56 protein-coding genes and 1 tRNA gene (2 of these 57 cut by a window edge) are annotated in these 56,895 nt (G+C 57.8%); 18 read left to right on the plus strand and 39 right to left on the minus strand.

All coding sequences use genetic code 11. From position 1 onward, the window contains the following. On the plus strand, positions 1-255 hold the end of the coding sequence (locus ETAA8_RS03020) for a serine/threonine-protein kinase (protein ID WP_145084687.1). It extends 1,455 nt beyond the left edge of the window; 255 of the gene's 1,710 nt are visible here — the last part of the coding sequence; the start codon falls outside the window, past its left edge; it ends in the stop codon at positions 253-255. Between the two features lie 139 nt (positions 256-394). After that, positions 395-1,396, plus strand: a complete 1,002-nt coding sequence (locus tag ETAA8_RS03025) for an NHL repeat-containing protein (RefSeq protein ID WP_145084690.1) — start codon at positions 395-397, stop codon at positions 1,394-1,396. Positions 1,397-1,403: 7 nt separating this feature from the next. On the opposite strand, the gene ETAA8_RS03030 is transcribed toward ETAA8_RS03025, so the two are convergent. The 11 genes from ETAA8_RS03030 to ETAA8_RS03080 form a co-directional block, all read right to left on the minus strand. After that, positions 1,404-2,186 carry an SDR family NAD(P)-dependent oxidoreductase gene (locus ETAA8_RS03030; RefSeq protein ID WP_145084693.1) on the minus strand — a complete coding sequence of 261 codons (783 nt, stop codon included), beginning with the start codon at positions 2,184-2,186 and terminating at the stop codon, positions 1,404-1,406. Positions 2,187-2,258: 72 nt separating this feature from the next. Next, positions 2,259-3,791 (minus strand): ABC transporter permease/substrate-binding protein, encoded by a 1,533-nt coding sequence (locus tag ETAA8_RS03035; protein ID WP_238397665.1) that lies wholly within the window; start codon positions 3,789-3,791, stop codon positions 2,259-2,261. A gap of 8 nt (positions 3,792-3,799) precedes the next feature. After that, a complete protein-coding gene (locus tag ETAA8_RS03040) occupies positions 3,800-4,540 on the minus strand; it encodes an ATP-binding cassette domain-containing protein (RefSeq protein ID WP_145084698.1) in 741 nt (246 codons plus the stop codon). A gap of 125 nt (positions 4,541-4,665) precedes the next feature. Beyond that, complete coding sequence (locus tag ETAA8_RS03045) at positions 4,666-5,874, minus strand: 1-acyl-sn-glycerol-3-phosphate acyltransferase (RefSeq protein WP_238397666.1); 1,209 nt, start codon at positions 5,872-5,874, stop codon at positions 4,666-4,668. Between the two features lie 94 nt (positions 5,875-5,968). Continuing rightward, positions 5,969-7,027 carry a Gfo/Idh/MocA family protein gene (locus ETAA8_RS03050; protein WP_145084701.1) on the minus strand — a complete coding sequence of 353 codons (1,059 nt, stop codon included), beginning with the start codon at positions 7,025-7,027 and terminating at the stop codon, positions 5,969-5,971. A 113-nt stretch (positions 7,028-7,140) separates the two neighbouring features. Continuing rightward, positions 7,141-8,112: a DUF1559 family PulG-like putative transporter gene (locus ETAA8_RS03055; RefSeq protein WP_238397852.1), complete on the minus strand. Its 972-nt coding sequence runs from the start codon at positions 8,110-8,112 to the stop codon at positions 7,141-7,143. Between the two features lie 62 nt (positions 8,113-8,174). Continuing rightward, positions 8,175-9,233 (minus strand): DUF1559 family PulG-like putative transporter, encoded by a 1,059-nt coding sequence (locus tag ETAA8_RS03060; protein ID WP_145084706.1) that lies wholly within the window; start codon positions 9,231-9,233, stop codon positions 8,175-8,177. A 69-nt stretch (positions 9,234-9,302) separates the two neighbouring features. Beyond that, entirely contained in the window at positions 9,303-10,331 is a 1,029-nt protein-coding gene (locus tag ETAA8_RS03065; protein WP_202921529.1) for a DUF1559 domain-containing protein, read from the minus strand. Positions 10,332-10,663: 332 nt separating this feature from the next. Continuing rightward, complete coding sequence (locus tag ETAA8_RS03070) at positions 10,664-12,091, minus strand: DUF1501 domain-containing protein (RefSeq protein WP_238397667.1); 1,428 nt, start codon at positions 12,089-12,091, stop codon at positions 10,664-10,666. A gap of 157 nt (positions 12,092-12,248) precedes the next feature. Further along, positions 12,249-14,771, minus strand: a complete 2,523-nt coding sequence (locus ETAA8_RS03075; RefSeq protein WP_145084711.1) for a PSD1 and planctomycete cytochrome C domain-containing protein — start codon at positions 14,769-14,771, stop codon at positions 12,249-12,251. 192 nt (positions 14,772-14,963) lie between these two features. Then, on the minus strand, positions 14,964-15,152 hold the full coding sequence (locus ETAA8_RS03080) for a hypothetical protein (RefSeq protein ID WP_145084714.1): 189 nt from the start codon (positions 15,150-15,152) through the stop codon (positions 14,964-14,966). Positions 15,153-15,353: 201 nt separating this feature from the next. Here ETAA8_RS03080 and ETAA8_RS03085 point away from each other — a divergent pair, with 201 nt between their 5' ends. From ETAA8_RS03085 to ETAA8_RS03095, 3 genes are read left to right on the plus strand one after another with little or no spacing between them, the layout of a single operon-like run. After that, the gene (locus ETAA8_RS03085) at positions 15,354-18,419 is read left to right on the plus strand and encodes a PSD1 and planctomycete cytochrome C domain-containing protein (RefSeq protein WP_202921530.1); all 3,066 of its coding nucleotides are present in this window, start codon (positions 15,354-15,356) and stop codon (positions 18,417-18,419) included. A 32-nt stretch (positions 18,420-18,451) separates the two neighbouring features. Further along, positions 18,452-19,075 carry a Uma2 family endonuclease gene (locus ETAA8_RS03090; protein WP_145084720.1) on the plus strand — a complete coding sequence of 208 codons (624 nt, stop codon included), beginning with the start codon at positions 18,452-18,454 and terminating at the stop codon, positions 19,073-19,075. 29 nt (positions 19,076-19,104) lie between these two features. Then, entirely contained in the window at positions 19,105-20,556 is a 1,452-nt protein-coding gene (locus ETAA8_RS03095) for a DUF1501 domain-containing protein (RefSeq protein ID WP_145084723.1), read from the plus strand. 13 nt (positions 20,557-20,569) lie between these two features. Here ETAA8_RS03095 and ETAA8_RS03100 read toward each other — a convergent pair whose 3' ends face one another. Next, a complete protein-coding gene (locus ETAA8_RS03100; RefSeq protein WP_145084726.1) occupies positions 20,570-21,478 on the minus strand; it encodes a hypothetical protein in 909 nt (302 codons plus the stop codon). Between the two features lie 172 nt (positions 21,479-21,650). Here ETAA8_RS03100 and ETAA8_RS03105 point away from each other — a divergent pair, with 172 nt between their 5' ends. The 3 genes from ETAA8_RS03105 to ETAA8_RS03115 all read left to right on the plus strand — a co-directional run bounded on the left by ETAA8_RS03105 (position 21,651) and on the right by ETAA8_RS03115 (position 23,882). Continuing rightward, positions 21,651-21,926, plus strand: coding sequence for a hypothetical protein (locus ETAA8_RS03105; protein WP_145084729.1), 276 nt, complete (start codon positions 21,651-21,653; stop codon positions 21,924-21,926). 15 nt (positions 21,927-21,941) lie between these two features. Next, positions 21,942-22,550 carry a non-canonical purine NTP pyrophosphatase gene (locus tag ETAA8_RS03110; protein WP_145084732.1) on the plus strand — a complete coding sequence of 203 codons (609 nt, stop codon included), beginning with the start codon at positions 21,942-21,944 and terminating at the stop codon, positions 22,548-22,550. Positions 22,551-22,631: 81 nt separating this feature from the next. Further along, positions 22,632-23,882: a CinA family nicotinamide mononucleotide deamidase-related protein gene (locus tag ETAA8_RS03115; RefSeq protein WP_145084735.1), complete on the plus strand. Its 1,251-nt coding sequence runs from the start codon at positions 22,632-22,634 to the stop codon at positions 23,880-23,882. A 22-nt stretch (positions 23,883-23,904) separates the two neighbouring features. Here the strand turns inward: ETAA8_RS03115 and ETAA8_RS03120 are convergent, their stop codons facing one another. Both ETAA8_RS03120 and ETAA8_RS03125 read right to left on the minus strand, forming a co-directional pair. Next, complete coding sequence (locus ETAA8_RS03120; RefSeq protein WP_145084738.1) at positions 23,905-24,351, minus strand: hypothetical protein; 447 nt, start codon at positions 24,349-24,351, stop codon at positions 23,905-23,907. Positions 24,352-24,438: 87 nt separating this feature from the next. Continuing rightward, positions 24,439-25,476: a DUF1559 domain-containing protein gene (locus ETAA8_RS03125; RefSeq protein WP_202921902.1), complete on the minus strand. Its 1,038-nt coding sequence runs from the start codon at positions 25,474-25,476 to the stop codon at positions 24,439-24,441. Here ETAA8_RS03125 and recG point away from each other — a divergent pair. Further along, positions 25,462-27,840: an ATP-dependent DNA helicase RecG gene (gene recG / locus ETAA8_RS03130; RefSeq protein ID WP_145100130.1), complete on the plus strand. Its 2,379-nt coding sequence runs from the start codon at positions 25,462-25,464 to the stop codon at positions 27,838-27,840. The genes ETAA8_RS03125 and recG overlap by 15 nt on opposite strands. An 89-nt stretch (positions 27,841-27,929) precedes the next feature. Here the strand turns inward: recG and ETAA8_RS03135 are convergent, their stop codons facing one another. Together ETAA8_RS03135 and ETAA8_RS03140 are read right to left on the minus strand one after the other, a co-directional pair. Beyond that, positions 27,930-28,430 carry a transposase gene (locus tag ETAA8_RS03135; protein ID WP_145084744.1) on the minus strand — a complete coding sequence of 167 codons (501 nt, stop codon included), beginning with the start codon at positions 28,428-28,430 and terminating at the stop codon, positions 27,930-27,932. 109 nt (positions 28,431-28,539) lie between these two features. After that, the gene (locus tag ETAA8_RS03140) at positions 28,540-29,223 is read right to left on the minus strand and encodes a hypothetical protein (protein WP_145084748.1); all 684 of its coding nucleotides are present in this window, start codon (positions 29,221-29,223) and stop codon (positions 28,540-28,542) included. Positions 29,224-29,652: 429 nt separating this feature from the next. Between ETAA8_RS03140 and ETAA8_RS03145 the strand changes: the two genes are divergently transcribed. Continuing rightward, positions 29,653-29,739 (plus strand) — tRNA-Leu (locus ETAA8_RS03145). Here ETAA8_RS03145 and ETAA8_RS03150 read toward each other — a convergent pair. The 5 genes from ETAA8_RS03150 to ETAA8_RS03170 form a co-directional block, all read right to left on the minus strand. Beyond that, entirely contained in the window at positions 29,737-30,981 is a 1,245-nt protein-coding gene (locus ETAA8_RS03150) for a tyrosine-type recombinase/integrase (RefSeq protein ID WP_145084751.1), read from the minus strand. The two genes, ETAA8_RS03145 and ETAA8_RS03150, sit on opposite strands and share 3 nt — an antisense overlap. A gap of 70 nt (positions 30,982-31,051) precedes the next feature. Then, positions 31,052-31,408, minus strand: coding sequence for a hypothetical protein (locus tag ETAA8_RS03155; protein ID WP_145084754.1), 357 nt, complete (start codon positions 31,406-31,408; stop codon positions 31,052-31,054). After that, positions 31,405-31,671 (minus strand): hypothetical protein, encoded by a 267-nt coding sequence (locus ETAA8_RS03160; protein WP_145084757.1) that lies wholly within the window; start codon positions 31,669-31,671, stop codon positions 31,405-31,407. The genes ETAA8_RS03155 and ETAA8_RS03160 overlap by 4 nt, the downstream gene beginning before the upstream one ends. Next, positions 31,668-32,381 (minus strand): hypothetical protein, encoded by a 714-nt coding sequence (locus ETAA8_RS03165; protein ID WP_145084760.1) that lies wholly within the window; start codon positions 32,379-32,381, stop codon positions 31,668-31,670. The genes ETAA8_RS03160 and ETAA8_RS03165 overlap by 4 nt, the downstream gene beginning before the upstream one ends. Beyond that, complete coding sequence (locus ETAA8_RS03170) at positions 32,374-32,667, minus strand: hypothetical protein (protein ID WP_145084763.1); 294 nt, start codon at positions 32,665-32,667, stop codon at positions 32,374-32,376. Before ETAA8_RS03170 ends, ETAA8_RS03165 begins: the two co-directional genes overlap by 8 nt. A 152-nt stretch (positions 32,668-32,819) precedes the next feature. On the opposite strand from ETAA8_RS03170, the gene ETAA8_RS03175 reads away from it, so the two are divergent. Genes ETAA8_RS03175 through ETAA8_RS03185 form a run of 3 tightly spaced genes read left to right on the plus strand, consistent with a single transcriptional unit; the run spans position 32,820 to position 34,325 of the window. Next, positions 32,820-33,035: a helix-turn-helix domain-containing protein gene (locus ETAA8_RS03175; RefSeq protein ID WP_145084766.1), complete on the plus strand. Its 216-nt coding sequence runs from the start codon at positions 32,820-32,822 to the stop codon at positions 33,033-33,035. A 1-nt stretch (position 33,036) separates the two neighbouring features. Then, complete coding sequence (locus ETAA8_RS03180; protein ID WP_145084769.1) at positions 33,037-33,939, plus strand: hypothetical protein; 903 nt, start codon at positions 33,037-33,039, stop codon at positions 33,937-33,939. Positions 33,940-33,944: 5 nt separating this feature from the next. Continuing rightward, complete coding sequence (locus ETAA8_RS03185) at positions 33,945-34,325, plus strand: hypothetical protein (RefSeq protein WP_145084772.1); 381 nt, start codon at positions 33,945-33,947, stop codon at positions 34,323-34,325. Positions 34,326-34,605: 280 nt separating this feature from the next. Here the strand turns inward: ETAA8_RS03185 and ETAA8_RS03190 are convergent, their stop codons facing one another. The 18 genes from ETAA8_RS03190 to ETAA8_RS03270 form a co-directional block, all read right to left on the minus strand. Further along, complete coding sequence (locus ETAA8_RS03190) at positions 34,606-35,127, minus strand: M50 family metallopeptidase (protein ID WP_145084775.1); 522 nt, start codon at positions 35,125-35,127, stop codon at positions 34,606-34,608. Next, positions 35,124-35,651: a hypothetical protein gene (locus ETAA8_RS03195; protein ID WP_145084777.1), complete on the minus strand. Its 528-nt coding sequence runs from the start codon at positions 35,649-35,651 to the stop codon at positions 35,124-35,126. Before ETAA8_RS03195 ends, ETAA8_RS03190 begins: the two co-directional genes overlap by 4 nt. A gap of 2 nt (positions 35,652-35,653) precedes the next feature. After that, positions 35,654-37,357: a hypothetical protein gene (locus ETAA8_RS03200; protein ID WP_145084780.1), complete on the minus strand. Its 1,704-nt coding sequence runs from the start codon at positions 37,355-37,357 to the stop codon at positions 35,654-35,656. Positions 37,358-37,370: 13 nt separating this feature from the next. Then, a complete protein-coding gene (locus ETAA8_RS03205; protein WP_145084782.1) occupies positions 37,371-38,054 on the minus strand; it encodes a hypothetical protein in 684 nt (227 codons plus the stop codon). Between the two features lie 426 nt (positions 38,055-38,480). Next, entirely contained in the window at positions 38,481-38,825 is a 345-nt protein-coding gene (locus tag ETAA8_RS03210; RefSeq protein WP_145084785.1) for a hypothetical protein, read from the minus strand. A gap of 88 nt (positions 38,826-38,913) precedes the next feature. Continuing rightward, positions 38,914-39,507 (minus strand): hypothetical protein, encoded by a 594-nt coding sequence (locus ETAA8_RS03215; protein WP_145084788.1) that lies wholly within the window; start codon positions 39,505-39,507, stop codon positions 38,914-38,916. 61 nt (positions 39,508-39,568) lie between these two features. Continuing rightward, entirely contained in the window at positions 39,569-39,928 is a 360-nt protein-coding gene (locus ETAA8_RS03220; RefSeq protein WP_145084791.1) for a hypothetical protein, read from the minus strand. 71 nt (positions 39,929-39,999) lie between these two features. Continuing rightward, complete coding sequence (locus tag ETAA8_RS03225; RefSeq protein WP_145084794.1) at positions 40,000-40,236, minus strand: basic helix-loop-helix domain-containing protein; 237 nt, start codon at positions 40,234-40,236, stop codon at positions 40,000-40,002. A 64-nt stretch (positions 40,237-40,300) separates the two neighbouring features. Beyond that, complete coding sequence (locus tag ETAA8_RS03230) at positions 40,301-41,449, minus strand: hypothetical protein (protein WP_145084797.1); 1,149 nt, start codon at positions 41,447-41,449, stop codon at positions 40,301-40,303. 284 nt (positions 41,450-41,733) lie between these two features. Then, positions 41,734-44,055, minus strand: a complete 2,322-nt coding sequence (locus tag ETAA8_RS03235) for a hypothetical protein (RefSeq protein ID WP_145084800.1) — start codon at positions 44,053-44,055, stop codon at positions 41,734-41,736. Next, a complete protein-coding gene (locus tag ETAA8_RS03240; RefSeq protein ID WP_145084803.1) occupies positions 44,039-44,428 on the minus strand; it encodes a hypothetical protein in 390 nt (129 codons plus the stop codon). Before ETAA8_RS03240 ends, ETAA8_RS03235 begins: the two co-directional genes overlap by 17 nt. A gap of 75 nt (positions 44,429-44,503) precedes the next feature. Next, positions 44,504-44,749 (minus strand): hypothetical protein, encoded by a 246-nt coding sequence (locus ETAA8_RS03245; RefSeq protein WP_145084806.1) that lies wholly within the window; start codon positions 44,747-44,749, stop codon positions 44,504-44,506. A 249-nt stretch (positions 44,750-44,998) separates the two neighbouring features. Continuing rightward, positions 44,999-45,763, minus strand: a complete 765-nt coding sequence (locus tag ETAA8_RS03250) for a hypothetical protein (RefSeq protein ID WP_145084808.1) — start codon at positions 45,761-45,763, stop codon at positions 44,999-45,001. Positions 45,764-46,447: 684 nt separating this feature from the next. Beyond that, positions 46,448-47,563, minus strand: a complete 1,116-nt coding sequence (locus ETAA8_RS03255) for a tyrosine-type recombinase/integrase (protein ID WP_145084811.1) — start codon at positions 47,561-47,563, stop codon at positions 46,448-46,450. An 18-nt stretch (positions 47,564-47,581) separates the two neighbouring features. After that, complete coding sequence (locus ETAA8_RS03260) at positions 47,582-48,517, minus strand: rolling circle replication-associated protein (RefSeq protein ID WP_145084814.1); 936 nt, start codon at positions 48,515-48,517, stop codon at positions 47,582-47,584. A gap of 428 nt (positions 48,518-48,945) precedes the next feature. Then, a complete protein-coding gene (locus tag ETAA8_RS34325) occupies positions 48,946-49,107 on the minus strand; it encodes a hypothetical protein (protein ID WP_202921531.1) in 162 nt (53 codons plus the stop codon). 447 nt (positions 49,108-49,554) lie between these two features. After that, positions 49,555-49,761: a hypothetical protein gene (locus tag ETAA8_RS03265; protein WP_145084817.1), complete on the minus strand. Its 207-nt coding sequence runs from the start codon at positions 49,759-49,761 to the stop codon at positions 49,555-49,557. 35 nt (positions 49,762-49,796) lie between these two features. Then, the gene (locus ETAA8_RS03270; RefSeq protein ID WP_145084820.1) at positions 49,797-50,171 is read right to left on the minus strand and encodes a hypothetical protein; all 375 of its coding nucleotides are present in this window, start codon (positions 50,169-50,171) and stop codon (positions 49,797-49,799) included. A gap of 675 nt (positions 50,172-50,846) precedes the next feature. Between ETAA8_RS03270 and ETAA8_RS03275 the strand changes: the two genes are divergently transcribed. The 5 genes from ETAA8_RS03275 to ETAA8_RS03295 all read left to right on the plus strand — a co-directional run. Beyond that, on the plus strand, positions 50,847-52,256 hold the full coding sequence (locus ETAA8_RS03275) for a transposase (RefSeq protein ID WP_145083689.1): 1,410 nt from the start codon (positions 50,847-50,849) through the stop codon (positions 52,254-52,256). A 455-nt stretch (positions 52,257-52,711) separates the two neighbouring features. Then, positions 52,712-53,842: a phenylacetate--CoA ligase family protein gene (locus ETAA8_RS03280; RefSeq protein WP_145084823.1), complete on the plus strand. Its 1,131-nt coding sequence runs from the start codon at positions 52,712-52,714 to the stop codon at positions 53,840-53,842. Positions 53,843-53,998: 156 nt separating this feature from the next. Further along, on the plus strand, positions 53,999-55,420 hold the full coding sequence (locus tag ETAA8_RS03285) for an aldehyde dehydrogenase family protein (protein WP_145084826.1): 1,422 nt from the start codon (positions 53,999-54,001) through the stop codon (positions 55,418-55,420). A 68-nt stretch (positions 55,421-55,488) separates the two neighbouring features. Beyond that, a complete protein-coding gene (locus tag ETAA8_RS03290; protein WP_145084828.1) occupies positions 55,489-56,637 on the plus strand; it encodes an iron-containing alcohol dehydrogenase in 1,149 nt (382 codons plus the stop codon). A 56-nt stretch (positions 56,638-56,693) separates the two neighbouring features. Beyond that, positions 56,694-56,895: the start of an outer membrane protein assembly factor BamB family protein gene (locus tag ETAA8_RS03295; protein WP_145084831.1), read on the plus strand. It continues 977 nt past the right edge of the window; the window shows 202 of its 1,179 coding nt (coding positions 1-202); the start codon lies at positions 56,694-56,696; the stop codon falls past the right edge of the window.

The following is a 56,895-nucleotide window of genomic DNA, read 5'->3' on the forward strand; positions in this document are numbered from 1 at the left end:
CTGTTTGGCAGCTATCACGTGCTGATCTGCGCCGCGAGCCTTTATTTTCGAACTCGCCTGGTGGTGGTGACCACCGCGCTGGCGATGTTGGGCAGCACTCTGCTTTTAATCGCGCGCCCCGCTGCGGCTGGTCCCTGGCACTATGGGGTTGCCCTGGAAGCAACGCTCGCACTGACTGGAATGCTCGTGGGCTATCACGTTTGGCGGCTCGGCATTTTGCGCGATTATTACGAAGAACGTCGTCCCCGCCAGTAGCGATAATCTAACTTCGCTTCCGCTTACGGTTGAAATCTGTCTCTTCCAACCGGATACTACCCACGCTCGCTTGCACAGATTCTTACCGCCCGACAATCCCATTCCTGCCGACGCAACACACTGCTTTGGAGTTCCTCTCATGACCAATGGTTCGCGCCTCTTCACTTTCGCAATCACCATCCTGAGCGCACTCCCCGTGCTGGCCGCCGAGAACGTGCAGCCCGTGCGCATGGGCTGCGGAATTATGACATTCGACACTGTGCCGGGCTGGGGACTGCGTCCCGATGGCACTTCGGCGCTGGGACCTACTCACGGCGCGGTCGTGATCGACAAGGATGGAAACGTTTACACCAGCGCGAATAAAGGGGTGGTCGTGTTTACGCCGGATGGCAAGGTGATTAAGGAGTACTTGGGCGAAAAGTACACCAACATTCACGATATGGAGATTCGCAGCGAAGGAGATGCTGAGTTCATCTATGGCGCGCGCAATTCGAGCGCCGAGGGGATCAAGTTCAACGCGCACACCGGCGAGATTGTGTTGAAGCTTCCATTTCCTGAAGAGTCAGGCCTGGCCCTCAAGAAATTCAGCCCGACTGCCATTACGGTCGCACCGAACGGCGACATCTTTCTCTCGGATGGTTACGCCAGCAACCACATTTTCAAGTTCGATAAATCCGGCAAGTACCTGGCGCACTTCGGCACCAAGGGAAACGACCTGAAGCAGTTCAACACAGCGCACGGCATGACGCTCGACACTCGGTACGAACCGGCGCGCCTGCTGATCTGCGACCGTAACCACAGCCCCAAGGGTCGCTTGCTCCACTACGATCTCGACGGCAACTTCCTTGCTGAAGTGGCCACCGGCCTGGGACAGCCCACTTCGGCCGCCGTGCAGGGGGACTTTGTTTCGGTGCCCGACTTGCAAGGGCGAGTGGTCATTCTCGACAAGAGCAACACCATCATCGCCGTGCTGGGGCACAATGCCGACCTGGCCAAGCGCGGCTTCAACGTGCCGCAAGACAAGTGGGTCGAAGGTGTCTTCAGCGGTACGCACGGTTCGTACTGGGACAAAGAGGGGAACCTCTACGTCCAGGACTGGAACGTCGCCGGCCGCATCATGAAACTCGTACGGGTTAAATAACCGCGAGTTAATCGAACTTCACCTGAAAACCGCTGATCATCATACCCGCATCGACCGTGAGTGTTTGCCCGGTCACCAACTTGCTGCCGGTGATAAGGCTGACGATGCCGTCGGCAATGTCCTGCGGCTGACAAACTCGCCCGAGCGGCAACGTCCGCTCGTAGGCTTGCTTGATGCTGTCGTATTTCGCACCCAGTCCCCCTTGGGTCCAACGACCCTCAATGAAACCTGGCGCAACTCCGTTAACACGAATGTGCGGAGCCAGCGTTCTGGCCAGCGACACGGTGAGATTGTCGACCGCAGCCTTCGTGCAGCAGTAAGGAATCGAACTTCCCTGACCCAATTGGGCAGCCACACTGGAAACATTGACGATTGTGCCGCCACCCACCGCCAGCATTGGTTCGCGGACGGCGCGAGCACAGTGAAAGGCTCCCACCACATTCACCTGATACAGTCGTTGCCACGTTTCGTCGGTCACGGCATCCAGGTCTTGAAACGGAATGAAGTCCGTCGTCCCGGCGCAATTCACCAGCACATCGACGCGGCCTAGTTCCTTCACCGCAAACGCCACTATTGCCCGGCAGGCAGCATCGTCGGCCACATCGGCTTGAACGGCAAATGCGCGCACGCCGAGCGCACTAATTTCGCGGGCGGTTTCTTCTGCCTCTTCGCGCGAACGGGAGTAGTTCACGATCACGTGATAACCGAGTCGCGCCATCGCCAGCGATGTCTCGCGACCAACTCCTGTACCACCCCCGGTAACAATGATGACCTTATTAAGGACTGGCATAATCTCTACTTCTCTGCAGGAGTGAATGGAATTTCAGCCAAAGTTCGCGTGTGATCTGCCTTGCGAGTCGATTCAGTCGCCTTGCTTGATTTGCAAACCGGCGGGAACGATGAACCGCTCGGCGAAGCCGAACAGACTATCGACGGCGATGGCCATCAAGGCGGCGGGAATGGCGCCCTGCAACAGTAGCGAAGTATCGGCCAGGCGCAGCCCTGTCATGATGGGTTGACCATAGCCTCCTGCGCCGATCAAGCCGCCGATGGTTGCAGCGCCGACGTTAATGACCGCAGCTGTCTTGATGCCCGACAGAATCGAACGCGAGGCCAGCGGTAACTCGACAAGTCGCAACCGTGCGTAATCATCGAGCCCCAGGACCGTGGCTGACTCGCGCAGGTTGCCCGTGATATCGCGCAGCCCGGTGTAGGTGTTTCGTACAATCGGCAGCAAGCTGTACAGAAAGAGCGCGGCAATCGCCGGCGCGGGACCGATTCCCAGCAGTGGAACAAGGAATACCAGCACGGCCAATGAAGGGAGCGTTTGAATAACTCCCACTGCGCCGAGAATGATGTGGCCAATGCGCGGGCGGCGAAAGGCGATGATACCGAGCGGCACGGCCACCAGAATCGCTGCCGTGAGCGATATGACGACCAGTCGCAGTTGCTGGACTGTGGTGCGGGTCAAATTGCGAATCAGTTTTTGCCAGCGATCGTCCGGGGGCAAAGGTACGTCGATATCGAGCTTCTGTTTCAGGAATTCGGCGGCCACTTGCGATTCGCTCTGGCGGTCGACTTGCACCCGGGCGTTCATTTCGGTCATCGCTCCGTTGCCAATCAATCCTTCCAGCTTCTTTACCGCGGCGACCACTTCCGGCGCACGCTGTTCGAGATCTTCGCGATACAAGGCCACGCAGTAATAATTGGGAAAATAGCCCAGGTCGTCTTCGAGCACACGCAGGTTGTAGAGTTGCACTTGGGCATCGGTCGAGTAGATATCGGTGACGTCGAGCGTGCCAGTATCGAGCCCGCGATACGCCAGGTTGTGATCCATGCCAGTCACTTCGAAGGGCAGGTGATATCGCTCCTTCAGCCCGGGCCAGGCGTCCTTGCGGTGAATGAATTCGTCACTCACACCGATCTTGAGGTCGGCAACTCTCTTGTCTGTGGAGGCTAGTCGAGCCAGATCCGAAATCTTCGTGATGCCCAGTTCCTCAGCCCGTGCCTCTTTCATGCCCAGGGCATAGGTATTGTTGAAGCCCAACGGCTTGCCCATGCGAATTCCCTGCGTGGCAAGCGCCGCGCGAATTTCATCATCGGTGCGCAGATTCTCACCAGCAAAGATTTCACCGAGGAGCGTCCCTGTGTACTCGAAGTACAGATCGAGATCACCTTTGAGAAGTGCTTGATAGACAATCTGCGTACCGCCTAGCTCCGCGCGATGCGTGGCCTGCGCGCCGGCCTGGCGAGCTAGGTGCGCGGCCATTTCGCCGAGGATGATCGGCTCGTTGTACGACTTGGAGCCGACCACGACTTTCTCTTGCGCGTCGGCAGGCGAGGCCAGAACCCAGAGAAGTATCAAAGCAATGGTGATCCGCAGCAGGTGGGACATGGTTGATTTCATTTTGCCGTTAGTTCGGGCAGACGTTGCGAACGAATGAACTTCGCCACGAAGTCATCGGCCGGAGTGCGAATCAGATCGTCGAGCGTCCCGCGCTGCACGATGCGACCATTGCCGAGTAGCAGCACGTCGTCGCCGAAGAAGCCCGCTTCGCCCATATCGTGAGTGACCAGCACAACCGTCTTCTTCAGAGAATGAAAAATGCCGCGCAGGTCTTCCTGCAAGTCGTACCGCACCAGCGGATCGAGCGCGCCCATTGGTTCATCGAGCAGGATGACGGCCGGGTCGAGCATCAGGGCCCGCATAATGCCGACGCGTTGCCGCTGACCGCCCGAGAGTTGCGCCGGGTAACGATCGAGGGCCGTTTTCGGCAAGCGTGTCAGCTCGGCTAGTTCATCGACCCGCTTGTTGGCTTCGCCGTTGCCCCAGCCCAGATGGCGCGCAAGCAAGCTGGTGTTCTCTCGCGCACTGAGATGCGGAAAGAGTCCGCCATCTTGAATCACATAGCCCATGCGGCGGCGACAAGCGAGAATGTTGCTGCTAGTTAGGCGTTCGCCGTCGAACAGCACTTCCCCCTCATCGGGCTCGATCAGGCCGATCATCAACCGCAGCAGCGTACTCTTGCCGCAACCGCTCGGGCCGATCAGCACCGTGCAGCGGCCCGGCGTCACTTCGAGGGAAGTCGGCTGCAGCACTAGCAAATTGCCGAAGGATTTCGAGACGTTCTTTAGTTGAATCATATTATTGAGGGCAAGTTTTGGGTTCTGAGTTTTGAGTCCTGAGGCAGCAGGTGTGATGCGAAGTTAGTCTCATAAGATCATGTCTCTTGTCTCAAAACTCAAAACCCAGTACTTCATCCTGAGCTTTAGACCTTGAACTTAGCGGCTCGTTCCTGGTTAATTTCGTCTAAGAGCCCTTGCACCGCGTGTTCGAGCTGATCGGTCATGCGGGCGACTGCGTCGCGTTGGTCGCGCTGCTTGGGAACTTCGATCGGTGGACCGAAGCGGACGATGGCGTGCCGCTCGCCGCGAATGCCGGGAAAATCCTGTTCGAGCACATCCTCTTCGAACTTGTCGAGCGTCTCGGCGGTTCGCTCCAGTGTCGGTTTCTCTGCCAGGTAATTCCCCGGGTAGCTGAACAACTGCACGACGAAAAACAGATCGTCCATCGCCTCGACGAGGGGCTGACGAACTTCTTCTGCGAGGTCGGGAGTTTCGAGTTGCTTGATGACCGCGCGGCGCACTTCCTTCACCCGCTCGGGTACGATGCCGCCGGCATTCGTCACGCCATAGGTTTGCTCCAAGCGCGCGAGGACATGATTCGCCAACCCTTGAATTCGCTCGGGGATCGTCCCGCTCTGCTGACGGCCGATGTATTCGATCTCTTTGAGCGAGAGGAGACCATCGGCATAGGCGAAGATTCGCTGATCGAGCGGCCAACTGGTGCGCGGCCGCCAATTGAATCGCTGCTCCAGCCGCGTCATTACCTCGGCCAATTCCTGTGAAGGGTCTTTCTCGTAAAAACACTTCAACGCGCAAGGCTGACAGACAATCTTCCGCTCGCTCTTTTTGGCAGCCGACATGGCGATGGCGGCTGCCCCATCGCGAAACGGCGTGACGCGATCGTTGCTGTGATAGATGTCTCCCTCGGGAAACACCACCAAAGGCTGCGGCGACGTTTGCAGGATATCGACCGCCTGCTTGAAGGCTTTCAGATCGGCCGCTTCGCGATTGATGCTGAAGCAGCCATGCCATTGCAGCACCCGCTGCGCGAACGGCTTGCTCATGGCGAAAACTTGCCAGGCGCTGAGAAAGTGAAATGGCTGGCCAACGCGATGGGCCGTTTCGATCATCACGTACGAGTCGTAATGAAACGAGTGGTTGGGCGTAACCATCACGCCGCAATTGTCGCGCAGGGCTTGCTGTGGATGTTCGATCCCCTGCACTTCGATATGCGTGATCTTCTGCCCCCGGCGCAGCTCGCGATTGATGAGCGGTCGCCATAGCTTGACGATCCACGGTGTCATCAGCGGCGGCCACGACTGGGGAGGCGTTTGATAAGGCTGGCGATTCATGGCAAGTAGCTGCGGGCAAGTACTCAGCTGGTAGTTGCTGAAGTTTAAGGGCTGCCGCGGCTGGATGCGAGTATTGCCGGACATGCGCGGACGATCAGCCACCGATCCGGCATTCAATCCGCCGCCCTTCGCGGCTGGATTGATAGATCGTGTCGATCAGTTGCAAGGTCTGCAGCGTCGATTGCGCCGTATTCCGGCAGCGCTGCCCCGGGTTCTGCATCGCGTCGAGCCAATCCTGCACCAAGGCCAGGCAACGGCGACCGCCATAGCCGGGCACCGTATCGACGGGCAACGTGAACGAGTCTTCCATCGCATGCCACTGGGGTTTTGGGCCGTGAATATCGAGCACGCCGCCGGTTCCCGCGCGGGTCGGATCCCATTCGACCCACCGCTGACTACCGCGAATGCGCCAGTGACTTTCGCCCGCCCAGCGCGGAATCCAATAGCCGCCGATAAACGTCGCCAGGCCGCCACCTTCCAGATCGAGAATCGCCACTCCCCCGTCTTCGACGGCGGACGCCTGCTCGCTGAAGACGCCGGTTCGCGCGGTTACGCCGACGACTGCCTGACCGGTAATGTACAGGAGCAAATCGAGTTGATGGCAAGCCAGCCAACTGAAGAAGCCGCCGCCACTGACGGCCGGATCGAACAGATAATGCTCGGGCCCGCGGCGGGCAATGTCGCTGGTGGCGAAGGTCATTTCGATGCTGATTAACTTGCCGAAGCGCTCGTCGCGCACCATGGCCTGCAGTCGTTCGGCCGCTTCGTCATACCGCCACATGTAGCCGTTCTGAAACGCGACCTGCGGATGTTGCTCCAAGGCCTGAGCAACGCACTGCGTATTGGCCGCGGTCATCCCCACCGGCTTTTCGGCCAGCACATGCTTTCCCGCGCGAATTAGCTCCGCAATCACTTCCGGCCCATCGCAGTTCGGCAAGCAGACGACAGCTGCATCGAACTCGTTCCACCGCAGCAGATCGCCCACCGAGCTGAACCGCGGCAGCCCGGCATAGCGCTCTTCCAGACTCGTCGTCCCTCCGTCAAACGCGGGCAACAGCGCAACGAGCGGCGCTGCGGCAGCCACGTTCTGCAACATCTGCCGCCAATGGGCACCGTGCGGATGATCGACACCAACAAACGCGAGACGAGGCATGGCAAGCAGTGGCAAAAGATCGCAGGAACGGAAGAACCAATCCTGCGATTGTAATTGCCGGGCCAAGGTTGTTGCAGTGCGTACGCCAGCTGAGTCGCCTGGGGTCGGGAGTCTTAGTACTCCGGTAATTCTGCCCCATCGTCGCGAATCGCCAGTCGCTTGAGGATGTAAGGAGCGGTCTGTTTGGTCAGCAGCTGTAAGTGGCCATCGGCAAAGCCCGTTACCGCACCAGCCGGATGCGCAGAACTCAGCGGATTATTGAGCCCGCAGCGGCCGATGCCTTGCGTGCCCCAGGCTGGCAATTCGATTCGCTCGTCGAGAACGGGATGCTCAATGGTGATGAGGTTCAGCACGCGATCGACTCCGATCACGGGGCCATCCTTTGCGACTGGCTTCAATAGATTGGTTCCCGCAATCCAGCCTGCTACGTCGTTATAGCCATCGCCGGCATTGGCCACGCTCATTGCCAAATTGCGACGACCTCCACGATTGGGATACCAGCTTGAGACTTCACCGACGAGAATCGTATTCGCAGTACCATCTTTGCAGTCCGAGAAAGTAACAACCTCGTTCACGAGCAGCAGGCCATTTGCGGCAGCAAAGCCGCCGTAGGGACCAGCTACGATTCGACCTTTTGGATCAGTTGCCTCTAGCAGGGAGTTAGCCACGTGTACGTTGGCTCCCATGACGCCCGCGTAACTGGGTAGCGAAAGTTGTTGGCCATCCAACGATTGCATCTCTGGGAGCGGACTCGACGGGCAGAGCATGAACTTCATTTTCCTGTCAACCACGCCGTTTCGAACCTCGTGGCTGCAGAAGTCGCTCTTGGGAGTTGCCTTGCTCGCTGTGTATGTTTTGTCCCAATAGTTATTCGATTCGCAGAAGGTCGACGTCGCAAACAGCCATGACGTGCCCCAAGTTGATCTGTCGGCATTTGCTTCCACAGTGCGGTTTCTCGCTCCATAAGGCAAAGTCATGTACGTATCGTGATAGTTCTGCAATCCCAGCAACAACTGCCTAATGTTGTTGCCGCACTGCATCCGCCGCTCAGCCTCGCGCGCGGCCTGCACGGCGGGAAATAACATTGACAAGACGCAGATGCCAATTACTAAGAGCACAATGACTGATGATATTGGTGGTCGCATGATTAGAACCTCGGCAATTCTGCCCCATCGTCACGAATCGCGAGCCGCTTCAGGACATAGGGAGCAGTCTGTTTGGTTACTAGTTGCACGTGCCCATCGGCGAAACCGGTGACAACGCCAGCGGGATGGCCGGAGAGGAGCGGGTTATTGAGTCCGCAGCGGCCGATCCCTTGCGTGCCCCACTGCGGCTGCGTACCGTCACGATTATTGGTAACAATCGCGTGTTCGATAGTTACCAAATTGAGAACGTGATCCGGCGCAACGGGCGAACCATCTTTCTCGATCGCGCCCGGCAAATTGGTCCCCGCTAGCCATCCGGCAGCGTCGTGGTAGCCATCGCCGGCATTGGCGACACTCATTGCCGGATTGCGCCGCCCACCCCGATCGTAGTACCAGTCGGCAACTTCGCCGACGAGGATCGTATTCGCCGTGCCGTCTTTGCACTTGTCGAAGGGAACACATTCATTGACCATGAGCAGGCCATTCGCGGCAGCAAAGCCGCCGTAGGGACCTGCGACGATTCGTCCTTTCGGATCGATGGCGTCAAGCGGAGGATTTGCCAAGTGTACGTTGGCTCCCATGATTCCTGCGTAACTGGGTAGCGAAAGTTGTTGGCTATCCAACGATTGCATCTCAGGGAGTGGACTCGACGGGCAGAGCATGTATTTCATTTTCACACCATCGGCGGCAGCTCGCACTGCAGGGCTTAAGCAATCATTGCCAATGGCATTGACGCCTGCCGTCTCAGCCGCGTGGTAGTAAGGACTTTTTCCTTCGCAAAATGGCGACATGAGTAACAGCCACGACATGCCCCAAGTCGGCGTGCCATCTGCTTTACTTCCCTTGCGACTGATTGCCCCATACGGAAGAGACATGAACGTATCGTGATAGTTCTGCACGCCCAACAACAACTGCTTGACGTTGTTGCCGCACTGCATGCGCCGCGCGGCCTCGCGCGAAGTTCGCACCGCGGGAAGTATCAGGGCGATGATCACGCCGATAATGGCAACCACCACTAGCACTTCGACCAACGTAAGGCCACGTTTGGATGGAATAGACATGATTGATTCCTCAAGCAGGAGATTGCTAGCTGGATCGTACACTGCAGGCAGGACGACGGAGCGTGTTGCTTAGTAATCCTCTGGAATCACGCCGCCGTCATCTCGAATCGCCAGTCGCTTAAGGACATAGAGATCGGTTTGGTCGGTCAGGAGTTGCACGTGACCATCGAGAAAGCCGACCGTCGCGCCGGCCGGGTGGGCGGAAGTCAGTGGGTTGTTGAGACCACGGGGGCCGATGCCACCGGTACCCCAGTTGGGATGCGTATCGCGCTGGCCACCTTTGTTATTGAGACCCACGGCATGCTCGATGGTGATGAGGTTGCAGACCTGGTCCGCGAGAACCGGCTCCCGACCGGTCTGGAGGTTGGTCGGCACGACGGTCCCCGCCAGCCAGCCGGCCACGTCGCCTGATTGGCCGCCGAAGGCAAGCGCCGGATTCTGCTGCTGGCGAGCATCGTCGTAATACCAATCCGAAACTTCGCCGACGATGAGCGTATGAGAAGAGCCATCGATGCAATCGGCGAAACTAAGATACTCGTTGAGCGGTAGCATGCCGTTGCTGGCCGCGAAGCCGCCGTAAGGGCCAGGAACCAAGCGGCTCATCGTCTCGATGACGTGCTGCGCTGGCGGACCCACTTTCGACTCGTTGCCTCCCATGATGCCGGCATATGACGGAACGACAAGCAGAAAGCCACCTAGCGATTCCGTCTCGGGGAGTGGGCTGGACGGACAGAGCAGGTACTTGATCTTCGCGTTAGCGGCGATGCGTCGCAGATCAACGCTGACATAGTCGTTGGCACTAGCCTCGGCATCGGTCTGCATCAACTTGTCGAAGAGGATCTTCTGTTCGCAAAACGGCAGAGTGGCAACCAGCCACGACGGCCCCCACGACGATGTGAGGTGCTCGGGCGGAGTGGTGCGCTGCCGCGCACCGGCCGGCAAACTTTGAAACGTGTCGTGATAGTTTTGCAGGCCGAGACAAAGCTGCTTGATGTTGTTGCCGCATTGCATGCGGCGAGATGCTTCGCCGGCACTGCGAGGCATCGCTGGCAATAGTAGTGCTGCCAAGACCAGCAGCACGATCGCAACGACAAGCACCTCCACCCATCGAACTCTTCTAGGATGTTCTTCAGACATAGCAGTACCCTCGGAATTATGAAAAGAAATGAACCGAGATGAATACAGAAAAGTAGGAAGGGACGAACGTCCCCAAGAGATAGCCTACTGCTGCGGGCTAAGAAGATCGAATGAAATTCGACCGAAAGAAATCAACGAAACAATTCGAATCGTTGAGATGATTAAGGAGTTAACCTCAGCGAGCCGACCTCCCTCGCTAACGCGTCGGGCTAAGTAGGAAGTGGATTTGATTTCGTACTAGCCCCTAGTTCCTAGCCCCTAGACCCAACCCCAAGCCCAAGCCCCTTCCTTCCTCAGCCGTTGATGATCTTTTCGCAAGGCGCGCCTTCGTTGAGCGTGGGGCGTTCGGGGCGGCCCTTATGCAAATAGGTGAGGGCCATGTTATCGAGGCCGAGGACGCGCAGGATAGTCGCGTGGAAGTCGTGGACGTGCAGCCGGTCTTCGACGGCGTGCAGGCCGATTTCATCGGTCGAGCCGACGGTGCGCCCGCCGCGCACGCCGCCGCCGGCCATCCACATGGTGAAGCCGGCCGAGTTGTGATCGCGACCGTCACCTTTTTCGCTCTGCGGCGTGCGGCCGAACTCGCCACCCCAGACCACGAGCGTGTTCTTGAGGAGCCCGCGGCGTTTGAGGTCCATCAGCAGGCCGGCGATCGGCTTGTCGGTGGCCAGGCAGTTGGTGCCGTGGTTCTTCTCGATGTTGCTATGCGCGTCCCACTTGCTGCCGGAACCTGAGTACAGCTGCACGAAGCGGACGCCGCGCTCGACCATGCGGCGAGCGAGCAGGCACATGCGGCCGAAGTTCTCGGTCTCTTTGCGATTCAGTCCGTAGAGTTCTTGCGTTTCGACCGTCTCTTGCGATAGGTCGACTGCTTCTGGCGCTTCGGCCTGCATGCGGAAGGCCAATTCGTAACTGGCGATGCGGGCATCGAGTTCCGATTGGTCGCGCCGATCGGAAGCGTGACGACGATTCAACTCGCGGAGGAGATCGAGCTTCCCCTTTTGAGCCGCTGCGGAAACGTCTTTCGGCGTTTGCAAGTTGCGAATCGGTTCCGGGCCGTTTTGGAACGCCGTCCCTTGATAGATAGCGGGCATGAAGCCGGCGGCCCAATTGCGCGGGCCGTTCACAACCTGGCCGGGATTATCTTCGAGCACAACGAAGCCGGGCAGGTTTTGATTTTCGGTTCCCAGCCCATAGCTGACCCACGAGCCGATGGAAGGGCGACCGCCGAGGGTCGAGCCCGTGTTCATCTGGCAGACACCGCCCGAGTGATTGATGCCGTCGCCATAGACGGAGCGAACCACGCACAGATCGTCGGCACATTCGGCGACGTTGGGATACCAGTCGGAAACCCACAGGCCACCTTCGCCATGCTGCTTCCACTTGCGCTTCGAAGGCATCAGCGGCGGATTCTTCTCCCCCATCGCCAGAATGATCGGCTTGAACGAGGCGGGGAGAGGCTTGCCGGCCAACTTCACGAGGGCTGGCTTGGGGTCGAACGTATCCATGGCGCTGGGGCCACCTTCCATGAACAGGAAGATGACGTTCGTCGCCATGACCGGATGATGGGGCTGCTGCTTGTGCGGAGCCGCAGCTGCGGCCGCTTGCTGGCCGAGCAGGCCAGCCATCGCCAGCGCGCCAAAGCCCGCGCCCGATTGGCAGAGCATCTGCCGGCGCGAAAGGTAGCCTCGCTCGCGCATTTGATTTTCGAAGGATGACATAACGTTACCTTACTCTCAACTTGCTTAATCAAACTCGCGGCAGGCCCCTCACCCCAACCCTCTCCCTGTGTTCACTCGGAGTACCGAGTGTACCGAGGAGAGGGAGTGAAGAAGGAAACCTCTTCACCCCAGCCCCTGGTTCCCAGCCCCTAGCCCCCTAATCCACATACACAAACTCGTTCGAGTTCAGCAGCACGTGAGCCAGGTCGCTGAGCGTCCGTTCGGACTTATCTTCCGACGGCGAACGCAGGAACGAGAGGGCGGCGGCATGCTCACTGTCGGTTGGTTTCCGCCCGAGCATTTGCAGGTAGAGGTTGGTCACTTGTTCTTCGGAGGTCGTCTTGCCTTGATTCTTCACGAACGTGCTGGCGGCTTTCGCCTTGGCGATCATGAACGAGCCGTTAATCATCAAGAGCGCTTGAATGGGTGTGGTCGTGACGTTGCGCGTCGGCATCGTCGACAGTCCGTCGGCCACATCGAACACATCGAGGAGCGGATCGCGCGAGTTGCGCCGTACTTTCACATAGACACTGCGACGCGGTTTGGCAGCTTCGACCGCGGGGCCACCGATGGTGAGACTAAGTTCGCCGGCGACGGCCAAACTAGAGTCCCGAATCTGTTCGGCCGTGAGGCGGCGAACGGGCATGCGGGCGAGCAGGCGATTGGCAGGATCGATCCGCACCGACTCGGTCACGCTGGGGCCGAACGATTGCTGACGATAGGCGGAAGAAGTGACGATCTGCCGATGCAGATTCTTCCAGTTCCAACCTTTCTCGACAAACTCCTTGGCAATCCAATCGAGCAGTTTGGGATGGCTGGGCGGCACACCCAGGCGGCCGAAGTCGCTGGGCGATTCGCACAGTCCCTTGCCGAAGTGATGCTGCCACAAACGATTGGCCAGCACGCGCGGCGTGAGTGGATTGGCTTCATCCCCCAACCAATTGGCGAGCGCGGTGCGCCGGCCCGTTGTTGGAGTCCCGGCTTTAGCCGGCTTTTCCAATTCAAAAGAAATTGCCCCGGCTGAAGTCGGGACTCCAACCTCTTCCGGCGAGCAGAGGACGGTCGGAATGGCCGGCAGAACTTCGCCCAACCGCGGCTTGCCGGGGACAGTCACTGTTGGCGCTTGGGGCCCAACATCGGTCACCGTCATGGCCGTGGGAGGTGGCTCCGGCAACTCGTCGTTGTGTTCTTTCAGCTGTTCGCGCAGTTCAATCCAACGTTCTTTTTTCGCACCGGTCAGCTTCTTGGTGAAATCAATTTTCTCCTGTTCAGCTTTGGCCTGACGGAATGCGAGGGCAAAGAGTTGCTTCTCGTAAGGTGTTCGCTCTTCGTCGGTTTTATCGACGAGAAACGGCACAACATCATCGGGAAAACGATTTAGCTGCGAATGAGCAGCGTTCTTCAGCGGCTGTTTCTCAAGTTCGTCGAGTTCCGCGAGAATGTCCGCGGCCCGCATCTTCCACGCGGCCAGCTTTTGCTCGTAAGCGGTTCGTTCGCTAGGAGCACAAACGGGTACGTCATCGCGGGGCATGATCGGCGCGAAGAACGCCTGCAGCGCGAAATAATCCTTCTGCAGGATTGGGTCGAATTTGTGATCGTGACAGCGGGCGCAGCTCATACCCATGCCGAGGAAGACGTCGGCAGTGACATCGGTGATGTCGTTGAGAATGACGCTCCATTGACCTTTCACGTCGCGCTGGTTGTATTCGTAGATGCCCAGCCTCATGTAGCCGGTCGCGACCAGGCCATCGATGGTTTGCGGCTCCATTTCGTCACCGGCCAACTGCTCGCGAATGAACTGCGTGTACGGCTTGTCTTGATTGAGCGAGCGAATGACGTAGTCGCGATAGCGCCAGGCCTGGGGACGATAGTCGTCTTGCTTGTAGCCATCCGATTCGGCGTAACGAACCAGGTCGAGCCAATGGCGGGCCCAATGTTCGCCATGCTGCGGGCGGGCGAGCAGGCGGTCGACGAGTTGTTCATAAGCATCGGGACTGCGGTCGGCGAGGAACTCGTCGATTTGTTGTTTGGTGGGGGGCAGGCCGGTGAGGTCGAATGACAGCCGGCGAATCAGGGTCGTACGTTCAGCTTCGGGCGCAGGCTGGAGCTTTTCGGTTTGCAGCCGGGCGAGGAGGAAGCGGTCGATGGGCCCGCGCGACCAAGTGTCACTCGCCACATCGGGCAAGGCTGCGCGGCGAACGGGCTGAAAGGCCCAATACTCGCGATCGGCAGCGGTGATCTTGTCTTTGACAACTCGCAGGCCAGGGCCCGCGCCGCCATGTTCTTTTGGCCAGGGAGCGCCGATCTTCACCCATTGCGTGAGGATTTCGATCTCACTTTCGCTCAGCTTGCCGTCGGGGGGCATCTCGAGCGATTCATATTTGACCGCTTCAATGAGCAGGCTCTCTTCGGGTTTGCCGGCCACAATGGCTGGACCCGATTCGCCGCCTGTCAGCAGGGCTTGATGCAAGTCGAGTCGCAGGTCCCCCTTTTGCTTTTCTTCGCCGTGGCACTTGTAACAGTTCTGAGCCAAAACGGGGCGCACCTTCTCCTCAAAAAACTTCAGCTGTTCGGGAGTCGGGCTTTTATCGGCCGCCTTCGCGCGCGAGGCGACTCCACCGGCCACCAGAAGTGTCAGAAGTGCGGACAGGGAACAATGGAAGCGAGAGAGGCGAGCCATCAATGGGCATCCCAGCGTAGGTATTCGAAAACACCCCGGTAAATTGCGGCACGAATTCAACCTAAATGCTAGCCGCAGCTGGCAATTGCGTCAATGAAAACCACCGCGGCGGAAACCCGCCGTTCTTGGGCCGCTAGGGACCCAAATCGGCCCGATTTTACGATGTTTTGGGCCGCAAACCGCGCCCTGGGCTTATTCGTCCTTCGTGGGGCTCAGGTGCAGCACCGAAGTCATGGGAACATAGGTTTGGCCATACGAGAGTTGCAGCAAAATGCCGCTCGCATCGATGGCGACCAGCTTGCCGTCGAGGGGCGTCGGAATGGTGGAGTGCAAGGTGATTGAAACGTGCTTGCCAATCCAACTGGCGATTACCGATTCCATAGTCAACTCCTATTCATCGTCATCATTGGCGGTAGTGAACAGGGCGAATTGTAGCCAATTGCTCGAACAGGTAGTTCGCTGAGAAGTGCAAGGCGGCGAATGGGCAAAGCCGGGCCGAATTGATTGTTCGCTTGCCCAAAGCAACTTAGACTGAGAGCTTGCCCCCAACTTTCGTCGGACTCCTGCCCGAGGATGCTCGAAGTGAAGCTCTCCCCCCTTCTGTCCACTGTCGTCGTCAGCCTGTGCGTGCTGGTTATTGCCGAGTTTAGCTTCGCCGCCGATCCGGTCGGCAAAGTGAATTTCAACCGCGATATCAAGCCGCTGCTGACGCACCGTTGCTTCACTTGCCACGGCCCGGACGAAGCCGAACGAAAGGCCGACCTGCGGTTGGACCTGCGCGAGGAAGCGCTCAAGGGCGCGATCAAGCCCGGCCAGGGGAAGGCCAGTGATCTGTATGAGCGGATCACCTCGACCGATCCCGAATTGATGATGCCGCCACCAACGGCCAAGAAGCCAGCCTTCAGTCCGGCCGAAGCGGAGTTGATTCGGCGCTGGATCGACGAAGGAGCCCAGTACGATATGCACTGGGCCTATGTGCCGGTCACTCGGCCAGCCACGCCAGTCGTGAAGAATCAAGCCTGGCCGCGCGGCGACATCGATCGCTTTATTCTCGCCGCCCAAGAAGAGGTGAACCTGGGCCCCTCTGCTGCTGCCGATAAGCGGACGCTGCTGCGCCGGCTGAACTTCGATTTGCTTGGCCTGCCACCGACACCGCCGGAACTCGACGCGTTTGTGAAGGACGATTCTCCGCAAGCTTATGAGCGAGTTGTCGACCGACTGCTGGCTTCGCAGCACTTTGGCGAACGGCTGGCCCTCTATTGGCTCGACGTGGTTCGCTATGCCGACACCGGTGGCTACCACAGCGACAACCATCGCGATGTGGCACTTTATCGCGACTACGTCATTCAAGCTTTCAACAACAACAAGCCCTTCGATCAGTTCACTCGCGAACAGTTGGCCGGCGATTTGTTGCCCGACGCTACTTCCGAGCAACGAATCGCTTCGGGCTTTAATCGCCTGTTGCAAACAACGCAGGAAGGTGGTGCCCAGCCCAAGGAGTACACGGCCAAGTATGTTGCCGACCGGGTGCGCAATACAGCCTCGATCTTTATGGCCAGCACCATGGGTTGCAGCGAGTGCCACAATCACAAATTCGATCCCTTCACGGCCCGCGACTTCTACAGCATGGGAGCCTTCTTTGCCGACGTGAGCGAGCGGGCCGTCGGCGGGCAAGAACAAACCAAGATTCCCACCGCTGCGCAGCAACAACAACAGCAAGAACTCGAAGCCCAACTGGCCGTGGCCAAACAGAAACTCACCGCCAAGACCCCTGAATTGATTGCCGCACAAGCCAAGTGGGAGGAAGAATTCACTGCCGCGCTCACCGATACATCGAGCACGTGGCTGGCGGTGAAGCCGGAAAAAGCGGAATCCTCCGGCGGAGCCAAGTTGGAAGTAAAAGACGACAGCAGCCTGCTGAGCACCGGCAAGAATCCGGCGAAGGATAACTACACCATTACGCTCGCGAGCGACTTGCCGAAGATCACCGCGATTCGCCTCGAAGCCTTGACCGACGACACGCTCGCCAAAAAAAGCCTGTCGCGCGGTAATGGCAACTTTGTGTTGAGCGAAGTCGAAATCGAACGGGTCGCTGCTGACGGCAAAGCAGAGCGCGTGAAGATCGCCGCGGCCGAGGCGGACTATTCGCAACCTACGTTCCCCATTGCACAAGCCATCGATGGCAACGCGAGCACCGGCTGGGCTGGGAACGGACACATGGAAGCGAAGTCGCGTACGGCAGCCTTCATTCTGGCGGAACCAATCACGCTCGCAGCTGATGAACGGCTGCAAGTGAAACTGCTCCATCAATCGCAACATGCGCAGCACAACATTGGCCGCTTTCGCCTCGCACTCACAACGGCCGGCAAGCCAAGTCTGAGCGGCAGCAGTTTGCCAGCCGAGATCGCTTCGCTGCTTGCCATCCAAGCCGACCAGAGAAATGCAAAACAAAAGGAAACGCTCGCCAGTTACTATCGCGACATCGCACCCGAACTAAAGCCCGCACGCGATGAAATCGCCAAGCTCGAACAGCAGCAGAAGACGCTGGTCGCTAGTTTTCCCTCGACGCTCGTTTCGATGTCGGTCGCGCCTCGGACAGTGCGCATCTTGCCGCGCGGCAACTGGCTGGATGATTCAGGCGAAGTTGTCCTACCCGCTGTCCCTGGTTTCTTGAGCAAATCGCCAGCGAATCCCAACGAACGCCTAACGCGGCTCGACCTGGCCAACTGGCTGCTGGCGAAAGATCATCCGCTCACCGCGCGTGTCTTTGTGAATCGACTATGGAAGCTCTACTTCGGCCGCGGGTTATCACGATCGCTAGAAGACTTCGGCCTGCAGGGTGAATATCCGACGCATCCGGCGCTGCTCGATTGGCTGGCTGCAGAATTCGTCGAGAGCGGCTGGGACGTGAAGCACCTGATCAAGCTGATGGTGATGTCGAACACCTATCAGCAAACTTCCACCCTGAGCGCGCAATCGCGCGAGCACGATCCGCTCAATAATCTCTTCACGCGACAGAACCGCTGGCGAATCGAGGCCGAAATGGTTCGCGACAATGCCCTGGCGATCAGCGGCTTGCTCGTCACCAAAATCGGCGGCCCCAGCGTGAAGCCGTACCAGCCCGCCGGCTATTGGCAGTACCTCAACTTTCCGAAGCGCGAATGGCAGAACGACAAAGGTGAAAGTCAGTATCGCCGCGGACTCTATACCTATTGGCAGCGAACCTTCATTCACCCCAGCCTGGCCGCCTTCGATGCCCCCAGCCGCGAAGAATGCACGGTGCAGCGCCCCGTTAGCAACACGCCCCAGCAAGCGCTCGTGCTGCTGAACGACCCGACCTACGTCGAAGCAGCCCGTGCGCTCGCCGGCCGCATCGTCAGCGATGGTGGCGGCGATGTACCGAGTCGGCTGACGTTCGCTTACAAGCAAACGCTGCTGCGTGAACCAACTGCCGCTGAAGCCAAGTTGCTCACCAGTTTGTATGAAAAGCATCTCGAGCAATTCAAAGCTGACACTGCCGCTGCAGAGCAGCTGCAAACGGTTGGTGATTCCAAGCCCGCGGCCGGCCAAGACGCTGCCGAACTGGCCGCGTGGACGAGCATTGCCCGCGTGCTGCTGAATTTGCACGAGACGATTGTGAGGAATTAAGGCGATGCAGGTATTGGAGAGGAGATCTAACCGTGATTGCTCATTCTGAAGTAATGCGCGAATTACTTTCCGGCACGAAGCGACTGAATGGCGGCTCGGGCGGCATGCGAATGTCGGTGGAGGAGTTCAGGGCCATCGAAGACCATGAACTGGGGTATCGCTACGAACTGATTCATGGAGTTGTTGTTGTGACGCCTCCTCCTAGCCCAGCACATGCGAATTCTGGCGACGAACTCGGCTATCTGTTGCGAATCTATGCCGACAATCATCCGAGTGGCGGATGCATTGATGCCAACTTGCCCGAGGTGGAAGTCGTCACCGCAACGAGCGTCCGCCGACCCGATCGTTGTCTCTGGGTCGGCTTGGGACGCACGCCGGAATTTGATCGCGATGTGCCGGCGATCGTGGTCGAGTTTGTTTCGCCGGGCAAAGCTGCCTATGTGCGCGACTATGAAGATAATCGCGATGAGTATCTGGCGCTGGGATGTAAAGAGTACTGGGTCATTGATTGCTTCCGGCGAACGATGACTGTATTTCGAAGCAAATTGCCATCGCTAACTCTCACGGAAGCGGAGACGTTCGCGACAGAATTGCTCCCCGGCTTCGAGTTACCAATCAAGAAGCTGCTGGCGGCAGCAGACAAGTTCAAGAAGTAGAATTATCGCTCTGTGGAAGATATCTGGCTATGAACCCGACAACACTGGTCGATTCCTTTTCTCGTCGTACTTTCCTTGGTCGCGGCGCTTGCGGCATTGGTTATGCCGCGCTGGCGTCGCTGCTCAATCCAATGGGCGGCGCGCAGCGGGGGAGTTACGCGGCGGATGGTTCCGCCGACCCCAGGCAGTCGCTCGGCATGCTCAAGCGACTGCATCACGCGCCGCGGGCGAAGCGCGTGATCTTTTTGACGATGGCCGGCGGGCCGTCGCACCTGGAAACTTTCGATTACAAGCCCAAATTGGCCGAAATGCATGGCCAGCCGATGCCCGAGTCGTTTACCAAGGGTCAGCCCATTGCGCAGCTGCAAGGCAAAGAGCTGAAGTGCTTTGGCCCGCAGCATGCATTCAAAAAGTTTGGCGAGAGTGGCCAGTTCATCTCCGAGATTTTTCCCAACATTGGCACTCTGGCCGACGACATTTGCATCGTCAATTCGCTCCGTACGCAGGCCATCAATCACGACCCGGCCCACACATTCTTCAACACGGGGAGCACCATCAGTGGTCGCCCCGCAATGGGCTCGTGGCTCACTTATGGTCTCGGTGCCGTCACGCAGAACCTGCCCGGCTTCGTGGTGCTTACCTCCACGGGCAAGTTCGGCCAGGCCCAGCCGATCGCTTCGCGGCAATGGCATAGCGGCTTCTTGCCCAGCCGCTTTCAAGGTGTCGAGCTCCGCGGCAAAGGCGATCCGGTCCTTTATGTGAATCGTCCCGCGGGCGTCTCTGCCTCGCAACAGCAAGATGTGGTTGAAGCAGCAGCCAAGCTGAATCAACTGCATGGGCAAGCGGTCGACGATCCCGAAATCGCCACTCGCATTGCGCAGTACGAATTGGCGTTCAAGATGCAGTCGAGCGTGCCGGAATTGATGGACGTCGCCGACGAACCACAAGCCGTGCTCGACGCTTACGGCACCAAAGGTGGCGATGGTACGTTCGCCGCGAATTGTCTTCTCGCACGCCGCTTAGCCGAGCGCGGCGTGCGGTTCATTCAACTTTATCATCGTGACTGGGACCATCACGGCGGTGTGAAAGATCAGATCGCCGGCACCGCGAAAGAAGTCGACGGCCCGTGCGCGGCACTCATCAACGACCTCAAAGCCCGCGACATGCTCAAAGATACGCTCATCGTCTGGACCGGCGAATTCGGCCGCACGCCGATGGCTCAAGGGAACGGACGAGATCATCACATCAAGGGTTTCTCGATGTGGCTCTGCGGCGGCGGCATCAAGGGTGGCATCACCTACGGCAAGACCGACGAGCTCGGTTACAACGCCGTCGAAGACATCGTCGAAGTACACGATCTGCACGCCACGCTCCTGCACTTGCTCGGCGTCGATCACGAGCGGCTCACCTTCTTCTCGCAAGGTCGCGACTTCCGCCTGACCGACGTCAGCGGGCATGTGGTGAAACCGATTTTGGCGTAACCCTCGTTACTCATCACCTCGGCGGCAAGAAGTGCAGCGGTTGTTTTTGAATCCGTCGCAGGCCAGTCTCGCCGTAGGTCTTGGCACCATCACCCATGCCGTTGTAGTGCCCCATCGCGCGGACGGCGACCTCAGCTGAGACGGTGCCGCCAAAGTAGGGATAGTACAGGTACTTTTTGAATTGCTCTGTGTTCAGCGAGCGCGTGCCGGCCGACCACGCCTTATTTAGACCATCGCGCAGCGCGGCAGCAGCGTGATAGATGTCGGTCTCGGCGTTGTCGTTTTGATCGGCGTTTTGTACGCCGGGGCCCAGGATCGACGTTTTGTAGTACGTCTTGAATAGCTCTTTCACCGACTTGAGCGTCTGCGGCTTCACGTTGCCAAAGCCCGTCGAACCGCTGCCGATCAATTCCTGCAAGCTCCGTTCGGCGGCCTGCCCCGCCTGATCGAAGCCGCTGGCCCCGGGATTGTTTTCGTTTTGGAGCACCGCGGCGAGTAACTCGGCAGGTACGCAAGCCCAGGCCGCAGCCTTGCCCACTGCGGCGCGCAGGTAATCCGATCCACGGCGAAAGATAACTTTCAGCTTGGCCTGGGTTTCTTTGAACCTCTCGGCGGGATTGTTTTTCGGGTCGAAGTAGAATCCAAAACCATAGGTTGGCGTAGCCAGCGAGTAGATGAGGCTGTTGTATTCCTTGCGATCGGCCGGGCTGATCAGCCAGGACTTGCGAACGTACAGCATCTCGCCCGCGGGCGGAGTCAAGGCGCGGCCGACGGCGGCGTCCAACGTGCAGGCAATGGCTGCGCGAATCTGCTCGGTCGGCAGCTTGAGGAATTGTTCGATCGATTTTCTACGGCGGTCGTTCTCTTGCTTGATCTCGTCGTCGGTGGCGAACTTCGGATCCTTGCTAACTTCGTCGGCCATGATTGGTCCTTGAATTGTCTGCTGCTTCGTGGCTTGGGCGCACGCGCCCCTACAGCGCGCGAGCCCAATCGGTCTTCAGCGCACTTCCCCGCGATTTGTTTCTTGGCGCTGGTAATTTTGCGCAATCCACCGGCCGCGCAACGGTTTAGCCGCCCGGTGTACACTATTAGCCATGCGTCATCCCCGTTCCAAACCACCACCCGTCAAGCCCATTCCGCCGGCACCGGCTCCTGGGCCAGTTCGCCGTCTGCCGCAGTTCAACCTGCTCGGGCTGATGGTCGTAACGCTCATCTGCAGCGTCGCTTCCAGCGGCATCTATTATTTGGTGCGGGCCGAGGCGAATGAAGCGGGCATGCGGCTGACGGCGCTCCTGTTTATTCTTGCCGGCCCCATGCTGCTGCTGGTGATTGTCAGCTTGCTCGTCGCCCTGCTCAAGCGATATGGATAACACGAAGGATCAGCTATGCCGGATCGTAAAGTACTGGTGATGGGAACGCGCAATCGGAAGAAGCTGGGCGAGTTGATCGACCTGCTCGAACCGCACGGTTTTGAACTGCGCTCGCTGGCCGATTTTCCTAACTCGATTGAGATTGACGAAACGGGGACGACCTTTGCCAAGAACGCAGCGCTCAAGGCCACATTGCAAGCCAGGCATCTCGGCCACTGGGTACTGGGCGAAGATAGCGGGCTGGCGGTCGATTTTTTGAAAGGCGCCCCCGGCGTTTATTCGGCCCGCTTCTCGGGCGAAGGGGCGACCGATGAGTCGAACAATCGCCTGCTCCTCGAAAAATTAGCTGGTGTGCCGCTCGAAAAGCGCGGCGCGCACTACGTTTGTCACGCGACGCTCTCCGATCCGAGCGGGCAAGTTGTGGCCGAGACCGAAGACTATTGCCGCGGTCGCATCCTGGAAACAGCTGCTGGCGGCGGTGGCTTTGGTTACGACCCGCTGTTCGAAGTCATCGAGTGCCACAAGACATTCGGCGAGCTATCCCCCGCGGTCAAAAGCGTGCTCAGTCACCGTAGCCGAGCCATTCGCGCCATCGTGCTCAAGATTCTCGCCTTGGTGAAGTAGGTCGAGTGCCGTCGCCGCGCTAGCTCGACAGCTGCGTACAATGGCCATGATTCCATCTGACAAGAACCATGGGTGAGCGGGATGCGCGCTGAGATCATTTCGATTGGCGATGAAATAACGAGCGGCCAGCGGGTCGACACGAACAGTGCCTGGCTATCGCAACGATTGGGCGAGTTCGGCGTGCCCGTTGCTTTTCACACGACCGTGGCCGATCACCTGCCCGACAATGTGCAGGCCTTTCGCCTGGCCTGCGAACGGGCCGATATCGTCATTGCGACCGGCGGGCTCGGTCCCACGGCCGACGATCTCACCCGGCAAGCAGTGGCCGAGATGGCCGGCGTCGATCTGGTGCAGGACGAAGGCGCGCTCGAACACATTCGCGCGCTCTTCGCGCGGCGCAAACGCGAGATGCCCGCCAGCAATCTGGTACAGGCCCTCTTTCCCCGCGGCAGTCGCGTCGTCCCCAATCCGCACGGCAGTGCGCCGGGCATCGACTTGACTTTGCCCCGCGCGGGTCGCGAATCGGCCCGCCTCTTCTGCTTGCCCGGTGTGCCCGCCGAGATGCAAGAGATGTGGCAAGCGACCGTCGCCCCCGCGGTGGTGGCCATGCTCGGCAAACCGCGGGTGATTCACCACTATCGCGTGAAATGTTTTGGCGTGGGCGAAAGCGATCTCGAAGCGATGCTGCCCGACTTGATTCGTCGCGGCCGCACGCCGACGGTTGGCATCACCGTGAGCAAGGCCACGATCACGCTGCGCATTACTGCGGAAGGTGAGTCAGTAGAGATCGCGCGGCAATCGATGCAGCCCACCATCGATGTGATTCATCAATGCCTGGGTGATCTGGTCTTTGGTTACGAAGAAGAAGAGCTGCAGCACGCGGTGGTGAAGCAATTGCAACAGCGGGGTCAGACGCTGGCCGTAGTCGAATGGGGTACTGCGGGCCTGATCGAGCATTGGCTAGGCGAATGCGCTGACTGCGCGCAGGTGTTTCAAGGTGGATTGGTACTGCGCGATGCCGCGGGAATCTCCATCCTCTCGAGCATGGCCGCCGAGATGGCCAGCATGCTGGGACTGCATGCCGAGCCGACTCTTAGCGTGGTGGCTCAAGCGGCCCGTGAACGTTTTGGCAGTGACTATGCCCTGGTGATTGGTCCGTTCCCCCCCGCCGTACACATGTCTGCCGAACCGGGGAGCGTGGTGCTGGCGGTGGCTGGACCAGGTGGCGTGGCTACACGCGCCGTTCCCTTCACCGGTCATCCCGATATTCTTAAGCCTCGCGCGGCCAAACAAGCGCTCAACCTCTTAAGGCTGGCGATCGCGGGAAAATAGCGCGCGCCACCCACGCCAGGTATCAATGATGTTGATGCTTCTTTTCTTCGTGATGCTTATGGCTTTTTTTGTGCGGCCGCGGCGCGTCGTCGCTTCTCATCTTTTCGAGAGCCACAACTCCCACACCGCCGCCCGCAATAATCACACCAGTAAAAATCAGGCCGTATTTGATCCATTCCAGGCGAGCGAGAGCCCGGTCGCGGGCCTGCACCGATTTCTCGAACGCTGCTTTCGCGGCCACGTATTCTTCGTCTTTGAGGTTCGGCGCATCGTGCGAATGTGGCTTGGAATGATCGTGCTCTTTGCCGTACGTGGCAGTATGCAGCCGGGCTGAGTTCTGGCTGTATTCGCGGGCCTGTTCGTCGGTCCACACGGCCTGCGCGGGGATGAACGACTGATACAAATACCCCGCCAGCATGCAGGCCATTCCCATCATCATGGCCAGCGGCGGTCCCAAAGATTGATTCATGACGAAGGACCGCGCGGAAAGATGGAGCTGAGTGATGTGGGTGAAGGGTGACAGGAGAGTGGGAACAGTAACAGGCCGCTGCAGAAGCTAAGGGGGCGAAATGACCTCGCCATCTTCCACGCTGATTAAGCGGGCCATCAGGAACTCATCGACATCGTCCGCCAGAATCGACACATGACCATCGGCATAGGCCACATTTACGCCGGCCGGATGATGGCTGCGCGGAGCGGCCGAGAGATACTGGAACGATCCCGGGCCATAAGTGCTGCAAGGCATCTTGCGCAGTTGGGCCTCGGCCGGATCGGGACAGTTGTAGAGCATGTCCAAATTCGAACCTTGATTGTTCGGTCGTTGCGTCTGGCCCAAGCTGGCCGACCACGGTGTATAGCCGCTATTGCCAAGCGTGGTTTCAATCACCTGGTCGTGCATATCGAACGAGAGCAACGTGGCGCCGGTCCAACCCACAGCCCATGCGCCACGCTGATCGAGCGAATTCGAGCGCGTGCGGATTTCGCCGAGCATCATCAGATTCGAAGTCCCCTCGTTGGCCAGATGGCGATGGCTGTGCGGCAAGTGCGAAGTGAGTACGCCGCGATAGCGATGTTGATATTCCACATGGATCGGCCCCACAAAAGCCGCGTAATTTCCCTTGGCAAGCACCTTGTTATTCGTAAAGCTGGGGTCTTGATAGAAGCGCCCCTTCGTCTGGTCGCTGGGGCAGAGCAACATGTTGATCTGATTGGCCTGCGGCTCGTTCGGCTGATCGAGCACGGTGCGGCCAAAATCAAACTTACTGTGCAAGGCCGACTGCTCGAAGTACGGCAGCGTGAGGACGACCCAACTGAGCATGGTGCCGGTGCGCGATTCGAAACTGGTCGTGATCGAAGCATCGACAATGGCCGACGCGGGAAAGAGCTTCAGCGAACTCTCGTAGTTCTCAATTGCCAGCGCCAGTTGCTTCAACTGGTTCTGGCATTTAATTCGCCGGCTCGCCTCGCGCGCGGCCTGCACCGCAGGAAGCAACAACGACACGAGAATGCCGATGATCGCAATCACTACGAGCAGCTCGACGAGCGTAAAACCTCGCGAGCCCCTGCGCCGCGGCGCAGCCTGACACGGGCCCATACAGCCTCCGAGTGGAGTCATTTCGAAGAGGCAGAAAAAAAGCGAATCGTCACCCGCTCCGGAACCCAATGGAGTCGCTGCCAAGGAAAAAATCAAGGTAATGGCTGCAAAAATCAACGACGTTTCTTGGCTCCGCGCCACGCCACTGGCAAGTTGATCTGCTTGGTGAAGAACGAACGGCGTCCGTTCGGCAAAACACGAAGCGCGGCTATAATGCCCCCCATGAACAGCGTCCCGCCAACCACCGAGCCCTTGCTGACGCCAGCGCAATTTCTGAAAGGGGTCGGTCCCGTCAAAGCTGAGTTGCTGGCCAAGCTCGAGCTCTACTATGCCCGCGATCTGCTGTTCAACTTTCCTCGCACCTATCAGGACATGAGCGAACTGCGGACCATCGACCAGCTGGAAGAGGGCAAGCTGGCCAGCGTCACCGGAGTGATCGAAGAAGTCGACCTGCGCAACACCGGCACCGGCCGTTCGCTGTTGGGGCTTTTGGTCAAACAAGGAGCCAGCTATCTGCGCGGGCTCTGGTTCAATCAGCCTTATCTGCGTTCGAAGTTTCAGGTGGGGAGGCGGATCCTCCTTTCTGGTGAACCAAAGATGCAGGGCGTCCGCTGGGAAATGGTCCATCCCAAATTCGAGTTTTTGGCCGATGACGACGACGTACCCGCTGGGCGAATTTTGCCCGTCTATTCGCTGACCGAAGGGCTGAATCAAACGCAGATGCGGCGGATCATGCAATCGATTGTCGAGTCGCATGCTCAACTGGTCGACGACGTCTTTCCCGATGACTTTCTGGATGCTCACAACCTGTGGCCCATTCGTGCGGCCCTGCCACAGATTCATCAGCCCCGCGATCAAGACAGTCTGGAGCAAGCCCGCCGCCGGTTCATCTATCAAGAACTCTTCGTCCTGCAGCTGGCCCTCGCCATTCGCAAATGGAAACTGACGCACCACCGCCGCGCGCCGCCGTTGCCCACTTCGGCCCGCATCGATGCCCGCATTACGCGACTCTTTCCCTTCGAGCTGACCAGCGAACAGCGGACGGCCATCGATCAAATCGCTGCTGACATGGGTCGCGAAGTGCCGATGAATCGCCTGCTGCAAGGTGACGTTGGCAGCGGCAAGACGGTGGTCGCCATGTATGCCATGCTGCTGGCCGTCGCCCACGGCAAGCAAGCGGCGCTAATGGCACCAACCGAAGTTCTCGCTCGGCAGCACGTGCAGACGTTGTCGACGGCGCTCAAGGCAAGCCAGGTGCGCATTGGCTTGCTTGTCGGTTCACTCACTGCAGCCGAGCGCAAGCAAACGCTCGATGCCCTGGCTGCTGGCGAGCTCGATATTCTCGTCGGCACGCATGCCGTGACGCACGCGCTGAATCAATCAGTTCCTGTGGCAACCTCCGACGGCTTGAGCGAAGCACTGGCCGGCGGGCGCTTTGCGAAACTAGGATTGGTGGTGATCGACGAGCAGCATAAGTTCGGTGTCAATCAGCGGGCGGCGCTCAAGCGGGCCGGCATCGATCCGCATTACCTGGTGATGACCGCCACGCCGATTCCCCGCACAGTCACCATGACCCTCTTCGGCGATCTCGACGTCTCGACCCTTCGCTCGCCGCCACCGGGCCGGCAGAAAACCCACACCTATCTGGCCGAAGATGGCCAACGCGCCCGCTGGTGGAACTTCTTCAAACAAAAACTGACCGAGGGGCGCCAAGGTTTCGTCATTGTGCCGCTGGTCGAAGAGACCGAAGCCGTCGAAGCCGCCAGCGTGCAGCAAACGCTCGATGTCTTGCAGCGGGGCGAACTTCTTGGCTATCGCCTCGCGTCGTTGCACGGCCGGATGACCCCCATCGAAAAAGAATCGGCCATGGAGAGTTTTCGCCGCGGCCGCACGCAGGTGCTGGTGAGTACCAGCGTGGTTGAGGTCGGCGTCGATGTTCCCAATGCCACGCTCATGACCATTGAAGGGGGCGAGCGCTTTGGGCTGGCGCAGTTGCATCAGCTGCGGGGACGGATCAGCCGCGGTAGTCACGCGGGCTATCTGTGCGTCTTCGCCAATCCGTCGACCGACGATGCTCAGCGCCGGCTCGATGCCTTCACCAAATCGACCGATGGCTTTGAACTGGCCGAGCTCGACTTTCAGCTCCGCGGCCCGGGCGATTTGTTCGGCACGCGGCAGCACGGTCTGCCGCCGCTCCGCATCGCCGACCTGGCCCGCGATGTAATCATCGTCGAAGAAGCCCGCAGCGATGCGCAAACGCTCATCGCCGCCGATCCCGACCTGACGAATCCCACCTATGCCAAACTCAAACGGATGGTCCTCGTCCGCTATGGCGAAGCGCTCGAACTGGGCGACGTAGGCTAGTCTTCAGGGAACCCGAAGCGTGAGCGAGGAGAGCGCCGCGGCTGCCAGCGCCAAGTAACTCTGGCAGTCGTTCGTTATCGTTTAGCACCTCATTTTGGACGTGGGCGATCTTGACCATCGCGGACATACAAGATTGCAGCTTCCAGATGGTCATCCTCGAACAACCAACGAATGCTGCCGCGCTCGGCCCACCAGTGTTCGCGCGATTCTCGGCGATTGGTCGCGCAAAAACTCTTCAGCCGTCGTGTGAGCCAGGCTTTAATTTGCGTTCGCATCAAGCGCGGAGCAGCGCTCGCGGAGATCACGGCATGCAGGTGATTGCTGCGGCAATTTACGGCGTGCAATTGCCACTGTTTGAAATGGCAAGTTTCGCGCAGTTGATCGTGAACTTGTTCGCGCTCGGGGGGTGAGAGACGACAGGAGCCCTCTGTCATCTTCGCCATGCTCTCCAGTTCCCGCCAAGGATCTGGAAGCTGAAATCCATGACGAAACTCAACCCAGCCCCGCTGATCGCCGGGGAGCCAAGTGCCGTACGTGGCCCAGGTGAAGAAGAAGGCCAGCGGATCGGTTTGAGAACGAACAACGGTCATGAACGCGATGTTAGCGGGTGAGCGGCCCGGTGGAAACGGTCCAGCGGGCGACTACGCTTCCTGCGTGCGAGGGCGCTCTCCTCGCTCACGCTTCGGGTCACCTGAAAAGCTACTCGGCGAGCACGATGATCTGGCTCGCTTCGAACTGGATGAGTTCGCCGTCTGCGGTGCGGAGGACGAGCGCGCCGTACATTCGCTGACCAGCGCGGGCGGGATCGACCAGGTGGACGACGAGCCGCGTCTCGGCAGAGGCGGGAAACGTGAGATCGCTCACGGCACGTGCCCAGCAGTTGTCGCTCACCACATAGTCGCCGGGGCCAAAGCGAACTTCATAGGCGGCAATGCCCACGCCGGGAATCATCGGCCGCCCCGCATTCCGCGGATAGAAAAACGCTTCCTTCACCACTTTGTCCTTGGCCGTCGGATTGACGTAAGGCATCACCTGCCCACCCGCCCCGCTGGGATAAACCGGCGGCGCGTTATTCAGCGCCCGCGCGGGAAACCGCAGCTGGCGGTCGTTCACGTCAATCGCAGGAATCGACTCATTCAGCACATAAGGCTGCGTAGGGACCACTTGACCGGGCACAACCCGCCCAGGCACCTGCTGCACGACCACCGGGCGAACGTACGAGCGACTCGACCACGACCGCTGAATGGCCAGGATCAACAGTGTGGCGATCAACACGCCCCCCACCAAATAGAGCCATTTGCGCTCGCGGGCATGTTGCCAATAGCGGGTCATCGAAGGGCTGTTCGCCAGCCGGTCAAATTGAGATTGGGGTGCAGACGACATGGTGTTGCCTCTTGAGTTGAAGGTTCATCTGGTCACACATCCATGCCAACCCCAGCTAGTGCAAATGAAATGCCAGTCGATTAATTCACATTTCGCCCGGTTTTTGCCCAGGCACACCCCCAAAGTGCCCCCGTCCGCCGCAAGGTGAGCGAACGCCGACCACCGGCACCAATGTGCAACCGACCGCTTTCGAAGCCGTTCTGCCTGCAAGTAGGTCACATCCGCCGGGTGTGATCCTGGCTGGCAATTGGGACATCATTTGGCATCCGACCGACAAACTGCAGATCCCGTTTTTCACCACTCCAGATTCCGGCCAGCGGCCAGAACCTACCGAGGACCGCGAGAATGGTTACCGTCGATCTTGCGAACTTTCTGCTGAACCTGCCGGTTCCGCGGGGGTACTTTCTGTTTACAATGTCGCGTCTCCCAGGCTGGGTGGCGAAATTGGCAGACGCACAGGACTTAAAATCCTGTGGTGGGTAATCCACCGTACGGGTTCGAGCCCCGTCCCAGCTACTTGCAGGTTCTAGACTTACGTGCTTTCTTCGGGGCCTTTGCTGGCTCCTCAGCCTTTGCGACTGTACCCAGGTACTTCGCGATTCTCTCGCCCTGGTCGTGCGCTCGATCGCGGAGATAGTACTGCTCCGTTGTCGTAAACGACGCATGCCGCATGATGGCTTGCAGGTCGCGCGGCGGTAATCCAGCGTCCGCCATACGTTGGCCGAAACTGCGGCGGAGATCGTGCGCGGATGCCGATTTGCCGTCGGCGTTGACCGCGACATTCGCCTTTTCACCGATGAGGCTAATCGTTCTCCCGACCTGCTCTGTCGTCATTCGCCCCGTCCCCTTCTTCCGAGAGATCGGGTCGAATATCCAGCCAGACCGATCGGCCTCAGAAGTTTGGGCGATGATCGCGGCAAATGCTGGCGTTGTCGGGACGTCTTGAGCCTTCCGGTTCTTCTGCATCTTGGCCGGGATGTGAAGCAGCAGGAGGCCGCTACGGCGCCAGTGCGGTAGGATTGCCCCGTCGGCCGTCCAGTGCAACGACATCGCCTCCGAGAGCCGCAGGCCGCTTTCCCATAGCCCCCGCAGCAAGCGCTGCCAGGAAGCGACCGCCGTGGCATCTTCGGTTTCGATCGCCTTGGGAACGGCCGCCAGCATCCGCTCGAATTCTTCGGCGCAAAGCGGTCGCCCCTTATCGGGTTCGTCTACCTCGAGGAGTTCGAATTCGACGGGCTCCGGCAACCACTTCATGGGGCGATGTGTCCAGTTCAAAGCCGCGATCAACGTGGCGAGGTAGGACCGGACCGTATGCGGCGAGCGTGCCTTCTTGACCTTTCGATTTCCGCCGGACCCCGCAAGTAATTCTGCTTGCAGCCGAGCGAGCGTTGCATCTTCTGACATCTGGCCAAGGGTTGCCGGGGAAATGATAGATTCGCACACGTCCAGGCGATACTCGGCAGAGCTACGCGAATGGCTGCTGCGCATTGTTGCAACTTTCAGCCGAGAATATTGATCGCGAAATTGTGACCATGGCATCAATGGCCCGGCGTCGCGGATCTTTCGGGGCTTGGGGTCAACTCCGAGCAGCAGCTTAGCTTCAATCTCTTTTTGCTGCTCAATCGCTTGGTTTTTATCCTCGGTTTGAGTCGAGATTCGTACCTCGCGATTTTCACCGACGGGGGTGTAGCGAATCTGCCAGGGTCTGCCTGCTGGCTTGGCCAGGCGGACCTTTGGAACCTTTCGTTTCTTGGGCATTGGAAATTCTCCGCAGACATGAAAAATCCCGGCCGAACACCGACCGGGACGAGGGAAGAGTCAAAAAAATCTAACGCGTCTCAGGGTCCGCTTGGAACCAATGGGCTTGCTGTTGATGGATAGCACGGTCCGCCGCGAGACTGATCGCCGTTGCTGGCTGCTCGAAAAATCCACCGGTACCAATCCAACAGCAACGACAATCGATGATTTCCGCCAGTCCGACGTAAGTCAGAATCTGAATATCACGTCGTATCGTCCTATGGCACCATGGGCGGCCCATGTATTCCGAGACTTCGGCAACTAGATCGTCGAGCAGTAGACCGTAACGCTCGCGCTGCAGGGCCTGAACCACACGAATCAGCCGTTCCAGGGCAACGCCGCGCGAGGTTTCGGCGGCCGTGAGCTTTTGCGGGGTGGTGGCAATCAAGAGGCACCACCTTTCACCGAGCACGCTTTAGAAACGGCAGCCAAGAGAGCATCGATCGCTTCACACTCGGAAACTGACAGCGACTTATTCGCCGCGAGGGCGCGAAGCGTATCAAGTCCGTAGCCGATTTGCGTGATGGCCTGACTCAAATCCCTCGCACGCTGTTCAATGTCGTGAATGGCGACATAGCCTACGTCGAGGGCCGAATCCAGCCGCGCGAGCGCGTCGCGGGTTTGCTTCTGCTTCGAAGGTTGCCGTTTCAAGCTACACCCCCTTCCTCGCCAGCCAGGTCGAAGAGCAGGGCTTCACGCTCGATCGATTCAATCTCGGCCGCGGTGGGCCGAACGAGGCGAATGGGAGTAGAACCGGCTATTTGCATGTGGCCAAGCTCGCCGGTCAGGTCGTAACTAACCAGCCGAGGAAGATCACATTCGCCAATTTCGAGAACCACCCACCAATCCTGGCTGTCTTCGTCCCAGCCTTGGAGCAACGGTCGGTTCCGTTCCGCGGCCAGTTCAATCGCTTGCTGGCGAGTGTGGCCAGCGTCAAGGTACTGATCGGTCAGCGGATTGTCACCCAAATCGAACTGTGGGATGTCCAACACTGTTGACGGCTCAAATTTAAAACTGCGGTCCCAAAGCTCGCACTGCGCGACAACATATCTTTTGCTGCCCGAGAACCTCACGGACACCGGAGAAGATTTTTCTTCCTTCCACCGCGACACCTTGCGACGTGAAAGGCAACGATCAACGTCAACCTGATCTGCTGCGAACGTGGTCGCGATGTCAGAAATTTCCTTTTCGCCGTGGAAAATTGCCAGGGCCTCCACGGTTTCCGCGTCCTCCGTGGCAGGCTCCCAGACGTATTCATCATCCCAATTGGGCTCCACTTCATCCCTGTCGTCATCGATAGGCAGGGCAATCGCCACAGCAGCGGCCAGGAACGACCGCCGGGAAGTTGGGTGGTTATGCATGGGCCACCGCCTTCCGGCCCGACTTGCCGGCCAGAGCGTTGCCAATGTGCTGAATCGCCGCGGGGCTCTCGTTGACGGTGCGGAGAAGATCAGCGAATCCGCCAAAGAGATTGGCCCATTCGTTGGCGGTTTCTTCAAAGTCGGCAACCGCGGCATTGAGACGATCAGCGGCCGAGGACTTCGGCACTTCCAGGGCGGCATTCGCATCGAGCGAGCAGACCGGCTCGAGCAGAAACGCCATTTCCTTCTGATGGACGGCGCGCGTGGGCGCAAGTACACTTTTCATCGTAAACCTCATTAACGTGGGGTTTGCCAGGTTCCCGGGTGTTACCAGCACCGCGGGAGCCATTTTTCTTTCTCGTGACCACACTTGTCACGTGACTATGCCATTATTCATATTCGGATAATCAAGTCAATCCACTTTCGGATAATTTTTCGATGTCGCTTGAAGATCAGTTGCGAACGGCGATCAAAGACTCGGGCCAGCCAGGACTTGCGATTGCTAAAGCGACCGGAGTTTCTCAGCCAGCAATTTCCCGATTTCTCTCGGGCGAGGACATTCGCTTTTCGGCAGCGTCGAAGCTCGCCGAGTACTTCGGCCTGGAACTGCGGCCGGTCGACCAGAAGGCAAAGAAGCCAGCACCCAAGAGGTAATATGAGCGTGGAAATGATAACGCGTCTTCTTGGTGAAGGCGGAATGACCGCTGCGGAAGCGATACTTACATGGAAGCTCTTCGGGCCGTTAGCTACGCATATCGGCCAAAAACTACCTGGTCTGACTGACCAAGGCGCTGCCAATTTAAAAAATGTGATTAATTTCGCGGTGGAAAAGATTGGCACGGCGATCAACGAACCAGGCCAGGTGTTGCCGCGAGTTTTTCGCGGTGCGATGAGTGAAGCAGTGTTCTGCGACGACCGAATTGCCGCTGAATACCTTGGCGGAGTTTTGGCCTCGTCGAGAGTGCCACTAATTGGCAACAAGCCCGAAGAGCCTGTTGTGGAGGAGGACGACCGTGGCGTTGTGATTAATTCCCTAATCGCCCGACTTTCTAGTTTTCAACTGCGAACCCATTATATCCTCTATCACGCGCTGCGAGACCTCTATGAGGGAGTGGGGCCAGTCAATCGCCTGCACGCTGGCGTGAAGATGCCTGGGGCGACATTCATGGTGGCATTGACACACAATCGAACGTCAGCATGCGGTGAAAAGCTTGCAGCAATTGTTAATCATGCATTCTCTGGGCTTTACCGCGAATCATTGATAGGTGATTACGAAATATTTGGCGCCGACGCGGAGAACTCATTCCGTTTTAAACCGAGTGAATTTGGTCAAGAGTTATTCATGTGGGGATATGGTTACGGAAATCTGCTTACACCACATTTTTTTAATCCACACTTGAGTTTTCCGATTAGCAGTGACATTTACCTTCCTTCGGAAGATATCAAACTGGTGGTTCACGATCCAGAAGATTCAATACAAGTTAAGTCGTATTGGTACGACCCAAATTGGTCGGAATGGTGCTGTCGCCTAACCCGTCCATATTTTGATTTGGAGTAGCATCCATGATTCGTCTATCTTTCCTTCTGCTTGTTCTTCTCTTCACCACCGGCTGCAACGTCGCTAGCTCAGTCATTCCCGAATCACCGTACGCGAAAGCCGTGCGCGAGGACTGGCGGGAGTCGGTTGGCGATGGCGAGCCAATCGAGATCGTCAAGGTTCATGCCGAGGGAAAGCCGGCTGACTACCTCGTCCGGCCCATTGCAGTCAAGTTTGATTCCGTTGGGATGCAATCGACCGAGTACAGGCAATGCACCGATGCTGGAATTGCAGTTCCTGTTACTACCAAGGTGCGAGGGTTGGGCGGTCCACACGAGCAGACAACGCTCTTCATCATCGAAGGCGGCAAGGTAGCGCAGAGTTATTCAATCTACAAGCGAAAATAGTCAACCAAATTGTCAAAGAGCCTCGGCCGCTACCTTCTCGCCGCCGCCGACAGATCGCGAGTGCAGACCACTTGCACCGGTTTGCTGCCTTCATCCTGCCGAATTGATTTGCCGCCAGGATTCTTTGCTTGCCGAGACAGGAAATCACTTTCCGTCCAGTTGGCCTGAATCTCCTCGCACCTTTGCCTAATCCCTGCCGGTGTGGGATCGCCCGGCATTCGTTTAAGGCTGACGCGCTCAACCGGCGGCCGGTACTGCTTCAGATTTCGCGGCTTGGGCATCACACCTCCAGCGGATTGACGTTTGCCAGTTCGTACAACACTTCAACCGTCTCGCCCGATAGCTTCCCGAGTCGAGCCAGGTGATCGGCAATCTCGTTGATCGCGAACCAGTTGCGTTGCACGAGGCGAATCGTTCGCCCGATCGCGCCTTCGGTAATGTGCTCGCGCGAATACCGAACGGGCCCGCGTTGCTTTCGGCCTGCCAATTCCACAAGACGACGATGGGCAACGAAATCTTCAGCCGTTCCGAGCTGCTCGCCGTGCAGGAGTGCTGCGCGCACGTGCTTCACATCGCCACCGCTTTGATACAGCCATTCCGCGGCATAGCCGGCCAGTGTGACCAGGGCTGTTGATTTCTCGCCCGCCCCATTTCGGCGGTATCGCATTCGGGCATAGCCGTGAGTAATTTCGCCGCGGCCATCGACAACGAGAGAAGCCACCCGCGCGCCGGTAACCAGGCCCACGACTGCGTGACCTGCTTCATGGATTGCCGTTGCATATCGATCTTTTGAAGTGCTCATATTCTCCTGCTTTCGCTCATAGCGCGGCTGTAAACTGACATAATTGCAGACAGCGACATCGTTTCGTGTTCAGATAAAACATCGGCCAATGCCTCAATTGCGTGACTTCTTTCCTTCGCAATCTGCAAGGCCCGATCAATCGCGCGAAGCGAGACAGCGGCATAATTGGCACGCTCAAGCCGCTGACAATTTGGGTGATGGTGCAAGACTTCAACGTTTCGCCGATGCACCCGAAAGGTAGTCCCCGGTTGCTGGTTCGCCGGTACATTGAAAACAAAATGGATGCTGTCGCGCGCATCGCCGATGCTGAATGAACGATCAAGACAGCAAGCAGCTGCACCGCCGACCGCAATAACTGCCAGCCGCCATGCAGTTGGTATCTGTTTCTCGTTGCTAACATCGATGGTGATACCACCATGTTCGCTCGTCCAGATGCGGCGTATCCGAGAGCCTACAGCGATCGCAGCGACCGCTTGCCCGGCAACGTGAACACATTTGTTTGTATGTTCGTTGAAATTTTTCATGGTTACGCGATCCCCTTTTCACCTTCGGGCGAAATGAAACTGCTGGGTGGGATCGAGATCGCCGGCAACGTGTCCCACGGAAGGGCCGGCGCCCGAAACTCACTTACTGTCGGCGCGCGACTCAGAACGAACACATATTGGCAGTCGACGGTAAATATCTGCTTCCCGTCACCAGTCATCTGCGGAGGGCGGAAATTTGGACGGAATGTCTTCAGATAGTGGGTGATTCCGTGCGAATCTTTGTAGGTCTTGGGCTCCCACAAATCAGGTTCTTTGCCGACGCGTTCCACGCTCAGATTGATGATTCGCCGGCACGTGCGGCCAGCGACCTTGATCGCGGCAATCGTGTTGCCAGTGTCGGGCAGGGCTTCACTGTACGGCGTGAAAATATACCCCTCGTCGTATTCGTAAATAGCCTCAACTTTCGAGAACAGGTACATGGCCGATTCGTGTTCGCTCGAATAGCCAGGCGAGTTAATTTCGAATGGTACTGTGTCCGTTGTCTCAGTGACTTCGGTATCGCTGTCGTCCTCGCCGGGACTTGTATCGTCGCGTGAAACGTCCGAGATCTGCGGGACTGCATGCGATCCGCCGCAAGCCGACTGCAACTGACTCTTAAAAAGTCCGATGATGCTGGCGCAATGCAGGGGTGGCGCTGCCATGCGGGTTCGATCGTAGTTCGGCATTTCGATGGGTTTTCCGAATGTGTCGAGTACCACATTACCGAGTTTCAGAGGCGATCCACTGGCGCTCGATGCTGCGCTCAGTGCGCGCTGCACTGTCGCACGCGCCTCCACGGTTGAGGTTCCGAGGTGATCGGTTATCACAAGTTCGCGGAAGATGAACGCGTTTTCAAAATTGAACTTCTCGACCTGTATCTTTCCATTGATGATTTGCATGCACTTGGCCAGCAGTTCTTGCTTGTCGGCATTTGGCGGGCCGTCGAGGCGAACTGAGATATTTCCGATGCTGAATGCGCCGGCCATATCCATCGACTCGGTGTGATTCCCGCTAAGCACCAAGGCACCACTAGGAGGCGCATCGCCCATCAACTGGACGTCGGTCACTTCCCAGCCAAGGCAAAGGCCGTCAGGCTCGGTAGTGAAGTTCATCCGGGCCCGTCTAAATCCCCTCGCGAGAACAGGAACGCACAAGTGACGGTAGTTCTGCGGATTATCCACCCCGTTCGCGACTCGCAGCTTCCCTCGCCAATGCCGCGTTACTTGCCATTGCTCGTTGATGTCGTCGGTGACGGTCCATCTGTTATTCACGGGGCCAGTCGATTTGCCGCACTCGATTCGGCACACTTCCACCGTAAATAAAATCTTGATCGAGCCCGGGCTAACTTGGGCAATCTTCAGTTCTCGCACCTTCGGGCCATTATTCGCGTCGAGCCGCTCGCTCGATTCAAGGTAGATCGTTCCATCCATCACCAACTGAAACGGCTTCCTGTCTTCCGACAACATGTGCCGGACTGCTTTTAGGACAGAAGCAGCATTAGCCCCGGCCGCATTCCCACCGGTCACCCCGTGCATTTTGACCTGGGCAGTCAGGACGGCGATGTTAACGACACACTCGGACGAAACGACAAACTTGGAATGCAGCTGATCCGTATCGCTGTCGTCGCGGATGGGAGTTAAGTCATGGATCTTCGTCAACGTTCCAAGAAGCTTGATGCCGTTGTAAACGATGTAGTAATCAGACATTTTGCGTCACTTTCTAATTCGGGTTGCGGGCTGGTGGTGCTGGCGGCTGTTCGATTGGCGGATTCCGCCGGCCGGTAAATTCACCGTTCGCCAATCGCTGGGCCATTCCGGCAAGTGCCTGCGATTCTTGGCGTCCTTGGTGCCTGGTGTTCTCGTTGATCCTGTCCAACGCCTTCTGGACCTCTGGAAACGCTTGAGCAACGGCAGTGGTAATCGTCATCAGCGTTGTTACCCCCAGTTCGACCTTCGTTAGCACCTTTGCCACGATATTCGCGAGGGTAATTTGTGCAGGCAGGAGCGCTTTCTCCAGGCGATCTTGTGCGTTTGTCAATTGCGAAAACGCATGGCCGGTTCGATTGCCGAATTGCATGTTCCGAAACGTTCGACTCGTGTCGAGTTTCGCCAACGCTACGGCATAGGGCGCGCTCACTTCCGAGATATGGCGCCGTGACTCGATCAGGGCAGCGCCAAACTCTTTGACGATCTTGGGCATCGTGGCCATGGTGACCGCTGTTGCTGCGACACTGCCGGCGACCCCAGCAGATACGGCCGCGGCTGGCTTGCCGACGCTGTGCGCAACCTTGGCGGAATGCAGCAGCCCCTGAACGTTATTTCCCTCCCTGAACGACTGCTGAGCGGCCCCGACATTACTGGCGACGCCTCCCAGGTAGCTCTTGGGGCTAAAGAGCCGAGACATAACATTTTCGCCCCGATATGAGGCTTTTGCGGAACTTCTTGCGCCTTGGCGTACGGAACGCGCCCACGCATCTGACATTGTGGGCAGGACACGGCGACGGGATCGCGCGGACTCGCTTTGTGTTCTGAATTTGCGTTTCCCTGGCCGCTTTGCTTTCCTGCTACTGCGCGCCAACACATCCCCAATCGCGCTCCTGCTCGATCGGAACGTACGTACGGTGTTTCGGTATCTCTTCCGTGCGAAAGCTTCAGTGTTTCGCGCAGCATGCATGAACTTGCCTCGCGCGCTCGAAGCAACTCGCACCGTCCCCTGGCCGAGACTCGAAGCACCGCGTGCGATCGCCCCGCCGGCGCTGGCCAACATACGACCTACGGCGGCAGAACCGCGGGCAATAGCCGCGCCAATGGCTGGAAGTGGCATGGTCGGTTATTCCTTGAAAAATGGAGTTGTTTTCATTGCTCGATCGAGTTGCCCTGCAAAATCAATGAACAGCTCGATCAACTGGCGTTCGGATAGCCCACCGCGGGAGTGTGGCGGTACCCGGAAGACGTGCCGAACAGCCGCGGCCATGGCCCCAGCGGCGTCCGTAGACCCGCTGTTCATCCGTGCGAGAACGTCATCGCTCAATCCTCGCTCAGATGCGGCCGCACGCGAGATCGGCAACACGTCGACGCGGCGAATCTCGATGCCGTCCCAGAAGTAATAGTTATCAATCGATCGTCGGGTAACGAACTTGGCATACCAGAGAGCAATCGAAGCGAACCAGGTCATGCAGCTACCCTTTCAAAATCGCACCGGGCGGGGCGGAAGACGAATCACACCCCACCCGGCACTTGCTAACGAGCGCGGCGAGCACTCGCTAGCCGATTCGTTGCATTTGCGAAAAGTACAAAGACGCTGCGGAGGTATCGCCGTTGCTTTGGCGAATTGCTTCAAGGGCAGTCTTCGCCTCGCGCAACTGTCTTGCTTGCAGGAATTCTTCGGGATCCGGAAGGCCGTTACCTTCGCTGTACCGCGAGAGGATCATTGCAAGCGACCCGCAACACGTAACCAGCTCGTTACAGGGGTACTGCCGCGTGATTGGCTCGGCCTGGTTGTGCTGAGTAAGCAGCGTCTTGGCGATTGATGTAATGCACCGATAGACAGCACCAAACCCCTCCGGCATTGGGCCATTGGCCGCAAGAATCACCAGGTTCGAAAGATCGTAGAAGTACCACGCACCCGGCAACGATTCGCCTGGCTGCAATTCGTAGGCTCGTCGTTTCTTGTCAAAATCGCGAATCGCGGCGACAATCTTCGCTTCGCGATCGGCACTCGCGACCGGTACCGAATTGCCGCCGAGTCTTGCAGCACTGCCGCGCAGCCCATAGCGGCGAGCTTTCGGTTTCATTGCCTTCGCAACTTCAGCGCGAACAATCTCGGTAATTTGCTGCACATCTTCATCTGTCAACATTGGAATTCTCTTTTGATCTTAAGGGTTGAAATATCAAGGCTTTGCTGGTGGCGATGGATTGCTAACCGATAGGTAAGTTCGCCAATCGCCGCGCGTGGCCCTGCAGGTCTCGAAGAACGTACGGTTCCTCGAAAGTGCCCGTGAATTCCCTTCGGGATGCTGGATCCGGAAGACGACGGAATTCCTCCACGTCAGCAAAGAGTTGGGCGATTCGGTTTTGCTGCTCCTGGCTCTCACCCTGGCCAGCCAGGCGGGCGGCGATCTCGATTCGCTCGACGACGCGAGAAAGCTTTTCAGGCACCGGGCCATCGGCAGCAACAGCCACCAATAGTCCGAGCATGTTGTCGTCTTGCTGCGATTCAAAGGCAGCAATTGCTTCCAGAATCGATTCGGTACGTTCTTTCAAAACTTGCGCGTTCATGTGTCTCGACTTTCCTAGGAAAAATATCGGAAACTCGCGAGCCAACGACATATTGGCTAGCTGATGGTTTTTTACGCTCGGTAGTTGCTGCTGTACTGCTCGCCAAGGTGGTAGAGGTGGTCAGCCGCTTGGCTAAGAATCACCTCCTTCACTTGATCGCTACCATCGCCGGCGACAACTGCCAAACGAAGGGACGAAAAACACGCCTTGATCGCGGTCACGGCGGCCGAGTTTGGCGTTCCGGTACCGTGGCCCATCCGCTGATCGAGGTGGGCATTGAACTGCGTGGTGGAAAATTGAACGGCCATCGAAAATGTTCCTCTGCAAAAAGTGAATTGAAAAACCTGCTGCTCAAATGCAACAAATTGAAAACTACGAAACGCCGAGCTCTCGCCGCGCGGCTTGCAGCTCCATCGCGTAATTTGCTTTGCGGCCGCGGGCTTGAATTTCCAAACAGCGATCGCGCGCTACCGTGGCAGCGCGAGCCGATGCCGTCGGTGCGAGTGCTGGCTCGGGCTGCTTTTGATATCGTCCGCCAAGCTGAAAACGGCTTTCGGGTTGCTCGCCGCGAACCTCAGCCAGGATGTCGGCAAAGTTCGCACGGCCACCGTGAGGCCCTGCCTTTGCGTTTATCGCATCGCACCGCCGGCGGGCCTCGTCCGTTGTGCGCTTGGAGTACTGATCGGGCGATTCGCCGCTGGCTCGCTTCACCGCTGGCCCACCTGACCTAAATTGCTTGTAGTACTGCTCGATGCGGTTCAGTCGCTCGTCCATTGCAGGATCGAGCTTTCCCGCGGCTTCGGGTTCGTCGACGTCTTCTAGTTCGTCGTCCAGGTCGTCATCCGGTTCCAGCCGCTTGGGCTTCGCGGCCTGGCCCTTCATGCCGGCGGTTGCCTCGCTAATCTTCTGGGTAATAACCCCATCCAAGGCTGCAACGATTTGCTGGATGTCTTCAGGGCTTAACATGGTCGATCCCCTTTCATGAGAATCAGGATTGGCCGAGAAGCGCTCGACCTTCGCATACTTGACGAGCCTACGATTGGCAGCGTCTTTCGTTTTTTCGTAGTGCAGGCCCAGATCGAGCTCCGGTGTCGTGGCGCCAAGTAAGCTGATCGGGTCGAAGAAGCCCGTTCCTGGGTCGCTGGCATCCTGCCAGAACTCCACCGAGATGCGCGGATATTTTTTGAGCAGATGTTTTTTCTCGCGATAAATCCACATCCGTCCGAAGATGGCAGGGAGCGGCCGGCGGGTGCCGAGACGACCCATCGCGAAGGGGCCAACGAATCCGACGACCTCGGGATCGCTTTTTCCATCGTCCGACGTGTGGTTGATAATCAACGGCACATAGTCGCCTGTGTCTTCGATCCGCTCGTTGCAGCGTTCAGTGATTAGGGTCAATTCGCGCTCGCCAACGTTTTGCCCCATGCGATTTGTGTGCGCTTTGAAAATTGCCCGATTGGCGAGGCAAATAAAATCCTCGCGATCACCTGGCGGCATCGGCGTTTTCAAATTTGTGACCATGTTTTTTTCTCTCCGGTGTTTTTGTTCTGGCAGTTAGCCGGAAAACGTTTTTCTTGGTTCGTTGCTGGTGATGTTCGTTACAAAGTGCGTCCTGGGCCCCCCTTGTTATGGTGGCTTTCGGTCGTATCGGGCGCTTCGGGCGCTTTGCGCCTATTGTTAATACCCCTCTCTTTTTCTTGGCCACTCTCTCAATCTCTATCTGCTCTACTCTCTTTCCTTTGACTCCTAAATTCATTCGCGACGTAATTACAATAGGTAGAAAGCGCCCGAAGCGCCCGAAGCGTCTAAAAACTACCCCCTTCGGTTTCTTCATTTACTCCGGCGTAATTCCGTTTTTGGAAAATTCTCTGTTCCAGGTCGGTGATGGTAGGCCGCCCAAATGACCCAAGGCCGGCCCAGATGAACCCACGGCCATTTCGCTTATCCGTGTTTTCTTTGAGTGATAGAAACTTTTCTTCCTTGACCAACTGCCGAAGCTTTCGACTGACCGCAGTGGGAGAGGAATTTTCGTGAGCGGCACGATTTGCCCACTGAACAATAATCTTGGTTGGAATGAAAATTCTTTCGTGCTCGGTGTCGTATCCAAGTCGTCGCAGCTCGTCGGAGATGAATTCCTCGAGTAGTTGGTGCTCTTCCTGTTCAGCATCGACGGTCGCCTGGCGATCGGCGATTGCAGCCTGAGCAACAACCGGGTTAGGTACCCGGGCGAGTACAGACGCCTCCCAGTCAGCCCAGCGAGTGAATCTCTCGAACCGGTGGGGCTCGCTACGGAGTACGCCAATCAGGTCTGCGAGGATCTTCAATCGGTGCTCTTCAATGAATCGGCGGGTGTCTTCTTCCCACGTGCCAGTGTTCCGGGGCTTCTTAATCACGATCACTACCGCCCGCTGGCCCATGTCGGTTGAGAGATTAGCGCCATTCAGCGTCAGGCACCAAGTGATGGTGTTCGGGCGACTTCCCTCGCCCATGTACATTCGGTGACCGCTGATCGTCGACGAGGTGATTAGCCCTTCGAACTCGCCCCATGACCATTTGGTGCTCTTCACGTTATCGATCAGGGCTATTCGCTTGGTTAGGGCATCAGACGACAGCAACCGGGTCTTGATATCCGCCACCTGCTCGCCGCGGTCGAAACTGAGGTAACCACCGAATATTTGAGCGGCCATCCGTACGAGCGTGGTCTTTCCAGCCCCAGGGCCGTCGCCGGTGGTGATGACGAACACCGGCCGCATGCCACCCGCCCCGCCCCACAAGATTGTCATCAACATTGCCTGAATCAGATCGCGATCAATGTCAGTTTCTGGGTTGAATCGATCGAGCAGCAATTGAAGGTGCTCACCGTTGCCTGGCTCGATTACGCCGCACGCATAGTAATGATCTTGCCTCATTGGCTCATGCGGCAAAACTTCAACAGCGGCATAGTTGCGAGCCGATCGGCGATGTTCGTGGAACAACTCGTCTTTGGTGACTGCTCCCGCGCATTGCTTCCACTCGACGATTCCCACCTTGTCGGCCATCCAACCGAACATCGCGGCCGGCTTTTCTAGCCAGCTAATTCCGTGTTTGGGATCATGAACAAACAATGCGTTGCCGGTTCGCCGCGGGAAATCGTCGGTTTCCTTCCGAATCAACTCTTTCACTTCTGTCATGGTCAGGGGGACGGTTGTTTTGCACTCGTTGCCATCCTCGTCTTCGCCGTACTCAATCAGCGTGTTCCATATCCTCGCGATCGGCCGATCCCGCTTGGTATTGCTCGAGTTCTCGGCAGTTTGCTTCGATGCCGTTTCCCCATTGGGAGCCCATTTTGGAGTCGCGAGAATGATGCCGTAGAGATCGTCGCCGGTCGCGCCCTGTGCGATCACGTCGCTGACATCGCCGCCAGGTTGTAGGCCGCGGAACTGTACGATTCGGACTGAAGCAGCTCCGGCTGCATGCACAGAGGCAGCAATCGCTTCTGCGTGTGATTCGCCGGGACTGTCATTGTCAGCGAACCAAACAAAGTGCTTTCCAACGAGTGCCGAGTTGTACTCCTCCAACCATTTCGGTTTCGCGATATTTTTGGAGGCGCCGTCGAAATTTGTTGTCGCTCGGAATCCAAGTGCGGCTAGGTTGTCGCAGTCTTTTTCACCTTCAGCGCCAACAATGAATTCATCTGGCTCGGCAGCAAGAATTGTTGGCAAGTTGTAGAGAACTCGCCGCACACCTTCCATTCCGCTGACCCAGGCTTTTCCGTTCCAGTGTTCAAGCAAGAAGGCTTTAGGGTCGTACCTCAGTTTTCGGAAAAGAGGATTGCCTTGCTCGTCCTGATAAACATAGGCCGCAACAAGCTTTCTCTTCGTTTTTGGCTTGCCATTCGCCTTCGGCTTCGAGCGCTCTGGGAACAAATCGTTGTAGGTCAGACCTCGCGATTGAAGCACGGCGGTTACATCGCAGCCAGCTTGGCAGTGAATGCCTGCCGCGCCGGGATACGCGTCGAGCTCGCCGATACACAACGACGATTTGCAATCTTCGTGAACAGGACACTTGGCTTCCCATTGAGTGGGGCCGGTCTGCCGAGCATCATCAAATTTGCAGGCTATCTCTGCGACCTTACTTGAGTACACCATGGGTAGCCTCTCCATGGCGCGGTTTGAAACTCGCAGCAAACTTTGCGACGTCGGCAACACTCGGAAGCATCGCCACTGCCGCAACTTGGCAAGGACGAATTTCCATAATTCGCAGCGGGAATTTCAATCCCGCGGGGACAGTCCCGTCTGCTCGCTCGATGCGCGAGATCATTTGTAGTTCGATGCGATCTTTGAAACTGTTGAATGTGCCAGCGCGGATAAGCAGGCCAGTCGTGAGCAGGATCAGGCGTTCATTGCCGTCGCGCCAGATATCGCGATCGAGCAGATGAAGCGTCCTGTGATCAGCAAGCTCGGCAAGCGGTTGCGGTTTTTTTCGCGATGCCGTTGATCGAATCCGGTTTTTCGGTAACATAATTGAACCTTTCGGGGTGAACTCTCAAACTCGAGCCGGCAACAATTTGCAGTTGTTTGCCGGCTTTTTTGTGGATTAGCTTGCAACCACCTTCAGTTGCGAATTCTTAGTCTCTTTTCCGGTGGTGGTGATCACGCGGATCAGCTCGCTACCCATCACGAATCCGCGGCCGGCGATGTACTTCACTTCGAGTCCAGCTCGCCGCATGCTTCGCATCCCGGCCCGCCCAATCCCAAGCGTGTCCATTGCACTCGGCAAGGGATACATGACGTCAGGCTTGATTTCGCGCTGGGGAATCTCCACTGATTTGGTTTTTCTCATAAAGTCCTCGCTCGTAAACAGTCACATTCGCAGGCACACACCCAAAACTATTAAGTGAGCCAGGGACACCCGTGGTCACCATCGTTCGGATATCGTGCGATTACCGTTTCGGCAGAGCCGAGATTAGCGGCAGAAAGTGCGGATCACGAAACTCGAAGTTTTGTGCGCCGGCAAGAAACGAAAAGCCCCGGGAAAACCGGGGCAATAAATGCTAGAAATTCTGGCTAAAAAGTTGTGTGCGCACAGAAGTTAGTCATTCTCCAAGCCTCTTCTTGCGCGCTCTTCCCGGATTTGTAGGAGGTCATGGTAGTTGTGAACGCGCACGCTCCTGTTCGAGTCAATCTTGGCGTAAATCGTCTGGATCTTCTGCGATCTTCGGTACCCGCTCAAATCACCGGCACTCAATCCCCAAGTGGTTCCTTCGCTTGCGATGTACGTTGCTGTGAGAGGTTCACCATTCATGTTCCCACCGTCCCGATAATCTGGAGGAACTTCGCTGGCTTCCAGTGGATTATCTGGCGGCGAAGTGCAAAGGTATGATGCACGAACAGACTCCGCCAGAAGAAGGTCCCGATATCCCGGCCATGATTCGTGTTCATATTGGTCGGTCGATTCAAGTCGAGTGAATGCCATATGTGCTATCGGCCAGAACTCATCGCTGATCGGGCGCCAAGTGCCTTGATCGATCAACCCTGTCTCAAAGAACTTGATCGTGTGCTGTGCAACGTTCATCGCAAGATGGTGGCAGGAGGGGAAACGCTCTCCGGCTATAGACGGTTCTTGCAGAACTGCGCGAACAATGCAGCTGTAAATTTCCGGAGTTTCTAGCCACTCTTCGAGCTCATCCAGGCTTAGCCGAAGGCTCTGGATAATCCAGGCGATGCTATCGTAATAGCCATCGGGAATAATGTCGTTCGCCTTAGCCAACGCCACCAATTCATGTGAGCACTGTAAACACTCGGCCGCCGCCAAGTATGTTTGACGAAACTCCTCATGCGCAATCGATTCCAACATCGAACCTCATCCTTAACCAGGTGGCCCGCCGGCGCCCCGGGGATGAGTCCAGAGCACCGGCAGGCCGCGGGGTCATGACTCCCCTGCCCAGAATCAAAGTGGGTACAATCGAAAACTTGTACCCAAAAACGCTGTAAAATCGCTCGTTCGGCATCAGAACGGCAATACGAAAGATACACAAAAACCGCAGCGAGAACGATGGTCGGACCTTGGCCGTACGATGACAGGTGACTTAAAATCCTGTGGTGGGTAATCCACCGTACGGGTTCGAGCCCCGTCCCAGCTACTTACCACGACAACACTTGCGAAGAATGCAATTCAGAGGCGACTAGTCGCGGGTGCGAGTTTGCTCCATTTCGTCACGTGACACAAGATCACTTTTTGGGTCGAAATCGCTGCTTGTTAGAGCACCCAAACGCTGAACCGACTTGGATGCCTGTACAATGTCCAGCATGTACACGACCGAACCGAAGCCCAACGAGGATGACTTGCGGCTTAGGGCTCACATCCTGTTGCTCATTGAGAAGCTAGGATTCTGCGGCTCAGAGTGCAGCATTGATACTTACTTGGGCGTCGTGCCAATCGATAGGTTCACTCTCCGATTTCCAGGCGGAAGCGCTACGGGCTCGTACCAACAACTGGTCGAGGTACTTTCGAGCGCAAGAACCACCGAACAATTTGTTGCTAATTGCTGGGCAACTGAGATTCTTGATTAGTGTACGAATTCATTCGAGACGCAACTTCCATTGCCCGTTGGCCCACGTAGTAATCCATTGTCACTTGCATGGACGAGTGTCGCATGAACTCCATCAGGTCTTGGGGGCTCAGATGCGCGGCCCAACGTAGAGCGCACGACCGCCGCAGATCGTGAAAGCTCGCGTACTTTTCTTTGCCCGTCAGAGCATCTTTTCGCACCAGCAGCCCAGCTCGCCGACCGATCGCCGCTCCCACATGCGAAACCGTTGACCTGGCGACACCAGGCAATCGGAACACCTGGCCGCACCGCTCTTCCTCGGGAACCTGGCGAAGCAGCTCCGCAAATTCCGGTGCGACTGGATGCATCCGGTCGCGTTTGCCCTTCTCCAGTTGGCCACGAATCCAAATGACAGGATGAGCTTGAGTTGTCAGGTCGATCCGATGCCGGTCGTGCCGATCCCAGGACAAATTGAGAGCTTCGCCGACTCGCAGACCTTGCCACCACAGCCCACGCGAGAAGAAAGACCAGGCCGCCCCCTGTTCCACTCCAACAACGTGCTGAATCGCCTCTAAGAACTGCTCGAACTCTATCGGGGAGAGCGGTCGTCCCTTCATCGTCTTGGGAACGCTACCCCGCACACCCTTCGGCACCGAGGGCATGCGGACGATCAACTCCAAATCGTAGGCCCACTGCAACGCAGCTCGCAGTTGTCGCATGTGTTTCAGAATCGTGATTTCCTTCAAATCTCGCTTCCGCAGCCACGCTTGAAACTGACTCAGCACCGCCGCGTTGATCAGTTGCAACCTGATCGCCCCGACCGCCCTTTCGAAGAACTTGAACGTCACGCCGTACGTTTCGCGAGTGCCTTCCGACATCACCGGCATGCGTTCCTCTTCAAAACGCAGACGGAAATTCGACCAAGTGAGATCTTCGGCCGGCCGGCCTTGCACTAGGCGGGACACGAATTCGCCTGCCAGGCGTTCCGCTTCGTGGCGGTCTTTCGTCCCCAGTGATTGTTGCCGCTCAGTACCCGTTGTTGGATCAAACCAACGAACCGCGTACGGTCTCTTTTTGAACTCAACGATTCGATAACCCGTTGCCATCCCTGCCCCTCCCTGCACCTATATCACCCCGCCCGACGCATTCCATTGGTCGAACTCCGCAAACCTCGCCACGTCCGCCGCATTGATTCCGCCGCCGATTACCGACGGAGTATGCCCACGAGTGGCGACAAGCCGAAACCAATCGCCTTCCTTCAATTGCACCCAGCGTTTGCCGACCTCCTGAAAATCGAGAACGACGCACGCTTGGGCAAAGGTGATTTCCAGCATCCGCCAAAAGCGACGACTCGACCTGACAACCTTGCCGGTCTCATCCTTAACTTCCGTGACTTCGAGCACTGCCGCACGCGTGCCGCAGTCCGCAAGACGATCCTCGATAGTTCGCTGCTCTTTTTTGGTCGGATGATGTTCCCCTGCTCGACATGCATCGCAGAAGCAGTCCGCAGAATGTTCTGCCACGCCGGACTCTTCCTCAGCGTTCGCACATTTGTTTTTGCTCGACGGCTTCCCAGGCAGCAGGCCGTGGCTAGTTTGGTAAAGCCGGATTCGACGCCCTGCGTTCATTTCGTCGAAGGTCCATTGCGGAAACCCATGTTCGGGGTACTTCACCATGTACTTCGTGGCATAGCACGCGGCATGGTGAGCCCCTCCACTAAACTTGCCAACCGAGATTCGGCACGTACCGAACTCCGGCTCCACTCCTGCTAACGACTCTTCATACTTGTGCCCCCATGCAGGAGCTGACTTCGGACGATTCCGGCCCCACAGTTGGCAGAGCACTTTAAACGGGATGAACTCAGCTTCTAGCAGCAAGTGAAAATGTGCCCAACCGTTTTTGTGGAACTCGACCACGTAAAAGTATCGATTGCTTCTCAAGTGGCCGGCTTTCTTCAGTGCTCGCACGAGCTCGGCAATCGCCCGCTTCTCACGCACGTAGCGGTACGCTTCCACAGGCGAGCCGAATAGCTTCGGATCAACGGTGAGAGTGACCATCATCAATGCACTGAATGTCTGCAGGACTGGCACCAGGCGTTTTCGCAGGCTCAATCCCAGCGAGACGCAGCAGTGCTTGCAAAACCTTGACCGACAACCGACGGCCCGACACTCCAGGTGTTTCTCTTCCTTCAAGTCTCCGTGATGGGGCCAGACGCCTTGTGCGTTCCAGTCCACAGTACTTCGACTGGATTCAAGATAAGGGGCGACGGCTGGCGGGACGGCGGGGCTCGCTTCGCTCGCTCCCGCCGCCCTCGCTGCAGCCTTTGCCCCAGAGCTTGAATGCCCTTGGCCGACATTGCCTATAGACGTATGATCACAGTTGCCTTTGAGGCACATTGACTAACCTCCGTGTGCTGAAATTGCTGTACGCCTGGCAGGTCCGTTCTGTCGCCAAACTTCACGGACCCGCTGGGTTTTTTCGTTTTTGCCTACGCCGCTTTCTTTGCTCCCTGAATAATCTGCAGCATGCCATTCTGAATTTGCTGTTCAGTCAGAGTCGGATTGACCCTCCACGCTGCTGCCGACCACATCAAGCAACTAACTTCAACGAATTCACGTTCGCTCAACGCAATCCGTTTGAAGTCTTTCATTGCGGCCATCAATTCTCGCTGGATTAGGCAACGATCTCCCAAATCAAGTGCCATGATCCGGACAAACCACCTCTTTGCTCGCCTCTCAATGCTCGCTCTCACGTGTTAATCCTCCCTGCTTAAAGCTCCGAACAAGGATCGACAAAGGGGTATCGTCCCCACGCCTTTCACGCTCATCCGTCGCAAAGACAAAAGAGCGACGGGATGAGGTGAAGGCGAAGGGGACTCGACCGGCCCCATAGCTGGACAACTGGCACCGCTTCCAAGCGATCACGCCAAAGCCGCTTCCGGCTCCGCTGCAATCGCGAGTGCCGCAATGATTGTTCTCGAAGATGGATCACCGACGAGGCGTCACACGCGATTGCGTGCGCTTCGCCGAAGCTAGTGGCGTGATCGTTCAGGCGTTCGAATTGAAATAGAATTGGCCACCTCCCTGTGGTCGCTCGATTATGCCGGTCGCAAAGCAACGTACTTCGCGATAGCCTCGTTCAGAGCTGCAGTTGTCGTGATGCCATTCGCCTTCGCGACTTGCTGCAGCTTGGCAAGATAGGCCGCATCGAAGTGAAAGCGTTTCAGCTTCATGCCTTCGCTCCACACTCTGCGGCAGTTTGGCACGTTCGACTTGATCTCGCCGTTCGGCTTTTCACTGGTCATTTCGATGTTCCCAAAGTTGCTGAACGATATGTCCATCACCGGACGCCAAAGTGAACGTCGCCCCGTTCTCGAATATCGATACCAAACCAAAACGTCCCACGGTCGGTGATCTCCGGTACATCGCTATCAAAAATGCCCTTCGAGCCGAACCATACGCAACCCTTCGCGGGTTTGGAAATTAAGAAACGCGTTGGCTTGTCTCCCTCCATCATTCCAAACTCATTCCACTGCCCAACTTGAGCTGATGACAACGCCCCTCGACACATTCCTTGCACCAATTGGTTTACACTAATTCCGGTTTGCTCTGAGAGCTTCACCAACTCCTGATGAAGGTCACGATCAAATCGCACCTGGAAGGGCACTTTATCGCTTTCAACAGCCTCTGCCTTCTTTTTTGCTTTCTTCGCCATGAGAGCCTCCTTGGTCACCTGTATCGAATATCACCGCAAGGTAACTTTAAGAACCTTTGCGTGATATCGCAACACGGTTAATGTTTTTACCTTTAGATGATATCACTGACAGGTGCATCAGTTGATGCCCGTCAAGACCAGGTGCAAAGTGGCTAACTCTAATGGTTTACAGCAGAATGCTGCGGTCAGAATCCGGTTTGCCGGGATATGTTGTCAAAGTTCGGAGCTGGTGGACGCTTAAAATCCTGTGGTGGGTAATCCACCGTACGGGTTCGAGCCCCGTCCCAGCTATTTTTCTTGGGTGCTAATACTTGCGGCGTAGGGTGGCACGGGTGTACTCACCCGTGTTTGGTGGCCATTTTGGGGCGAGAACGACTGGCAACGTCTGGTGGAATGCGAGCCATTTTGGGGTAAGGCGGCACTTCCCTGGTGGGCGACATCGGAGCTGGTTTCTGTCGTTCTTGGCGACGGAGCCGTACCTCATAAGACAGGGGAGAACACGGGTGAGAACACCCGTGCCACCCGAAAAATCAGCAGTCAGCCAAGCGTGCCACCCAACGCCGTGAACCCTTTTTGGCGAGAGTGAAAAAGTCTTGATGCGATTGAGGTTAGTGGCGATGCTTTCGTTTCTCACCGCGAAAGGATCGTTCACCGCTCACCCGAAAGGATTCGGGAATGTCGCATCAAGACCCTAGTCGAAGTCAGCAAGGTCGAAGTCAGGTTGTCGTTGCCGAGTTCCAAGCGGATCAGCTCAAGCAGTCACTGGAGCGATTGCTCGGCGAGGGGGACTGGGGTGCGATTCGGTTTCGTGACGACTGCACGTGGGGCCCACGGCAATTGGCGGCCACGGCGTTGCTCTGGGCTTGGTCGGATGAACTCACGCTGGGGGACCGCTTCTTTGCTGCCCGCAGATTAGCTCAATTTCTGTTTGCGCCGCAACAGGAGTTTGCCAGTTCGGTGCAAGCCTTCATGAAGTTGCTGCTGCGTTGGACGGTGCTGCTGGTCGGCGTATTGCAGGTGACGTTTCGACGGCAGATGCAGCGTGCATTACCCACCCTTTGGCGAGTTCATGGCCTGGTCCTCTTCGGCATTGATGGCAGCCGAGTCGACGTGCCGCGAAGCAAGTCACACGAGGCGGCACATGCTCCGGTTCGCGATGGTAAGGGACGAAAACTCAAACGCAATCGTCGCCAGAAACCGCGCACCGCGATTCACTCGCGCAAGGCAAGCGTCCCGCAAATGTGGTTGACCCTGCTGTTTCACGTCGGCACAGGACTGCCTTGGTCGTGGCGAATCGGTCCGACCGGCAGTAGCGAGCGCGAGCATTGGTTGGCGATGCTCGACGAACTTCCGAGCAATGCCCTGATCACCGCCGATGCTGGCTTCGTGGGTTACGATTGTCTGCGCGCCGTTGTTAACAGTGGTCGCCATTTCCTGGTGCGAGTCGGTTCGAATGTGCGTCTGCTGTACAAGCTGGGCTTCTCCCGCGAAGTCGTTGGCACGGTGTATCTCTGGCCCGATCGTGCTGCCCGTCGCAGTCAGCCGCCGCTCGTGTTACGCCTCGTCGTGGCCACTGGTGGAAAGTATCCGGTCTACTTGCTCACCAGCGTCGGAGAAGAAGAATTATCGCGCGGGCAAGTCCTCGACGTTTACCGTCGTCGCTGGGGCGTGGAACTCTTCTTTCGCCACTTGAAGCAAACGTATCAGCGCCGCAAACTTCGCAGCACCAATGCCGCGCATGCGCGTTTGGAGTTGGAGTGGTCGCTGCTGGGACTATGGAGCATGGCGCTCGATGCTCAGGTCCAAGCGACGCGCGTACAACTAGATCCTACTCAACTCAGCCTAGCGGGCGTCTGGCGCACGTATCGGCGGCTGATGCGCGACTATCGACATCCGCTGGCTCGGCAACAATCGCTCCCCCACCAACTCCCTCAAGCAGTGCGCGACACCTACGAGCGAGCCAACAAATCCAGCCGCAACTATCCTCGCAAAAAACGTCCCGACCCGCCCGCTGGCTCTCCCGAGTTCCTACTCGCCACCAAGTCCCAAATCCATCGCGCCCGCTACCTCACGACCGCTGCCTAAAAAGGGTTCACGGCGTTGCGTGGCACCCGTCACTCGCACCCGCATTGAGTCAGGGCGGAGTACCGACCTGACCTTCTGGCTATCTACAAAGGCGGCAGGGTGGCACGGGTTCCACCCGTGTTTGCTGGCCATTTTTTAGCAGGCGAGAATGACAATCGTTGGTGGAGTTCAAGCCGTTCTGAGGTAAGGCCGCGCTGCAGCGCATCGAGAAATTGAGTTGACGCCCGCCAGACTTGGTCAGGAGCCCTACCTCATAAGACAAGGGAAGAGCACGAGAAGAACCCGTGCCACCCGATGCCGAAATCTCATTCCAGCACGCGCCAGAATGTTGCTGGTCTCAGCCACAAGTGGGGGCGAGAGTTGTCGACGGCTGGCCGGTCGGATATGGTGAATGGCTCGAAGCGTCCCCGCCTACAGCTTCTCCCACCACTAGCTAGACTCGCAGAGGAACCGGAATGAAACCGGAAGTGATTCCCGCAGCGGAATTGGAATCCCGCGTCAAGACAGCGAAGGAAAAACTCGACGCCCACGCCTATGAAACGGTGCAGTGGCATTTTCACGACTCGACGGGTTCCCCGTTTTGGCTCGAAAAGAAGCGCGAGCTGAAATTCGATCCGCTCAAAGAAGTGAAGAACTTCGACGACATTAAGAAGTTCCCCGAGTTCGAAGATGAATGGCTCCGCGGTGGTCCCATCGACCGCTGGGTGCCGAAGGGTTTGGCCGGCCAACCTGTCTATGTTTTTGAAACAGGCGGCACGACGGGCATTCCCAAGAGCCGCATGGTCGTGACCGATCACTGGACCGACTACGAAAACTTCAGCGACACGCTGCCGGACAAGTATTTTCCTCGCGGTGCCAACTGGCTGATGCTCGGCCCCAGCGGTCCGCGCCGCCTGCGTCTCGCCGTCGAACATCTCTGTCAGCATCGCGGCGGCATCTGCTTCTGCGTGGATCTCGATCCCCGTTGGGTCGTCAAGCTGATCAAGAAGGGATGGATGGAACATCTCGAAGCGTACAAGGACCACTGCATCGATCAGGCCCTAACCGTGCTAGAAGCGGGGCACGACGTGAAGTGCATGTTCACCACGCCCAAACTGCTCGACGCGCTGTGCCAGGCACTCGAGAAGAAGGGGAAGTCCTTCGCCGATACGGGCATCACCGGCATTTTCTCCGGCGGCACCGAGTTCACGCCGCAGTTCACGCGGTTCTGCGTCGAAGAATACTTCGGCGGTCCGCCCGAAGAGAGCGGCATCTACATGACGCCGACCTACGGCAACACGCTGATGGGCCTCGCCTGCAGCAAGCCCGTGAGCAAAGAAGAAGGGTACAAGATTTCGTACTACGCTCCTCAGCCCCGCGCGGTGGTGGAAGTTGTCGAGTTCGACAATTACAACCAACCTGTGGGCTATGGCGAGTCGGGCCGCGTCAAGCTGACCACGCTCACCAAGGAGTTCTTCGTTCCCGGCTTCATGGAGCGGGACGAAGGCGAGCGCGAACAGCCCTACGCTGCTTACCCCTGGGACGGCGTCAGCGGTGTGAAGCCCTGGCGCGGCATTGCCAGTTCCACGACGGTGGGAGTGTATTAGGAACAACGAGGCGAGGGACGAGAGGCGGGAGACGAGGGATTGGTGTCGGCTCCCGCCACGTTCGTGTAAATCAGTTGGAATGCATTTCCCCTCGCCCCGCGTCTCCCGCACCTCGCCCCCTGCCTTCACTTCACCCAAACATTTATCGAGAAGACTATGCTGAATATCCCCGTACTCCGCTGGGGTGAACCTTACGAATCGCTGGAAGTGGACGAGATCAAGCACTTCTATACTGGCGAGCCCGTGGCTAAGGTCAGTCAGGCCAATGGCGGCATCGTCAAGCGCGATATGAACAAGGCTTGGAAGTGCCGGGATATCCTCCGGCAATTCCCGATCGCCGATATCATCTCCAAGCTCCGCGTGGCTGCCGATCTGTACGAGACCGGCACGCTGCCCATGGGTGACGGCACGCAATCGCCCGACGACTTCGTCCGCCAGCAATCGTCGACCACGGGGCTGCCCGAGTCGCTCTGCAAGGCGAACATCACGAAGAACAGCTTCGTGCTGCGGAACATGGACAAGATCATGGACTGCCTGACGCGCGGTCTCGATCTGAACATCCTCACCAAAGGCTGGGGGATGGAGCACCGGAACGTGATCGTCAGCTATCAGTGCCAGGCTCCGGTGCTGGGCGCGGTGCTGCCGTCGAATTCGCCCGGTGTGCATACGCTCTGGCTGCCGGTGATTCCGCTACAAGTGGGCCTGGCGCTCAAGCCCGGTTCGCAAGAGCCTTGGACCGTCTATCGCATCGTCTCGGCCTTTACGCAGGCTGGCATTCCGAAGGAAGTCTTCGGCGTCTATCCCGGCGGCCACGATGCGGGCGGCGCTCTGCTCGAAGCCCTCGACCGCTCCATGATCTTCGGCAGCGCGCAAACCGTCGAGAAGTACAAGGGGAATCACCGCGTCCAAGCACACGGGCCCGGTTTCTCGAAGATCATCCTCGGCGACGACGAAGTCGATAACTGGGAACAACACATTGACATCATGGCCGAGAGCATCGCCACCAACAGCGGCCGCGGTTGCATCAATGCCTCCGGTGTGTGGGCTCCGCGCCATACGGAAGAAATCGCTGCTGCCCTGGCCAAAAAGCTCGGCCCGATCGAAGTAAAGCCGCCGCAAGATCCCGAAGCCAAGCTGGCGGCGTTCACCGTCCCCGGCCAAGGGAAGGGCGTGTGGAGCATGATCGAAGCCGACCTGAAGGAAAGCGGCGTCAAAGACATGACGAGCCAATACGGCGAACGGCTCGTCGAACGCGAACTGTGCTCGTATCTTCGCCCGGTGATCGCCCACTCGACTTCGCCGGACACAGCGATCGCGAAGAAGGAATACATGTTCCCGTTCGCGACCGTGGTGAAGTGCGCGGAAGATCAACTGCTGAAGAAGATGGGCTACACGCTTGTCTGCACGGCGATCACCAAGAACGAAAAACTGATTGGCCAACTGAGTGATGCCACGTTCATCGACCGGTTGAACATCGGGCCAATCCCCACCACGCGGCTCAACTGGCTGCAGCCTCACGAGGGAAGTATTATCGACTTCCTCTACCGTTCGCGCGCTTATCAGGTTGCAGGAGTTTAGTCCTATGGCCGAGCCCGCTGCGGGCTCGAGCGATTCCATCCGCCGCCCACCTTTGATTGCCTCACCTGATGACCGCATTCGACTTTCAACCTCGCACGCGGATCGTCTATGGTCCTGACAAGATCGAGACGCTCGGGGAATTGGCCTCGGAACTCGGTGGTCGGCGGGCGCTGGTGGTGAGTGATCCTGGTGTGATCACTGCCGGGCATGCAGCGCGAGGAATTGCCTCGCTGGTGAAAGCGGGAATCGAAGCGCAGTTGTTTGGCGCGGTTCACGAGAACCCCAACACCGACGATGTCGAAGCGGGCGTGAAGTTCGCGCGGCGGCACGATATCCAACTGCTTGTTGGTCTGGGTGGCGGCAGTTCAATGGACTGCGCGAAGGGGATCAACTTCGTCCTGACGAACGGCGGTGAAGTGAAAGACTACTGGGGCGTCGGCAAAGCGCTCAAGCCGATGCTGCCGATGATCGCCGTGCCGACGACCGCCGGAACCGGCAGCGAGACGCAATCATTCGCCCTTATCAGCGATGCCAAGACGCACGTGAAGATGGCCTGCGGCGATAAAAAAGCAGCGTGCCGCGTCGCGATTCTCGACCCCAAACTCACCGTTACTCAGCCCCCGCGTGTCACGGCGCTCACCGGAATTGATGCCATTTCGCACGCGCTTGAGACCTTCGTTTGTACTAAGCGCAACGCAGCTTCGCTGGCCTTCAGCCGAGAAGCGTGGCGATTGTTGGCCGGCAACTTTGCGCAGGTGCTGCGCGAGCCGACCGATGTCGAGGCCCGCGGAGCCATGTTGCTCGGCGCGAGTTTCGCGGGGATTGCCATTGAGAACAGCATGCTCGGTGCCGCACATGCCTTGGCGAATCCGCTGACGACGCACTTTGACGTGCCGCATGGCCAGGCGGTGGGTCTGATGCTGCCGCACGTCATTCGCTTCAATGGTGAAGAGTTCGAGGGCTGGTATCTCGACCTCCTCAGCACGATGCCCGCCAACGGCACGGGGCCTGTTCCGGAGACGGTCGATGAACTGGCCCACTTCGTTGCTGCACTGACCTTGAAGGCTGGCCTGAAGACCAAGCTGGAGGAGTTGCACGTCGATTACGACAAATTGCCGCAGCTGGCGGCCGAAGCGGCGACCCAATGGACGGGCTCGTTTAACCCGCGAAAGGTGGGTGCGGACGAACTTTTGGCCCTTTATCAGCAGGCCTTCTGATATAATTTGCCCTCAGGCCTTCAGCAGACTTTGGTCGGTGCTTTCGGAGTAATGCCATGCGCGGTTCCCACGCTCAGCTTTCGCGTCGCGAAGTTCTGACCGCTCTCTCTGCTGCTCCGCTACTCGCCTCGCTGGGTTGGCCGAATGACTTGCTGGCAGCGGATCCCACAAGTGTCCCGTTACCCGCCGCGACCGCTAAGAACTGGCCCGTCTTCCGGGGCGACGTGCTGGCTAGTGGTGTTGCCAAGACCCAAGTGG

The sequence above is a fragment of the Anatilimnocola aggregata genome (assembly GCF_007747655.1).
GTDB lineage: Bacteria > Planctomycetota > Planctomycetia > Pirellulales > Pirellulaceae > Anatilimnocola > Anatilimnocola aggregata.

Bases quoted from the DNA above. Each gene is read 5' to 3' on its own strand.
- ETAA8_RS03025 (WP_145084690.1), top strand. From the start codon at position 395: ATGACCAATGGTTCGCGCCTCTTCACTTTCGCAATCACCATCCTGAGC.
- ETAA8_RS03030 (WP_145084693.1), bottom strand. From the start codon at position 2,186: ATGCCAGTCCTTAATAAGGTCATCATTGTTACCGGGGGTGGTACAGGA.
- ETAA8_RS03035 (WP_238397665.1), bottom strand. From the start codon at position 3,791: ATGTCCCACCTGCTGCGGATCACCATTGCTTTGATACTTCTCTGGGTT.
- ETAA8_RS03040 (WP_145084698.1), bottom strand. From the start codon at position 4,540: ATGATTCAACTAAAGAACGTCTCGAAATCCTTCGGCAATTTGCTAGTG.
- ETAA8_RS03045 (WP_238397666.1), bottom strand. From the start codon at position 5,874: ATGAATCGCCAGCCTTATCAAACGCCTCCCCAGTCGTGGCCGCCGCTG.
- ETAA8_RS03050 (WP_145084701.1), bottom strand. From the start codon at position 7,027: ATGCCTCGTCTCGCGTTTGTTGGTGTCGATCATCCGCACGGTGCCCAT.
- ETAA8_RS03055 (WP_238397852.1), bottom strand. From the start codon at position 8,112: ATGTTATTTCCCGCCGTGCAGGCCGCGCGCGAGGCTGAGCGGCGGATG.
- ETAA8_RS03060 (WP_145084706.1), bottom strand. From the start codon at position 9,233: ATGTCTATTCCATCCAAACGTGGCCTTACGTTGGTCGAAGTGCTAGTG.
- ETAA8_RS03070 (WP_238397667.1), bottom strand. From the start codon at position 12,091: ATGTCATCCTTCGAAAATCAAATGCGCGAGCGAGGCTACCTTTCGCGC.
- ETAA8_RS03075 (WP_145084711.1), bottom strand. From the start codon at position 14,771: ATGGCTCGCCTCTCTCGCTTCCATTGTTCCCTGTCCGCACTTCTGACA.
- ETAA8_RS03080 (WP_145084714.1), bottom strand. From the start codon at position 15,152: ATGGAATCGGTAATCGCCAGTTGGATTGGCAAGCACGTTTCAATCACC.
- ETAA8_RS03095 (WP_145084723.1), top strand. From the start codon at position 19,105: ATGAACCCGACAACACTGGTCGATTCCTTTTCTCGTCGTACTTTCCTT.
- ETAA8_RS03100 (WP_145084726.1), bottom strand. From the start codon at position 21,478: ATGGCCGACGAAGTTAGCAAGGATCCGAAGTTCGCCACCGACGACGAG.
- ETAA8_RS03105 (WP_145084729.1), top strand. From the start codon at position 21,651: ATGCGTCATCCCCGTTCCAAACCACCACCCGTCAAGCCCATTCCGCCG.
- ETAA8_RS03110 (WP_145084732.1), top strand. From the start codon at position 21,942: ATGCCGGATCGTAAAGTACTGGTGATGGGAACGCGCAATCGGAAGAAG.
- ETAA8_RS03115 (WP_145084735.1), top strand. From the start codon at position 22,632: ATGCGCGCTGAGATCATTTCGATTGGCGATGAAATAACGAGCGGCCAG.
- ETAA8_RS03120 (WP_145084738.1), bottom strand. From the start codon at position 24,351: ATGAATCAATCTTTGGGACCGCCGCTGGCCATGATGATGGGAATGGCC.
- ETAA8_RS03125 (WP_202921902.1), bottom strand. From the start codon at position 25,476: ATGGGCCCGTGTCAGGCTGCGCCGCGGCGCAGGGGCTCGCGAGGTTTT.
- ETAA8_RS03135 (WP_145084744.1), bottom strand. From the start codon at position 28,430: ATGACCGTTGTTCGTTCTCAAACCGATCCGCTGGCCTTCTTCTTCACC.
- ETAA8_RS03140 (WP_145084748.1), bottom strand. From the start codon at position 29,223: ATGTCGTCTGCACCCCAATCTCAATTTGACCGGCTGGCGAACAGCCCT.
- ETAA8_RS03150 (WP_145084751.1), bottom strand. From the start codon at position 30,981: ATGCCCAAGAAACGAAAGGTTCCAAAGGTCCGCCTGGCCAAGCCAGCA.
- ETAA8_RS03165 (WP_145084760.1), bottom strand. From the start codon at position 32,381: ATGCATAACCACCCAACTTCCCGGCGGTCGTTCCTGGCCGCTGCTGTG.
- ETAA8_RS03170 (WP_145084763.1), bottom strand. From the start codon at position 32,667: ATGAAAAGTGTACTTGCGCCCACGCGCGCCGTCCATCAGAAGGAAATG.
- ETAA8_RS03175 (WP_145084766.1), top strand. From the start codon at position 32,820: ATGTCGCTTGAAGATCAGTTGCGAACGGCGATCAAAGACTCGGGCCAG.
- ETAA8_RS03180 (WP_145084769.1), top strand. From the start codon at position 33,037: ATGAGCGTGGAAATGATAACGCGTCTTCTTGGTGAAGGCGGAATGACC.
- ETAA8_RS03185 (WP_145084772.1), top strand. From the start codon at position 33,945: ATGATTCGTCTATCTTTCCTTCTGCTTGTTCTTCTCTTCACCACCGGC.
- ETAA8_RS03190 (WP_145084775.1), bottom strand. From the start codon at position 35,127: ATGAGCACTTCAAAAGATCGATATGCAACGGCAATCCATGAAGCAGGT.
- ETAA8_RS03195 (WP_145084777.1), bottom strand. From the start codon at position 35,651: ATGAAAAATTTCAACGAACATACAAACAAATGTGTTCACGTTGCCGGG.
- ETAA8_RS03200 (WP_145084780.1), bottom strand. From the start codon at position 37,357: ATGTCTGATTACTACATCGTTTACAACGGCATCAAGCTTCTTGGAACG.
- ETAA8_RS03205 (WP_145084782.1), bottom strand. From the start codon at position 38,054: ATGTCTCGGCTCTTTAGCCCCAAGAGCTACCTGGGAGGCGTCGCCAGT.
- ETAA8_RS03210 (WP_145084785.1), bottom strand. From the start codon at position 38,825: ATGACCTGGTTCGCTTCGATTGCTCTCTGGTATGCCAAGTTCGTTACC.
- ETAA8_RS03215 (WP_145084788.1), bottom strand. From the start codon at position 39,507: ATGTTGACAGATGAAGATGTGCAGCAAATTACCGAGATTGTTCGCGCT.
- ETAA8_RS03220 (WP_145084791.1), bottom strand. From the start codon at position 39,928: ATGAACGCGCAAGTTTTGAAAGAACGTACCGAATCGATTCTGGAAGCA.
- ETAA8_RS03225 (WP_145084794.1), bottom strand. From the start codon at position 40,236: ATGGCCGTTCAATTTTCCACCACGCAGTTCAATGCCCACCTCGATCAG.
- ETAA8_RS03230 (WP_145084797.1), bottom strand. From the start codon at position 41,449: ATGGTCACAAATTTGAAAACGCCGATGCCGCCAGGTGATCGCGAGGAT.
- ETAA8_RS03235 (WP_145084800.1), bottom strand. From the start codon at position 44,055: ATGGTGTACTCAAGTAAGGTCGCAGAGATAGCCTGCAAATTTGATGAT.
- ETAA8_RS03240 (WP_145084803.1), bottom strand. From the start codon at position 44,428: ATGTTACCGAAAAACCGGATTCGATCAACGGCATCGCGAAAAAAACCG.
- ETAA8_RS03245 (WP_145084806.1), bottom strand. From the start codon at position 44,749: ATGAGAAAAACCAAATCAGTGGAGATTCCCCAGCGCGAAATCAAGCCT.
- ETAA8_RS03250 (WP_145084808.1), bottom strand. From the start codon at position 45,763: ATGTTGGAATCGATTGCGCATGAGGAGTTTCGTCAAACATACTTGGCG.
- ETAA8_RS03255 (WP_145084811.1), bottom strand. From the start codon at position 47,563: ATGGCAACGGGTTATCGAATCGTTGAGTTCAAAAAGAGACCGTACGCG.
- ETAA8_RS03260 (WP_145084814.1), bottom strand. From the start codon at position 48,517: ATGATGGTCACTCTCACCGTTGATCCGAAGCTATTCGGCTCGCCTGTG.
- ETAA8_RS34325 (WP_202921531.1), bottom strand. From the start codon at position 49,107: ATGAAAGACTTCAAACGGATTGCGTTGAGCGAACGTGAATTCGTTGAA.
- ETAA8_RS03265 (WP_145084817.1), bottom strand. From the start codon at position 49,761: ATGACCAGTGAAAAGCCGAACGGCGAGATCAAGTCGAACGTGCCAAAC.
- ETAA8_RS03270 (WP_145084820.1), bottom strand. From the start codon at position 50,171: ATGGCGAAGAAAGCAAAAAAGAAGGCAGAGGCTGTTGAAAGCGATAAA.
- ETAA8_RS03275 (WP_145083689.1), top strand. From the start codon at position 50,847: ATGTCGCATCAAGACCCTAGTCGAAGTCAGCAAGGTCGAAGTCAGGTT.
- ETAA8_RS03280 (WP_145084823.1), top strand. From the start codon at position 52,712: ATGAAACCGGAAGTGATTCCCGCAGCGGAATTGGAATCCCGCGTCAAG.
- ETAA8_RS03285 (WP_145084826.1), top strand. From the start codon at position 53,999: ATGCTGAATATCCCCGTACTCCGCTGGGGTGAACCTTACGAATCGCTG.
- ETAA8_RS03290 (WP_145084828.1), top strand. From the start codon at position 55,489: ATGACCGCATTCGACTTTCAACCTCGCACGCGGATCGTCTATGGTCCT.